Source organism: Candidatus Dormiibacterota bacterium, assembly GCA_036495095.1.
Taxonomy (GTDB): domain Bacteria; phylum Chloroflexota; class Dormibacteria; order Aeolococcales; family Aeolococcaceae; genus CF-96.
In genome coordinates this window covers 1-49,315 of sequence record DASXNK010000209.1, presented here as the reverse complement: position 1 = coordinate 49,315, position 49,315 = coordinate 1, and the positions used below count along the sequence as shown (strand labels likewise).

The 49,315-nt window shown below is 74.0% G+C and carries 46 protein-coding genes; 6 read left to right on the top strand and 40 right to left on the bottom strand.

Annotated elements, in window-relative coordinates; all coding sequences use genetic code 11:
• The 13 genes from VGL20_21715 to VGL20_21655 form a co-directional block, all read right to left on the bottom strand.
• Window positions 1-701: hypothetical protein (locus tag VGL20_21715; GenBank protein ID HEY2706309.1), on the bottom strand; the 701-nt coding region annotated here is incomplete at its 3' end.
• On the bottom strand, window positions 698-1,237 hold the full coding sequence (locus VGL20_21710) for a phage tail protein (protein ID HEY2706308.1): 540 nt from the start codon (window positions 1,235-1,237) through the stop codon (window positions 698-700). The genes VGL20_21710 and VGL20_21715, both read right to left, overlap by 4 nt.
• Window positions 1,237-3,186, bottom strand: coding sequence for a putative baseplate assembly protein (locus tag VGL20_21705; protein HEY2706307.1), 1,950 nt, complete (start codon window positions 3,184-3,186; stop codon window positions 1,237-1,239). The genes VGL20_21710 and VGL20_21705 overlap by 1 nt, the downstream gene beginning before the upstream one ends.
• On the bottom strand, window positions 3,183-3,587 hold the full coding sequence (locus tag VGL20_21700; GenBank protein ID HEY2706306.1) for a GPW/gp25 family protein: 405 nt from the start codon (window positions 3,585-3,587) through the stop codon (window positions 3,183-3,185). Before VGL20_21700 ends, VGL20_21705 begins: the two co-directional genes overlap by 4 nt.
• A 10-nt stretch (window positions 3,588-3,597) precedes the next feature.
• On the bottom strand, window positions 3,598-3,984 hold the full coding sequence (locus VGL20_21695) for a PAAR domain-containing protein (GenBank protein HEY2706305.1): 387 nt from the start codon (window positions 3,982-3,984) through the stop codon (window positions 3,598-3,600).
• An 8-nt stretch (window positions 3,985-3,992) separates the two neighbouring features.
• Complete coding sequence (locus VGL20_21690; GenBank protein HEY2706304.1) at window positions 3,993-5,720, bottom strand: VgrG-related protein; 1,728 nt, start codon at window positions 5,718-5,720, stop codon at window positions 3,993-3,995.
• Window positions 5,721-5,733: 13 nt separating this feature from the next.
• The gene (locus tag VGL20_21685) at window positions 5,734-7,782 is read right to left on the bottom strand and encodes a phage tail protein (protein HEY2706303.1); all 2,049 of its coding nucleotides are present in this window, start codon (window positions 7,780-7,782) and stop codon (window positions 5,734-5,736) included.
• Window positions 7,782-8,201, bottom strand: coding sequence for a phage tail protein (locus VGL20_21680; GenBank protein ID HEY2706302.1), 420 nt, complete (start codon window positions 8,199-8,201; stop codon window positions 7,782-7,784). The genes VGL20_21685 and VGL20_21680 overlap by 1 nt, the downstream gene beginning before the upstream one ends.
• Window positions 8,201-10,684, bottom strand: coding sequence for a DUF4157 domain-containing protein (locus VGL20_21675; protein HEY2706301.1), 2,484 nt, complete (start codon window positions 10,682-10,684; stop codon window positions 8,201-8,203). The genes VGL20_21680 and VGL20_21675 overlap by 1 nt, the downstream gene beginning before the upstream one ends.
• Entirely contained in the window at window positions 10,675-10,839 is a 165-nt protein-coding gene (locus VGL20_21670; GenBank protein ID HEY2706300.1) for a DUF6760 family protein, read from the bottom strand. The genes VGL20_21675 and VGL20_21670 overlap by 10 nt, the downstream gene beginning before the upstream one ends.
• A complete protein-coding gene (locus VGL20_21665) occupies window positions 10,836-11,240 on the bottom strand; it encodes a phage tail assembly protein (GenBank protein HEY2706299.1) in 405 nt (134 codons plus the stop codon). Before VGL20_21665 ends, VGL20_21670 begins: the two co-directional genes overlap by 4 nt.
• Window positions 11,237-11,698, bottom strand: a complete 462-nt coding sequence (locus tag VGL20_21660) for a phage tail protein (GenBank protein HEY2706298.1) — start codon at window positions 11,696-11,698, stop codon at window positions 11,237-11,239. Before VGL20_21660 ends, VGL20_21665 begins: the two co-directional genes overlap by 4 nt.
• Window positions 11,699-11,715: 17 nt before the next feature.
• Window positions 11,716-13,251, bottom strand: a complete 1,536-nt coding sequence (locus VGL20_21655) for a phage tail sheath family protein (protein HEY2706297.1) — start codon at window positions 13,249-13,251, stop codon at window positions 11,716-11,718.
• A gap of 200 nt (window positions 13,252-13,451) precedes the next feature.
• On the opposite strand from VGL20_21655, the gene VGL20_21650 reads away from it, so the two are divergent.
• Both VGL20_21650 and VGL20_21645 read left to right on the top strand, forming a co-directional pair.
• Window positions 13,452-14,105, top strand: a complete 654-nt coding sequence (locus tag VGL20_21650; GenBank protein HEY2706296.1) for a Pvc16 family protein — start codon at window positions 13,452-13,454, stop codon at window positions 14,103-14,105.
• A 131-nt stretch (window positions 14,106-14,236) separates the two neighbouring features.
• Entirely contained in the window at window positions 14,237-15,337 is a 1,101-nt protein-coding gene (locus tag VGL20_21645) for a hypothetical protein (GenBank protein ID HEY2706295.1), read from the top strand.
• A 5-nt stretch (window positions 15,338-15,342) separates the two neighbouring features.
• On the opposite strand, the gene VGL20_21640 is transcribed toward VGL20_21645, so the two are convergent.
• The 10 genes from VGL20_21640 to proS all read right to left on the bottom strand — a co-directional run bounded on the left by VGL20_21640 (window position 15,343) and on the right by proS (window position 30,153).
• The gene (locus tag VGL20_21640) at window positions 15,343-18,180 is read right to left on the bottom strand and encodes a winged helix-turn-helix domain-containing protein (protein ID HEY2706294.1); all 2,838 of its coding nucleotides are present in this window, start codon (window positions 18,178-18,180) and stop codon (window positions 15,343-15,345) included.
• 175 nt (window positions 18,181-18,355) lie between these two features.
• Window positions 18,356-18,550 (bottom strand): hypothetical protein, encoded by a 195-nt coding sequence (locus tag VGL20_21635; protein HEY2706293.1) that lies wholly within the window; start codon window positions 18,548-18,550, stop codon window positions 18,356-18,358.
• Between the two features lie 127 nt (window positions 18,551-18,677).
• Window positions 18,678-21,446, bottom strand: coding sequence for an AAA family ATPase (locus tag VGL20_21630; protein ID HEY2706292.1), 2,769 nt, complete (start codon window positions 21,444-21,446; stop codon window positions 18,678-18,680).
• Between the two features lie 264 nt (window positions 21,447-21,710).
• Window positions 21,711-22,163: an ATP-binding protein gene (locus VGL20_21625; GenBank protein ID HEY2706291.1), complete on the bottom strand. Its 453-nt coding sequence runs from the start codon at window positions 22,161-22,163 to the stop codon at window positions 21,711-21,713.
• 51 nt (window positions 22,164-22,214) lie between these two features.
• Entirely contained in the window at window positions 22,215-22,466 is a 252-nt protein-coding gene (locus VGL20_21620; GenBank protein HEY2706290.1) for a hypothetical protein, read from the bottom strand.
• A gap of 86 nt (window positions 22,467-22,552) precedes the next feature.
• Entirely contained in the window at window positions 22,553-22,834 is a 282-nt protein-coding gene (locus tag VGL20_21615) for a hypothetical protein (GenBank protein ID HEY2706289.1), read from the bottom strand.
• A gap of 287 nt (window positions 22,835-23,121) precedes the next feature.
• Entirely contained in the window at window positions 23,122-24,900 is a 1,779-nt protein-coding gene (gene aspS, locus VGL20_21610; GenBank protein ID HEY2706288.1) for an aspartate--tRNA ligase, read from the bottom strand.
• The gene (hisS, locus tag VGL20_21605; GenBank protein ID HEY2706287.1) at window positions 24,900-26,177 is read right to left on the bottom strand and encodes a histidine--tRNA ligase; all 1,278 of its coding nucleotides are present in this window, start codon (window positions 26,175-26,177) and stop codon (window positions 24,900-24,902) included. The genes aspS and hisS overlap by 1 nt, the downstream gene beginning before the upstream one ends.
• A gap of 213 nt (window positions 26,178-26,390) precedes the next feature.
• Window positions 26,391-28,538, bottom strand: coding sequence for a bifunctional (p)ppGpp synthetase/guanosine-3',5'-bis(diphosphate) 3'-pyrophosphohydrolase (locus VGL20_21600; GenBank protein ID HEY2706286.1), 2,148 nt, complete (start codon window positions 28,536-28,538; stop codon window positions 26,391-26,393).
• A gap of 157 nt (window positions 28,539-28,695) precedes the next feature.
• The gene (gene proS / locus VGL20_21595) at window positions 28,696-30,153 is read right to left on the bottom strand and encodes a proline--tRNA ligase (protein HEY2706285.1); all 1,458 of its coding nucleotides are present in this window, start codon (window positions 30,151-30,153) and stop codon (window positions 28,696-28,698) included.
• Between the two features lie 65 nt (window positions 30,154-30,218).
• On the opposite strand from proS, the gene VGL20_21590 reads away from it, so the two are divergent.
• Window positions 30,219-30,578 (top strand): plastocyanin/azurin family copper-binding protein, encoded by a 360-nt coding sequence (locus tag VGL20_21590; protein HEY2706284.1) that lies wholly within the window; start codon window positions 30,219-30,221, stop codon window positions 30,576-30,578.
• Between the two features lies 1 nt (window position 30,579).
• On the top strand, window positions 30,580-31,020 hold the full coding sequence (locus VGL20_21585) for a hypothetical protein (protein HEY2706283.1): 441 nt from the start codon (window positions 30,580-30,582) through the stop codon (window positions 31,018-31,020).
• A 15-nt stretch (window positions 31,021-31,035) separates the two neighbouring features.
• Here VGL20_21585 and ispG read toward each other — a convergent pair whose 3' ends face one another.
• The 14 genes from ispG to VGL20_21515 form a co-directional block, all read right to left on the bottom strand.
• Window positions 31,036-32,214 (bottom strand): flavodoxin-dependent (E)-4-hydroxy-3-methylbut-2-enyl-diphosphate synthase, encoded by a 1,179-nt coding sequence (gene ispG, locus VGL20_21580; protein ID HEY2706282.1) that lies wholly within the window; start codon window positions 32,212-32,214, stop codon window positions 31,036-31,038.
• Window positions 32,211-33,521, bottom strand: coding sequence for a site-2 protease family protein (locus VGL20_21575; protein ID HEY2706281.1), 1,311 nt, complete (start codon window positions 33,519-33,521; stop codon window positions 32,211-32,213). The genes ispG and VGL20_21575 overlap by 4 nt, the downstream gene beginning before the upstream one ends.
• Window positions 33,518-34,693, bottom strand: coding sequence for a 1-deoxy-D-xylulose-5-phosphate reductoisomerase (gene dxr / locus VGL20_21570; GenBank protein ID HEY2706280.1), 1,176 nt, complete (start codon window positions 34,691-34,693; stop codon window positions 33,518-33,520). Before dxr ends, VGL20_21575 begins: the two co-directional genes overlap by 4 nt.
• A gap of 18 nt (window positions 34,694-34,711) precedes the next feature.
• The gene (locus VGL20_21565; GenBank protein HEY2706279.1) at window positions 34,712-35,527 is read right to left on the bottom strand and encodes a phosphatidate cytidylyltransferase; all 816 of its coding nucleotides are present in this window, start codon (window positions 35,525-35,527) and stop codon (window positions 34,712-34,714) included.
• On the bottom strand, window positions 35,524-36,309 hold the full coding sequence (locus VGL20_21560; GenBank protein ID HEY2706278.1) for an isoprenyl transferase: 786 nt from the start codon (window positions 36,307-36,309) through the stop codon (window positions 35,524-35,526). Before VGL20_21560 ends, VGL20_21565 begins: the two co-directional genes overlap by 4 nt.
• A 5-nt stretch (window positions 36,310-36,314) precedes the next feature.
• Window positions 36,315-36,869, bottom strand: coding sequence for a ribosome recycling factor (frr, locus tag VGL20_21555; GenBank protein ID HEY2706277.1), 555 nt, complete (start codon window positions 36,867-36,869; stop codon window positions 36,315-36,317).
• Window positions 36,870-36,905: 36 nt separating this feature from the next.
• Window positions 36,906-37,676 (bottom strand): UMP kinase, encoded by a 771-nt coding sequence (gene pyrH, locus VGL20_21550; GenBank protein ID HEY2706276.1) that lies wholly within the window; start codon window positions 37,674-37,676, stop codon window positions 36,906-36,908.
• Between the two features lie 32 nt (window positions 37,677-37,708).
• Window positions 37,709-38,392, bottom strand: coding sequence for a translation elongation factor Ts (gene tsf, locus VGL20_21545; protein HEY2706275.1), 684 nt, complete (start codon window positions 38,390-38,392; stop codon window positions 37,709-37,711).
• On the bottom strand, window positions 38,393-39,226 hold the full coding sequence (gene rpsB, locus VGL20_21540) for a 30S ribosomal protein S2 (GenBank protein ID HEY2706274.1): 834 nt from the start codon (window positions 39,224-39,226) through the stop codon (window positions 38,393-38,395).
• Window positions 39,227-39,437: 211 nt separating this feature from the next.
• Entirely contained in the window at window positions 39,438-41,219 is a 1,782-nt protein-coding gene (gene hslU / locus VGL20_21535; protein ID HEY2706273.1) for an ATP-dependent protease ATPase subunit HslU, read from the bottom strand.
• On the bottom strand, window positions 41,216-41,818 hold the full coding sequence (gene hslV / locus VGL20_21530) for an ATP-dependent protease subunit HslV (protein HEY2706272.1): 603 nt from the start codon (window positions 41,816-41,818) through the stop codon (window positions 41,216-41,218). Before hslV ends, hslU begins: the two co-directional genes overlap by 4 nt.
• Before the next feature lie 2 nt (window positions 41,819-41,820).
• The gene (gene topA, locus VGL20_21525) at window positions 41,821-44,406 is read right to left on the bottom strand and encodes a type I DNA topoisomerase (protein HEY2706271.1); all 2,586 of its coding nucleotides are present in this window, start codon (window positions 44,404-44,406) and stop codon (window positions 41,821-41,823) included.
• Between the two features lie 95 nt (window positions 44,407-44,501).
• Entirely contained in the window at window positions 44,502-45,383 is an 882-nt protein-coding gene (gene dprA, locus VGL20_21520) for a DNA-processing protein DprA (protein HEY2706270.1), read from the bottom strand.
• On the bottom strand, window positions 45,380-46,891 hold the full coding sequence (locus VGL20_21515) for a YifB family Mg chelatase-like AAA ATPase (protein HEY2706269.1): 1,512 nt from the start codon (window positions 46,889-46,891) through the stop codon (window positions 45,380-45,382). The genes dprA and VGL20_21515 overlap by 4 nt, the downstream gene beginning before the upstream one ends.
• A 152-nt stretch (window positions 46,892-47,043) precedes the next feature.
• On the opposite strand from VGL20_21515, the gene VGL20_21510 reads away from it, so the two are divergent.
• Window positions 47,044-47,676, top strand: coding sequence for a hypothetical protein (locus VGL20_21510; GenBank protein HEY2706268.1), 633 nt, complete (start codon window positions 47,044-47,046; stop codon window positions 47,674-47,676).
• Here VGL20_21510 and VGL20_21505 read toward each other — a convergent pair.
• Window positions 47,625-47,873 (bottom strand): DUF2277 domain-containing protein, encoded by a 249-nt coding sequence (locus VGL20_21505; GenBank protein ID HEY2706267.1) that lies wholly within the window; start codon window positions 47,871-47,873, stop codon window positions 47,625-47,627. The genes VGL20_21510 and VGL20_21505 overlap by 52 nt on opposite strands.
• A gap of 114 nt (window positions 47,874-47,987) precedes the next feature.
• On the opposite strand from VGL20_21505, the gene VGL20_21500 reads away from it, so the two are divergent.
• Window positions 47,988-48,602 carry a hypothetical protein gene (locus tag VGL20_21500; GenBank protein ID HEY2706266.1) on the top strand — a complete coding sequence of 205 codons (615 nt, stop codon included), beginning with the start codon at window positions 47,988-47,990 and terminating at the stop codon, window positions 48,600-48,602.
• On the opposite strand, the gene VGL20_21495 is transcribed toward VGL20_21500, so the two are convergent.
• Complete coding sequence (locus VGL20_21495; GenBank protein HEY2706265.1) at window positions 48,592-49,017, bottom strand: YraN family protein; 426 nt, start codon at window positions 49,015-49,017, stop codon at window positions 48,592-48,594. The two genes, VGL20_21500 and VGL20_21495, sit on opposite strands and share 11 nt — an antisense overlap.
• Window positions 49,007-49,315 (bottom strand): 50S ribosomal protein L19 (locus tag VGL20_21490; GenBank protein HEY2706264.1); only part of this gene is annotated, 309 nt, incomplete at its 5' end. The genes VGL20_21490 and VGL20_21495, both read right to left, overlap by 11 nt.

Below are 49,315 nucleotides of genomic sequence, written 5' to 3'. Positions count from 1 at the left end.
GGGGGCGGCGGCGGCGGCGACGCCGGAGGCGCGCCGGCCGCGGGGGGACGCGGCGTCGTGGGCAGGCGCGCTGGCGGCGGCGGCGGCGCGCCCGCCGCCGGCGGGCGGGGCTGCGGCGGCGGCAGCGGCGGAGCCGGCGGCAGCGGCGGGGCCGGCGGAGGCGGAGGCGGAGGCGCCGCCGCCGCCGGGGGACGCGGCACCGGCGGCGGAGGCGGAGGTGGAGGCGCCGCCCCCGGGGGACGCGGCACCGGGGGCGGGGGCGGCGGCGGCGGTGGCGGCGGCGGTGCGCCCGCGGCCGGGGGACGGGGCGCCGGGGGAGGCGGCGGCGCCCCCGGCGGACGCGGGGGCGGACCCGCTCCCGGGGGAGGCGGAGGCGCGCCCGGCGGGCGGAGTGCACCGGGTGGTCCCGGCGCGCCCGGCGGGCGCAGAGCGCCCGGGGGTCCCGGAGTGCCCGGAGGCGCCGCTCCGGCCGGCGGCGGAGGCATCCCCTCGCGCTCCGTCGAGTGGAAGATGAAGGCCTTCATCGAGTCGATCCGCTTCCTTCCGCCGGGCTGGGGCTCGGGCTCGAGGTCGAGCGGCGGTGGGGGCGGGGGCGTCCTGGCCACCACCCGCTCGCCGCTCCACTCCAGGAAGGCGGCACACGACCCGCAGAAGTTGTCGGCGTCGCCGTTCTGGGCGCCGCACTTCCGGCACACGATCACCGAGCGACCACCTCGACGTGGTGGATGACGTGGGCCGGCTTCGCCGCGGCCACCAGCGCGTCGAGGTCGTCGCGGCTGAGCGAGGACGGGTCCTCGACCGCGACCCGCACCGCCAGCCGGGGCACGGGCTCGCCGGGGAGCGCGCCGCCGCTGACCTGGGACCAGGTCGCACCGCCGCTCTCCGCGATCTCCACCGCCCCGCCCGTGGTGACCTCGATGTGGGTGGCGAGCCCCGCCACCGTGCCGCGCCGGCGGTAGAGGTCGACCGCGCCGGCGACCAGGCGGCGGCGCCGTTCGAGCGGCCAGGTCTCGTCGACCGCGGCGCCCAGCCAGCCGGCCAGCCACTGCAGGAAGTCCTCCGGCGCGAGCCGCGGGTCGATGTAGGCGCCGAGGTTGTCGAGGGTGGCCAGCAGCGGCGCCAGCAGCTCGTCGAGGCCGGCGGTGAGCGCCTGGGCGAAGCGGTCCTCCTGGAGGGTTCCGGGCAGGCACGCGCCCAGCGGATGCGGGCTCTCGAGCCGGGGGACGGTGCCGCGCATCAGGGCGCCTCCACCAGCACCTGGTGCTCGAAGGAGAACACCGTCGCGTGCGGCTCCACGTCGAGAACCTGGGTCGCCGGCCCGCGATGGCCGGTGATCGGATCGGCGCCGAAGAGGCGCACGTCCCCGATCATGTCGACCCCGGGAACCGCCTGGAGCACGGCGAAGATCTCCCCCATCTGCACCGGGCGGCCGAAGGGCCAGCCGCGGCCCTCCGGGCCCCCGCCGATGGGGTTGAGGTACGCGTACACGGCGTCGAGCGCCGCCATCTCGAGCCGTCCCAGGTTGGCACGGGGGCGCGCTCGCAGCCGGGCCACCACGGTGACGCCGCGGTAGAGGGGGGGCTCGACGATCACCCGGGTGCCCACCAGCCGGCACTCGTCGAGCCGGCGGACGATCGCCTCCAGCGTCGCCTGCCCGGGGATCAGCCGCTCGAAGCGCAGCCGTCCCCGGTCGTCGGCCACCGTGGGGATGACCAGCACCCGCACCGAGCCGGCGTCGACACCCTCGCCGGCGGGTACGCAGCGGGCCCGAGCCAGCTCGGGGGCGGCCTCACGGGTGAGCTCCTCGAAGTCCTCGGCGGTGACCGCACGGTTGCGGGTGCGCAGCATCATCGGACCCCGCCGCTTGGCGTTCTCGATGTCCTCGGCGTCGACCCCTCCCTGGGCGGGGACGCGGTTCTCCACCCGGGCGATGTACGGCAGCGAGGACTTGAGCACGGTGACGGCGCCGCGGGAGACGTTGCCGAGGCGGCCGCCCCCGGTGCGGTAGGACCGCAGCCGCAGCGGCACCCCCTTCTCCGGGACGGCGCCGTGGTGGTGGAGCAGGCCGTCGGCCTCCCGCACCACCGGCCCGAGCGACACCTCCCCCATCACCGCGTCGAGGACGAAGTGGCGATCGCGGGGGCCGCTGGCGGCGAAGTCGTCGACCGCGCGCCACTCCTGCCAACCCTGGTCGGACCCCGACTCGAGCACCGCGGCGTCGGCGCCACCCAGCAGCGGGCGGTGGGCGAGGCCGAAGCGCTGGCCCGCCACCCCCTCGGAGATGCCGAGCGTCTCGTGGGTGCGGGTGTCGGCGTGCACCGCCTCGACGGTGCCCCCGAGGGTGACGGCCTCCACGCCGTGGATCACCGGCGACGCGGTGTAGGCCCGCTGACCCTCCTCGGCCTCGGTGACCCGGGCGCGAAGCCAGCCACCCCGCTCGGCTCCGATGATCGCGATCGCGTGGCCGGCGGGGACGTGGAGCACGACGTCGCCGTCGCGGTTGATCCCGCCGGTGCCGTCGCTGTCGACCTCGCAGCTCCCCCAGGCCTCGCCGTCCCACGCCTCCCAGGCGAGCGGCGGGTCGGTGGGGTCGACGCCGATGCCCTCGATGGTGCAGCGCAGCCGGAGCCGGATCGCGCAGCGCGGCACCGCCTCGTCGAGCCCGATGATCAGCGCGTCGCCGGGCTGGGGCACGGAGGAGAAGCAGGTGAAGCCGGTGCCCCGGTCCAGGGCGTCGGTCATGTCCCGGTGACGCTCCTCCCCCGCCGCCGCCACTGCCACGCGCCGGGCGGCACAGGCCACGATGGCGAGGTCGTCCGCGGTCGAGAAGACGACGGCGTCGTCCACGTCGGTGCGCACCGTCGACACCCGGGTCTCGGCGGGGACGGTCATCACCGCCTCGGGCGGCGCCGACAGCCAGAAGGTCACCGGCGCCCGCGCCGCGGTGGGCGGCAGCAGGTGCACCCCGATCAGCTCGAGGAACTTGACGTAGAGCCGGTCGGGCACCCGGTTCAGCCGGTAGACGAGCTGGTCGGTCATCCACGCGAAGGTCTCGATCAGGGTCACCCCGGGATCGGAGACGTTGTGGTCGGTCCACTCCGGGCAGCGCTGCTGCACCAGCCGCTTGGCGTCGTCGACAAGGTCCTGGAAGCGGCGGTCGTCGAGGTCGGGGACGGGGAGGGTCATTCCCCGCCCTCCCCGGGGATGCTGTAGAAGGGGAAGACGAGGTTGCGGGGATCGTTGGTCGACTTCGCCGTGTACCGGATGTCGATGTGGACGAGGCCGGGAACGTCGCGATCGATGATCACCTCCACGTCCTGGACGACCACGCGCGGCTCCCAGCGCAGCAGGGCCGCCTCGACGTCGGCGGCGATGGCGCCGGCGATGCTCGAGTCGGCGACGTCGAAGACGCGCTCGTGGATGGCGCAGCCGAAGTCCGGGCGCATCGGCCGCTCACCGGGTGCGGTGGACAGGATCAGCCGCATGCACTTCTCCAGCTCGCGCTCGCGCGCCACCAGGGCGATTCCGCCCCTCGCGTCGGTGCAGAGCGGAAAGGCCCATCCCGAGCCGATGAAGTCGTCGTTCATGAGCGCCACCTCATCCGATGAGCACGTCCTGGACCGTCGGTGTGATGCGACCGGGCACGGTGCAGCAGGTGCACTGCGACTGGGCGTTCGCCGCCGGCCTTCCGCCGATCAGCACGGTGGTGCTGCCGCTGACGATGCGCGCCTGCTGCTGCGCCGGCACCGTGAACGGGTCACTGGGATGGAGCCCGACGTGGGGCGGGGTGTTCAGCCCGCTCGACTGCACCACCGCCGCCGGCTTGCTCTTGATGAGCACGGTGGTGCACAGCCCCAGCAGCAGCGGCGCCGAGAAGGGCATCGGCGGCGCCGGCTGCGGCGCCCCGGTGGCGGGGTTGGGGATGAGGTGGTTCGGACACTGCCCCATCACCCGATCGTTCATCACCACCGCAGGTGCCCCCATCCCCCCTCCTAGTTGAGCTTGATCAGCTTGCCGCTGATCTCGACGACGGCGTCGCTCTCGATCTTCACCCCCGCCTGGCCCTTGAGGCTGAGGTTGCCGCCCGCCTGGACGGTGACGTCCCCCTGGCTCCTGACGGTCACCGCGCCCTTGCCGGCGTCGATGGTCATCGGCCCGTCGCCGGTGATGTGGATCTCGCCCCTGGTCTGGTTGAGGCTGATCCGCAGCTTGCCGTCGGCGGAGATCAGCGCGATCCCCGACTTCTGGCCGTCGAAGAGGACGACCCGGTGCCCGGAGCGTGAGACGACGCCCCGGCGGGTCACCTTGCCGGCGTCGACGAGCCCGTCGCCGAGGCGGGGCTTGTCCTTGCCGTTGTGCAGGCCGCCGATGACGTAGGGGCGGCGCATGTCGCCGAACTCGAAGGCGCAGAGCACCTCGTCGCCCACCTCGGGGAGGAACATGACCCCGCTGTCGGGACCGGCGCCGACCTGCACGACACGGGACCAGTCGGACTCGTAGGTCTCCGACAGCCACGGGAACCTCAGCTTCACCCGCCCCAGGCTGTCGGGGTCGGCGTTCTGGCTGACGGTGGCGATCACCGTGCCGCTGATCGGCGGACCGCCGCCCGAGGCGTGGCCGTTGGACGCGCCGATCGAGGTGAGGCCGAGCAGCGAGCGCTCCTGGCGCCCGCTGACGGCGAAGTGGGTGCGGTAGCCGTCCTCGTCGAAGACGTGCCGCGCCTGGGTGAGGGTGTAGCGCCCGGCGAACTGCTCGGCGACGCCGGAGACGTGCACGGACACCCCCGCCTGCAGCTCCGGATGGCCGAGCGACACCCCCTGCGCCTCGACGAAGGCGGTGCCGATCTGCTCGGCGATCGCGCCCGCGACCCGGTCCACCTCGGTCTGGCTGCTGAGCGGACGGTCGTGGACGAGGTGGGTGTCGCCCTCGAAGGTGCCCGCCAGCCCTGCGGGCGTGGTCGAGAGCTGCGCGTGGTCGGCCCCGACCGGGGCGGAGCCGATCATCACCTCCTTGCGCGCCGGATCCCAGGCGCGGACCTGCACCCGCTTGACCTGCTGGGCGCCGGAGATGCGCGGACGGAACTGAATCAGATCGCTGCCGAAGGCCAGCTGGCGTGGGTTGCCGGAGTGCGCGTTCCCCGCGCCCGGTGCAGTCGAGGCCCTGGTGGGGCGCCGGAAGTTCAGCTTCCCCTCGGCGACCGAGACCTCGAACCCCAGCTCGCGAGCGTGGGCACGGAGGAACTCCCAGTCGGAGAGGTTGTGCTGCGAGACCACGGTGAGCGCGCCGCCGGTGTCGTCGATGGTCCCGACCGCGAGGCCCGCCTTCGCCGCCATGCTGCGGACGACGTCGGAGATCTTCTCCTGCTTGAAGGTCTGGGTGCGCCTCCCGTGCTGGAGGCGGTGCGAGCGGTCGTAGCCGCGCACCACCGTCTCCGAGACCAGCTCGGTGTACTCGGCCTCGATGGCGGTGATCTCGGCGGTGATCAGCTCGCTCGACGACGTCTCGCCCAGCCCGCGTGCGGTGACGCTCACCGTGGCGCCGATGTGCAGGCCGCCCTTCTTCAGCGCGTCGGCGTCCTCGTGGAAGCGGAGCACGACCATGTCGGGGAGGTGCATGTGGAGGTCGACCACCACCCCGGCGAGCTGGCAGTGCAGGGCCTCGCCGAGCGCGCCGCCGCCGATCGTGATGTCGGGCCAGCTGGTGAAGTCGCCATCGGCCATTCGGACATCCCCCTCACACCGCCGGGGGGAGCTGCAGCCGGGTGCCCGGCGCCACCCGCAGCGGATCGTCGATGCCGTTGGCGGCGGCGAGCCCGCGCCAGGCCGAGGCCTCCCCGTACTCTCGGAAGGCGACCGAGTGGAGGGTGTCGCCCTCGGCGAGCACGTGGACGCGGTGGCCCGGCGGTCCCCCCGACGTGGGGTTGGTGAACTTGGGCAGCTCCAGCTCCTCCTGCAGCGTGAGTGACACCCGCGCGATCGATGGCTTGGTGTCGCTGCCGAACTGGGTGACGGCGATGGCGAGGTCGCGCAGATAGCCCTTGAAGGTGACCGAGCACCATGTGAAGGTGAGCAGGGCCGGGGGCCTGCCGGTGCTGGTCGGAACCATCCAGCTCTGGAGCAGCGTGCACTGGTGGTCGACGCTGGCGTCTCCCGATTCGGCGGGGCTGTGCAGCTCGACGTCCATGCTGAGGGTCGCGGCCCCGCTTCCCCGGTATTCGTTGCGGCTGTGGCCCAGCGGCGTCGATCCGACCGCGTGCGGCACCGTGAGGTAGCGCGCCGCCCGGGTGATGGTCAGTGAACTCGGGTCGGCGGACTTGAATTTCACCGTGTTCTTCTCGTCCACGCCGAGGGTGGCCTTCTGGTGTTCCAGGGGCTTTCCGTCGGCATGCTTCTTGGTCTTGCCGCCGTCGTTGCCGGAGACGACCGTGGGCGTGGTCCCGGTGCCCCCGGGACTCCCACCGGACCCCGGGGCCCTGATGCTGAAGCCGCCGTGCACCAGGTCGAGGCTCTCCTCGAGCAGATCCGATCTCCCCGCGTCGAGGTTCGGACCGGTCCACTTCGTGGGGCTGACCTCCTCGAAGTGCCAGGTCGGGCCCTCCTTTCCCCAGTGGTCATGCAGCGTGACCGTGGCGGTGGTCTTGCGGCTGTCTGCGGTGGTGCTCAGCCACGACATCACCTTGTCCACGTTCCTGACGTCGAGCGGCCGCGACAGCTTCAGAGTGCTCCATTTCGCCGGGCCGGAGACGACGTTCTGGGTGTTGGTGTTCCCGTTGATGCTCCGCGGAGATGTCGGGAACTCGACCTGGAGCCCGCTCACCTTCGTCCAGGTGCCCAGGTCCTTGTCGCCCAGCCGGACGGTGACGGCGCCACCGGCCTTCGCGGTGGTGTTGTGGAATCCACTGTGGCTGAGCTCCAGCGTCTCCACGGCAACCTGCTTGGTGGCGGCGTCGAGGCTGGGACCGCTCCAGCTCCTGGGGATCACTCCCTCGAAGGACCACTCTCCGAGCTCCTCGTCCCAGGTGTCGAAGAGGGTGACCTTGGCGATGCACCCGTCCTTCCTGGGCTCCCTGAGGTGCTTGAGCAGCCAGTCGCGGACCTTCTTCGAGCCCGCGCCGTCCATCGACCGCCTGAGCTTGAGCTCCCCGTACGACGGCTTCCCGGGCACCGTTTCGACGTGCTGGCCCTGGCTGTCGCTGGCGACGACCTGCTTGTTGTCGAACCTGATCCCCAATCCGTCGCACTGGGTCCAGTAGCCCAGGGTCTCCCCGTCGATGTGGATCTCGAATCGACCCCCGATGGGCCGGTCCTTGTGGTGCGCCAGGAAACCGTCGTGGCTCAGCTCGAGGGTCTCGATCGCCACCTGCTTCGAGGAGGGGCTGCCATCGAGATCGGGACCGCTCCAACTCTTGGGGACGACGTTGTAGAGCTTCCACTCGACGACGGTCTTGCCCCAGGAGTCGACGAGCCTGATCTCCACGTCGACGCCGGCGCGGTCCGGCTTCCTGACCAGCTCCTCCAGCCATGTCTGCACCGCCTGCGCGCCGCTGTGGCTCAGCGCCCGCTTCAGCTTCACGTCGCCGTAGCTCGGCTGTCCCGGGCGCACCCTGGTGCCGTTGTACTCGGCGTCCGCGGTCAGCTTGTTGTCGAAGCGAACCGACAGGCCGGTGCAGTGCGACCACTCGCCGAGGTCGTGACCGACGCCCTTCACCTCGAAGCGCATGGTCCCGTGCAGGTCGGTCGAGAGCAGGTTCTTCAGGCTCTTGATCTGGGTCGGCATCGCCATCAGTACAGGAACCCCTCGTGCGCCAGGACCAGCGTCTCCATCGCGACCCCGCTGGTGGAGACGTCGAGGTTGGGCCCGGACCACTTGAGCGGCAGCACGCCCGCAAGCTCCCAGGTCATCACCGGAAGGCGCGCCGCATCCATGAGCACGATCACGCCGGTTCCCTTGAACGGCTTGCGCTTCTGCAGGGTCAGCCAGCTCGTGACCGCCTTCGACGCGGGCGTCACCGGCCGGGTGAGGGTGATGCTCTGATAGCTGGTGCGGCCCGGGGTCAGGGTGACGTGGTCGTCGTTGCCGGTGGAATGGCTGAGCACGCCGAACTCCACGGTGAGTCCCTCGACCTTCGACCAGGTGCCCAGGTCGACGCCGTCGATGTCCACCTCGAAATGCAGGGCCATGCCGAAGACGACGTCGTACATCAGCGGTCCGCCAGCATTCCGGACCGCTCACGGTCGATGAGCAGCTCGCTGCGCAGACGGGTGCGGATGCGGCCGTACAGCTGGTGCGCGAGGAGGTCGAGATCGAGGCTGGGGGCCGCAACCGGCGCCGGTTGCTCGGGCGCGCTGGGCGTCGTCGCGCCGTCGCGCTCGACGTCGCCGACCGGATCCGTCGTGGATGGCGGGGAGGGTGTCGTGCTCACGTCCGGGGTCTCGTCGGTCACCGTCGACTCGGTGCTCGAGGGGGGCTCGGGCGGGCTGCTCCCGTCGTTGAGGCGCTGCACCGGAGCGCTGGGCGGTGGGGGCATCGGCGGTGGAGCGACCGCCATCGCCGCCGGGGGCGGCGCGGGCGCCGTCTGCTCGTGCTCGACGGAGATCCCCGCGGCGGCGAGAGCAGCGAGGAACCCATCGGCGTCGGGGACCACCACCACCGCCGGTGCTGCGGTCGGGAGAGGCGGTGGGGGGCCGTCCTGACCGGGCGCGGGCAGCTCGTCCCGCTCCGCCCAGAGGTGGCCGGCGGTGCGCGCCTCCGCCTCGAGCGCGCGTCCTGCCGGGGAGTCCTCCGGGGGGACGTGGTCGCCGAGGCGGCGCTGCTGGACCACGTGGGTGAGCTCGTGGGCGAGCAGCCCCGCCGCGGGCGGGCGGTCCAGGGGCCCCTGATCGGCGGGGAGGAACACCTCGCCGCCGCGGGTGAGGGCGCGGGCGCCGTGGAGGGCGGTGAGGTGGTCGGCCTCCTGGTCGCGCCGGATCGGCATCGGCCCGAGGTCGAGACCGTGGGTCTCGAGCACCGCACGCCGGAGCGCCGCGGGGACCGGCTCGGCGGCGGCCATGGCGACCGGCGATCCCCCGGTCGCCGCCGGCGGTGACGGCAGGCGCGCGGCGCGCCACCCCGGGGCGGGAGGTCCGGGCGAGGTCGGCAGCGCGGTCGCGGCGTCGGAGGCCCGAGCCGGTGAGGCGGTCGGAGCGGGTCGCACCTGGTGGGGCCCGGGCGTGACCCGGGCGGCGACCGCCGGCCGCGACGGTGGGGTCGGGGGCGTGGCCCCGGCGCCGGGCTCGACGAGCTGCCCGGGAACCGGGTGGACCGCCGGCATGCGGCGGATCTCGGGTGCGCCGGGCGGCAGCCTGCGCCCCACCGGAGCCTCGGGCACGGCCGCGCCGGGAGGCACGATCGGGAGCGGCGGCGGTGGTGGTGGCGCGACCTCGGCAGCGGCGGGTGCGGGAGCGGCGGGGCTGGTCCGCGGCGGCCGCGCGCCACGGGGCGGTCGCGGCGGCTCGCCGTCGCGAGGTCGGATGAGCGCAGGCCGGGGAGGCGGCGCCGGTGCCGGCACCACGTCGGGCCGGGCGGGGCCGGCCGGCACCGGTGGAGGCGGCCCCGGCCGGGTGACCCCGTCGACCGCGTCGGGCTGCGGCGATGGCTCGGGTGGGGCCGGCGGCGGCACCGGCGTGGCCGGCGTCGCGTCGGGAGCGACCGGTGACGTCCGAACCGCAGCCGGGCGCGGCCCGGACGCGGGCGGCTGGAGCGCAGCCGGCGGCTCGGCAGGAACCCCGAGGGGGTCGGGCGCGTCGGGGGCCACCGATCTGTCCGGACGCCTCGGCGGCGCCGCGGGCGCTGCCCGCGGCGCGGCGGCGGGGTCCCGCTGAGCGAGCGGCGATTCCGCGGGTCCGCCGCGAGCCGGTGGCGAGGCGGCGGCGGGCCCACCGGTCTGCTCCCAGGCCGGTTCCGTGGACGGCGGCGGGGGCGGGGGCTCGCCGGCGTCGCTGCCGGGCGTCCGCGGCCGCGCCACCACCGTCCCCAGTCGTCGCCGGGTCTGGCCGAGGCTGGGCCGGCGCTCGGGCGGGGGTGGGGATGCCTCCTCCGCCGGCTCCTGCCCCTCCCCCACCTCGACCACCGGCACGGTGGCGGTCCGGGAGGGCGGCGCCACCGGCGCGGAGGTCGACCCGACCACCGCCGGGGGCTCGACCGGCGCCTCCACGGGCAGGAGGACCCCGCGCGGCGCAGCCGGCAGGGGTTCGGCCACCGGGGCGGCCGGCCGGGGCGGTGCGGCCGGGTCGGCGGGCCCGGCCTCCCCCCGGAGGTCGGGCACCGCCGGGGGACGCGACGGCGCCGCCTCGACCCATCCGCGCGGCGCCACGTCGGGCCCGGGCTCCTCCCCCACCGGCCACCGGGCGACCGGCTCGGCAGCCGGCGGGGGCGGTGGTGGCGGCAGCATCTCGATGACGCCGCGAACCGGCGCCGGCTCCCGGCGCGCCACCGTGACGCCGGGTCGCAGCAGCCCGCGGTGACGCGCGAGGATGGCCGCGGCGAAGTCCTCGGTCGAGCTGAGGGGCGCGGGGGTGCGCAGCTCCGCGCCCAGCGGCGGGAGCGAGCGCCAGCCCGCGTCCTCCGACGCGAGGGCGGGGAGCGCGGCGGGCGGCCGCACCCGGCCGCGGCCGCGGCGCCCGCTCCACCAGGAGGTCAGCCCCACCGCCGCCCCCTCGCCTGGTCGTCGATGCGGTCGACGTGCTCGATGAGGCGCTTGCGCAGGGGGTGCTCGAGGTCGAGCAGAGTCTCCATCGACCAGTGCAGGTAGTAGGCGACGTACGCGACCTCCTCGAGCAGACCGTCGATCGCGTACGTCATCGCCCCCCCGGGCCGTCACCGGTGAGGTCGACGGTGAAGCGGTGGGAGCAGCCGGGGCAGGCGACCACGGTCTCGGTGGTGCCCTCCTGGTTGAGTCGCCGGTAGAGGTCCTGGAGGAAGGCGAGGTCGGAGGCGAAGAGGTTCTCGACCACCGAGGCGTCGACCTCCACCAGGCTCCCCAGGCGGGTGACCGTTCGGGCCAGCAGCAGCACGGTGAGGTACGCCGGGTTCTGGCGCACCCGCAGGTCGACCTGGGTCGAGATCTCGTCGCGCGCCGTCGCCAGCCGCATCCGTCCCTCGCGGTGGATGCGACCCTCCTCGTCGACGTAGCCGCGCGGCAGCACGAAGCCGAACTCGGTGTGCAGGCCGGTGGTCGCCTCCGCGGCGGCGGCCACGGTCACGTGTCGCGCCGCAGGTGGCCGCAGACGATGGTGCACTCCTCGGTCAGCACCTCGGAGCCGCCCGCCTTCACCCCGCTCAGGGTGAGCTTGTTGCACCACGCGTCCTCGAAGTGATACGTCGAGACGGGCGCGTCGCCGTCGTGGCCGTAGATGAGCAGCGAGCCGTTCTTGCTGGCCTCCTTCATCTTTCCGTCACGCAGCGCCTGGTGCCAGGCCCACAGCACCAGGGTCGTGTCGCTGCCGCGCTTGAGGGTGATGGTCGCGGGCTTGTACTTCCCGGGCAGCCGGGCGATGTTGCCGCCGGCAGTCCCTCCGGCCGGGCTGTTGAAGTAGAAGTCGACGCTCTCGACCTCGCTGGTGATCCCCGACAGCTCGCTGAAGAAGGTCTCGATGTTGTCGATCCGCACCGCGAACTTGTTGGCAATGGTGGCGCCCTGGTTTCCGCCGGGAGGAGGCATGGTGCAACGGGCCCTCGCTACTCACTGAGTGCCGCACCGCCCGCGAACTGGGCGATGCGGAACACGACGAACTCCGCCGGCTTGACCGGCGCGATGCCGATGTCGATGATCAGCTGCCCGGCGTCGATGCTGTCCTGGGTGTTGTTCTCGGCGTCGCACTTCACGTAGAAGGCCTCCTCGGCGGTGGTGCCGAAGAGCGCGCCCTCACGCCAGACCCGGCGCAGGAAGGCGTTGACGGTGCGCCGCACCGAGTCCCAGAGCCGGTGGTCGTTGGGCTCGAAGACCACCCACTGGGTGCCCTCGAGGATCGACTCCTCGATGAAGTTGAAGAGCCGCCGGACGTTGAGATAGCGCCACTCCGGGTCGCTCGACAGCGTGCGCGCGCCCCAGACGCGGATGCCGCGACCGGGGAAGGCACGGATGCAGTTGACCCCGACCGGGTTGAGCTGGTCGTGCTCGGCCTTGGTGAGCTGCAGCTCGAGAGCGATGGCGCCGCGGATCACCTCGTTGGCCGGCGCCTTGTGCACCCCGCGGCTGTCGTCGCTGCGCGCCCACACCCCGGCGACGTGCCCCCCCGGCGGCATGAACACCGCACGCCCCTGGAGCGGATCGAAGATCTTGACCCAGGGCCAGTACATGGACGCGTACTTGGAGTCGTAGCCGGCCTTCTCGACGCGCCACTCCTTGACCTGCTGCGCATTGAGTCCCGGCGGGGCGTCGAGGATGGCGACGCGGTCGCCCATCAGCTCGCAGTGGGCGATCATCCCGAGCTGCACCGCCTGCACCGCCTCGAGGTCGATCTGCCCCTGCTGGTAGGCGGACATCAGGTCGGGGACGCACAGCATGGTGACCTCGTCGACCGCCTCCAGCCCGCCGAAGCCGGTGCGGTCGGCGACGTCGCCGAGGTAGTCGTCGGCGTTGAGACGGAGCGACAGCGCGGTGCCGCCGCCGCTGAGAGCGACCCTGCCGCGGACCGGGGCGGAGAGCGCCGCGCCGGTTCCCACCTCCTCGAGGCGGACCAGCTTGGAGCGCTGCTTGGTGGCGGTGACCACGTTCTGGGGTCCGCGCTTGACGGTGACGTTGTCGAAGGTCTCCTCGACCTTGCCACCCCTGCTCACCACCAGCTTGAAGGCATCCTCGTCGGGCTGGGAGGCGTCGGCGACCTCGACGGAGATCTCGTCGCCGGGCGGCCCGGGTTCGGCGGCGACGATCCGGTAGGCGGGCCGGCCGCCGTCGCCCGAGGCGGCCAGCTCGCCGCGGGCCACCGGCGCCGGTTCCGGCGCCGCGCCGTCGGCCCCGATCCGCACGACGTACGCGCCGCCGCCGCCGTTGAGGAAGTAGCCGTAGACGGCGTGGGCGAGGTACGACCCCTCGATGAACTCGCCGAACTCCTGGGTGAACTGGGTCCAGTTGGTGACCAGCGTCGGTGTGTTGGACGCTCCCCGCTCGGCGAGGCCGACGAACGCGGCCACGGCGGTGCCGACCCCCTCGATGGGTTTGGAGCCCGACGACACCTCCTGCACGTAGACGCCCGGGGACAGGTAGGTCGGCATGGGGCGGCACTCCACTGTTCGGGAGGGGATTCCCTCCGATGACGTGTTCCCGGAGGATCGCAACCCGTCCGGCTCGCGCCCATGACCGATCGGACCGTCGCTCAGGCACCGAGCGCCGCCCGAAGGTGCAGCGAGGATGGCCCCGAGGGGTGCCCCGATGCGGACGGTCACCCGCGGGGCGATCACCGACCCTGACCGGGATGATCGACGAGGTCGACGAGGCGCTCCGGCGGCTGCTGGCCGATCTTCCCGGCGACCGCACGAGGGTCGGCTTCGACCTCCCCGTCGCCGGCGCGGAGCGCGGGGGTGGTGCCGCCGTCGTCGTCGCCCTCGCCGGCATCGCCGAGGATCCGGCGCTGCGCAGCAGCAGCACCTGGGACGAGGTGGACGAGGACGGGCTGATCCGCTGGCGCCGGCCGGCCCCGCGCTGGTACCGCCTCCGCTACCGGATCACCGCCTGGGCGGAGGGCGCGGAGCAGGAGCACCGGCTGCTCTCCGCCGTGCTCCGCCGGCTGATCGCGCACGACAGCCTGCCCGCCGAGTTGCTCACCGGCTCACTCGGCGAGCTGGGGCTGCCCCTGCCGGTCAGCGTCGCCCTGCCCGCCGCCGGCGAGACCCTCGCCGACCACCGCGGCCGCCGCCCGGCGCTCGACCTCGTGATCACCGCGCCCCTGCGCGCCGACGTCCGCACCCCCGCGTCGCCGCCCGCCCGGGTCGCGGTGCTGGCGGTGGGGAGGCCGGATGCGGAGCCCGAGCGGTCGACCGCAACCCCCGGGGACGCCGCGCTCCACCGGCCGGGCCCGAAGGCGCCTCCGGCGGCCGGAACCACGCGCCGCCGCCGGCCGTCGCGCTGAGCGGGCGCACCCAGCCCTGCCCCAAAGCCTGCCCCATCGTCCCTCGACGCGCCGCGGCGCGGTCCCGAGGATGCCCGCAGGCAGACCCGGCTGGCGCAGCGGCGCTCCCGACCCTGCGCGGAGGACGTGACATGCAGACGAGGTGGTGGGCTGATCCCCTGAGGCTGGTCCGCTCGCGCCGGCTGGCGATCGTGCTGGCGGTGGCGATGTCGGCCGCCGGAGGGGCGGTGGTCGGCCGGGCCAGCGGGACGACCGTGCCCGACCTCACCGGGATCATCCACGGCTGCATCGACACCTCCGGCGCCCTGCACGTGATCGTGCTCCCCGGCGCGACCTGCTCGGAGGGACAGACCTCCCTCTCCTGGAACCAGATCGGCCAGACCGGTCCCCCCGGCCCCCCCGGCGCCGGCGCGCCCGGCCCGCAGGGTCCGCCCGGCCCGGCCGGGTTCCCCGGGACGGCGGGACGTCCGGGCCCCCAGGGTCCCCGCGGACTGACCGGCCCGAGTGGGATCGGCGGCTTCAACGGCTTTCAGGAATTCACCTGGAAGGGTGGTGGCCAGGATGGCTCCGCCCAGTTCGTCTTCACCCCACCGCCGGGGGTCACCCACGTGCTCGTCGAGGCCTGGGGCGGTGGCGGCGGTGGCGGCGGCGGGCTGCAGCCGTCGCAGCAGTTCTTCAACGTGTTCGGAGTCGGCACCGAGACCTGCGGCGGCGCCGGCGGCGGCGGCGGCGGTGGCTACGTCCGTGGCATCGCGGGTGTCGCCCCCGGCACCGCCTACCGGGTCCTCGTCGGCCAGGGGGGCAGGGGAGGCACGGGCGGCCAGGGGGGCGGCCCCGGCGGGCTCTCCGGCCTGGTCGGCCCGGTGACCGCGATCGCCACCGGGCCGGGTGGTGCGACGGTCGAGTCGGTGGGGCCCAACTCCCAGGGCCTGGTCGTCGCCGGGGGCGCCGCCGGGGGCACGGCGCCCAGCGACGGCAGCGCCCCCGCGCCCGGGGTCGGCGGCGGCGGCGGTGACGCCACCGCCAGCGGCGGGATCGCGCGCCCGGGAGCGGCCGGCGCCCCGGGCACTCCGGGCACGCCGGGGGCGCCCTGCGCGGCAGGCGGCGCCGGCGGCGGGACCACCCGCGGCAGCATCGATGCGCCGGGCAGCGTCGGGGGCACCGGCGCCGGCGCCGGCCTGGGCTCGAACGGGGGGCCGGGCACCCCGGGCTACGTCCTCCTGGTCTGGTGACCCCCTCACGACTGGACCTCGACCTCGGCGAGCAGCAGGGCGTAGCGGCGCCGGGCACGGGCCGCCTCGGCCACCCCGCCGGCGCGCTCGTGGAGGCTGATGAGCAGCCGCCAGGCGCGGTCGCAGTCGCGGTCGATGCTCAGCGCGCGCTCGCAGGCCCGGGTGGCATCCGGCCACTCGTGCCAGTCCGCATGCACGGCGGCGAGCATCAGCGCGGCGTCGGCGGCCGCGGTGCGCCGGTGCTCGCGGTCGGCGACGACCCACTCGGCCGGGCCCTCCTCGGGGAGCAGCTCCCCCTGGTAGAGAGCCAGCATCTGCAGGCACGCTGAGCGGACCGCGTCCGCGTCGCCACGGCCGTGCGCGGCCCCTGCGGCGGCCTGCGCGGCCTCGAAGGCGAGCAGGTCGACACTGTCGTCCGGCCCAACCCAGAGGCGGTAGGCCCCGCCCTCGCGGACCACCGACTGGGCCCGCCAGCCGCGGTCGAGCACCTGTCGAAGGCTGGAGATCGCCACCTGGAGGTTGCGGGTCCCGGTGTCGGCGTCGGCCTCCGGCCAGAGCGCCTCGACGAGGACCTCCCGGTGGACGGCGCGGCCCCGGTGCAGGGCGAGGATCCGGAGCAGGGAGCGCACCTTGGGACGGAGCGTGGCGAGATCGACGGGACGTCCCCCCACCGAGACCACCAGGCCACCGAGACAGCTGATGCGCACCCGGCACCGGGGCGCGACCGGAGGACCGGCGGAGTCGGCGGCACGGTCCGGAGCGGGCACCGGCGGCGCCTCGGGCAGGGCCAGGCCGCAGCTGCGCGCCAGCGCCGTGGCGACCTCGCGATGGCCGCCCTCCCCCAGCTCGGCGAGGGCGAGAAGCGCCAGGCAGCGGGCACCCGGAACCCCGAGCCGCCGCGCCGCCCGCTCGATCCGGATCGCCGCGGCACGGGCGCCATGGGGCCGCCGCCGGGCCCGGACGAGCACCTCGAGCGCCCCCGCCCAGCAGGCCAGCACCGGCGCCTGCAGCGCGTCGAACCGGCGCCGCGCCCGCTCGAGATCCTCGGCGTCGCCCTCCCCCCTGCCGGCCTCGGCCCAGCCGCGGAGGAGCGCGCGCAGGCCATCGCCCCAGCCGGCGTCCTCGTCCTCACCGGAGCCCTGGCGGGCCTCCAGCGGCGCCTCACGGAGCGGTGCGGTGGCGGCCCGGGCGAGGCCCGCGAGCCAGCCGAATCCCTCCCGCTCGGCGGCCTCGGTGGCGGTGTCGAGCAGGGTTGCGGCGGCGGCGTCACCGGACAGGGCGGCCGCGATCGCGTGGCCGAGCCGGACGCAGGCGTGCAGGCCGCGCGAGCCCTCGACGCCGCCGAGCACGGCGCCGAGGCGCTCGGTCGCGATCGCGCACTCGCCGGCGAGGAGGGCGGCAACCCCGGCGATCAGCTCCGCCTCCGGGCCACCCCGCTCGCCGCGCGGAGTGCGATGCCCGGTCAGGGTGGCCGCGCGCAGCAGCTCCGGCACGCCGCCGGCGGGCGCGGGGTGAGGGTCGATCCACGCCGTCAGCCCGGCGCGTTCGCGGCGGCACGTGTCCGAGGGCGAGGCGGTGCCGAATGCCGCCTCGGCGCGCCGGTAGAGCGCGACCGCGGTGCGTGCACGGCCGGCGGACCGGTGGCGGCGGGCGGCGGCGAGCATCACCCACGGGTCCTCGTCGAGGATGGCGTCGGGGAGGTGGTCGACCCACCACCCGGGGTCGCTCACCACCGCCTCCCGACGCAGGCCGAGCAGCCGGCCCGCGGCGGTCCAGTCCTCGGCGGCGCAGTAGGCGGCGAGCGCGTCGCCGTCGGCGCCCGCCGACTCGAGGACCGAACCGGCCCGGCGCCGCTCCTCACGGACCCAGGCCTCCCCCTCCTCCTCCTCCAGAACCGTCGCCAGGTGTGAGCGGAGCACCTCGTGGCAGCGGTACCAGCCGTCGTCCTCGCCCTGCGGGCTGACCAGCTGGAGCCGCTCGAGATCGGCGAGCACCCGGTCGCTGCCCTGCCGGTCGAGGAGGGCGTCGCAGACCGCCCCGCTCATCCGCCCGAGAAGGGCGCTGCGCAGCAGGAACTCCCTCGCCTCGGTGGAGAGGTCGGCGAGCACGTTGTGCACCAGGTACTCGCGGACCAGCGGGTTGCGGGTGCCCAGCACCGCGATCCTCCTCCGCCGCTCGACCCGCGTGCAGCCACGCGTGGCCAGGTGGAAGAGATGCAGCACCGCGGGCCAGCCGTCGGTCCGGCGGGCCAGCTCGGCGAGCTCCTCGGGGGACAGCGGGTCGGCGTAATACTCGCGAAAGAGACGCTCCACCTCCCAGAGGCGGAAGCGCAGAGCGTCGGGACCGAGTTCCATGAGCATGCCCGCCACCCGCAGTCGCGACAGGTTGATCGCGGGGGGCCGGCGCGAGCCCGCGAGCACCGCGATGGCGTCGGGAAGGTAGTGCAGCAGCTGCTCGATGGCCCGCTCGGCGTCGGTGCCGTGCAGGGTGTGGAGGTCGTCGAGCACCAGCAGGAGCCGGTCCGAGACGGCGCCCTCGAGGCTGTGAGCGGCGTCGCCGAGGCTCCGCCATGGTGCGTCCGCGATCGGGAGGGCGACCCGGGCGGCGGCCTCGAGATGGGCGAGGAGAGCGCCCGCGTCCCCGTCCGAGCACTCCGCGCGATACCAGAGCACCGGCACCGAGCAGGCCGTCGCGAACTGGGTGAGCAGGGTGGTCTTCCCGCAGCCGGCGGGGCCGACCACCAGGGTGAGGCGGTGGCTCCATGCCGGCTCCAGGAGGCCCGCCAGCCGCTCGCGCGCCATCCCTGCCGGCGGGGGGACGCGGACCTTGGCGGGGACCACCACGCTCCGATCGGCCGAGCGGGCGCCCGTCTCGGAGCCGGGGGCGGGTTGGGGGGCGCGGTGGCTGATCATGGAGCTGCGGCAGGGCACCGGTCGTCGTGCGAGGCGTGGCGGCCACCAGGAGCCTCCGCAGCATGCCCCCCGCCGGACCGGGCAGCGTCCGTCGCGGGGAGGAGATTTAGCCGGAGGAGGCGAGCTCACCGGAGCCGGCCTCGCCCGGTGCCACCTCCGACAGCAGGGTGTCGAGGGCGCACATCAGGTCGATCCAGCCCGAGAAGCCGAGCGGCTGGCTGCCCTGGGCGGAGGCGGTGATGGTGCCGATGGGGCGGCCGGCGGCGTCCTGGCGCAGACGCAGAACGAAGACGCCCTCCATCGTGCGGGCGTCCCCCCCTCCGTGATCCGGCCCCACCGGCCTCGCCCTCCGGCGCTCCGCTGTGGCGAGCCGCCGCCACCCCCTGTCGAGCGCGCTGCGAGCGCACGGCGCGCGCGGGGCGGTGAGTTTACCGGACAGGATTGGCGGGACGATCGAAGCGGGGCACCACGCCGGCGAGCTGGTGCCGGGACTGGACGTCGAGCTTCGCGTACACGCGCTCCAGGTGGGTCTTGACGGTGCTGACGGCGACGGACAGCCGGCCCGCGATGACCTGGTTGCTGCACCCCGCCGCCGCCAGCCGGGCCACCCTGTCCTCCTGGACGGTGAGACGCTGGCGCTCGGCCTCCGAACGGTGTCTGCGGCCGCCTGCGACGCGAAGCTCGGCGTGGGCCCCGGTGGCGAGGAGGGCGTCGCCCGCGCTCTCGGCGCGCAGGTGGGCCTCGGCGAGCACCACGCGAGCCTCCACCAGCCGGCCGGCGCGGCGGAGGAACCGGCCGAGGTCGAGCAGGCTCTGGATGTGCTCGAGGGGCAGAACCTCGGCGGCGTGGCCCGCGGCGGCGCGGTGGCTCGCCTCCGCCTGCTCCCGGTCCCCGCGCCGCTCGGCGATCGCCGCCCGGATGCCCGCGGCGGCGATCCGCGGCCAGCTGCAGGGCACGCTGGCGGCGCCGTCGTCGACATCCCTGAGCACCTGCGCAGCCTCCGCCTCCAGCCCACAGCCGAGAAACGCGGTGACCGCGCTGCGCTGCCACAGGACGGTGCACGGCTCACCGATCCTCAGCTCCCGGCAGCGCTCCGCCAGCTGGGTGTAGGTCCGCGCGGCCGCGGGCAGGTGGTCCCTGGCGAGCAGCAGCTGGCCGCGGACGTGCCACAGCTGAAGCTGGGCCGACCACGGCCCGCGGGTGTCGGCGTCACCCGGGGCGAGATCGCAGCGCTCCTGGCAGCCGCGGAGGTCGCCGTGGCGGAGGAGGACGGCGGCGAGCACGGTCTGGGAGTGGGGAGTGGTCGCCGGGTCGTCGCCGGCCGGGATCGCCGCGTGCTCCGCCCAGGACAGCGCCTCGGCGAGCCGCCCCTGCCGCAGGCACAGCTCCGCGAGCAGGACGGCGGTCCGGGGCCGGACGTGGGACGCCCCGTCGCGCTCCGCCATCGCCAGGGCGAGCCCGAGGATGCGCTCGGCGTGGCCGAAGCGCTCGAGGAGCAGCGAGCACACCGCGTAGGAGTGGAGCAGCTCGCGGGCCCAGAGGCGGTCGGGAGCGGGCTCGCCGGCCTCGATCGCGGCGGCCGCCCGGTGGAGCGCCGCCAGGCCGTGGGGATCGCCGAGCAGCACCCGCAGGTAGCCGGTCACCGCCTCGAGGCCACCGCCGGGGTCGGGGGCGGACCCGCCGAGCAGCGGACCGGCGTGGTCGACGAGCGCCAGCGCCTCCGCCGGGCCGCTCAGACGCGCCGTCGCGTACGCCTGCTCGAGGAGCACGGCGACCGCGGCGGCAGGGTCCTCGCGGAGCATGAGGACGGCGCCCTCGCGGCAGCTCAGCACCGCGTCGCCCAGCCGGCCGCGCACGGCGTGCGCCCGCCCCAGCCGGTGGAGCGCCCGGGCGGCGACCCGGCGGTCGTCCCCCGCAGCGGCGAGCGCCGCCTGGAACGACACCGCGGCGAGGGAGACGCGACCCTGCTCGAGGCGGACGTCACCGAGCGCCAGGAGGGTGTCGGGACCGGCACCCGCCCCCGCCAGCTCGACGGCGGTGGCGAGATAGCGCTCGGCCGCGGGCAGCGCGCCCGCCTCCAGGGCCGCGAGACCGACCCGCGACAGGGTCGCGAGCACGTCGGGGTCGTCGGTCGGCCCGCCGAGGACGGCGTGCTCGGCGGCCTCCCGGTCGGCGCCCCGACCGCTCAGGACGGTGACCGCGCGAGCGTGGAGCCGGGTTCGCGCGGACGCGGACAGATCCGCATACACGGTCTCGTGGAACGCGGGATGGACGAACTCGCAGACCCCGCCGGCCTCGCGGACCAGCCCGCTGCACGCGAGTGCCCGGAGGGCACCCTCGCCGACCTCCTCGCGGAGTGAGGCCACCTCGCCGGCCACGCCCGGATGGAAGCGCCCGCCGAGGATGCTCGCCGCCTGCAGGAAGCGGAGCGCCGGGGCGGGCAGCTCGGCGAATCGCGACAGCACCAGCGATCCGCTGGGCAGCACCGGTCGCTCGAGGACGAGGTCACCACCGAGCTCGCCGCAGCGCAGCGCCTCGCCGGCCTGCTCGAGCAGGAGGGGGTTGCCCGCGCAGGCGGTGCACACCCGCCGCAGGACGGCTGCGGGGAGGGCGCGGCCGAGCCGCCGGGTCAGCAGCTCACCCGCGGCGTCCGGGCTCAGCGGAGGCAGGGTCGCGATCTCCGCGTGACCCTCGTGAGCGAGCCGGCGACAGGCCGCCGCCGCCTCCCCGGGCCACTGCCGCAGGGCGGCGACCAGCGCCACCCGGGTGGACCCGAGCCGCCGGCAGATGAAGGCCAGGAGGGCACACGACTCGGGGTCGGCCCAGTGCACGTCGTCGAGGGCGAGGAGAACCGGGCCCCGGACCGCTTCGAGCCGGCGGAGCACGGCGTAGAAGCACGCCGCCCGTGCCTCCGCAGCGCTCGCCGGGCGAGCCGGAGGGTCGAACAGACCGTTCGCCCCCAACCCGTCTGCGATCTGACCGAACAGCCCGAATGGGATCCACCTCTCCATGCTGTCGCCGCGACCATGTCCGACGGTGAATCCGGGACGGGCAAGATCGGCGACATGCCCCAGCACCGCGGTCTTGCCGAGCCCGGCGTCGGCCTGGACGAACAGCGCGCCCCCATTCCGGGCGGCGGCCCGGCGGAGCAGTGCGGCAGCGGTCTCCGCGACCGCCTCGCGCTCGAGCAGCCTCAAAGGGTCAGCCCCGGGACCCGCCGAACGGCGGGCGACGACGTGCGCGGGTGCAGGACCCATCCCCGTCCTCCGGACCGGCTGCGTCCCGCCGCTCGGCCCCTCTCTCGCGCGATCCCACAGGGCGCGCGCCTCGCAATGTCCCCGACCTCCCCCATCAGTGTCAATGCCCCGAAAGTGCTCCCGACGGGACCCGGAAATCCTTACGGTCACTGACGGTGGTGACGGCCCATCGCACCCCGAGGGTGCGACCCCGGCGGCACCGGATCAGCCGAGGCGGTACTTGGTGAGCCGGACGCGGAGGCCGCCGGTGCGCTCGTCGACGCGGTAGCGGCAGTCGTCGACGAAGAGGCCCATCACCCGCATGGCGAGGTCGTGGTGCTCGGCGGCCACGGGTTCGACGGCGAGGCGGGCGCCGGGGTCGGCGCCGCAGGGGGCGTCGGGGTCGCCCTCACGGCCGCAGATGCTGCGGACCTGGACCTCGAGCCGCCGGTCCTCCAGCTTGAAGCTGAGGCGGATCTGGCCGCGCCCGCGGTCGGCGGTGCGGTCGGCGACCGCGATCGCGTTCTGGCAGGCCTGGGCGACGGCGATGACCAGGTCGTCGATGGCCTCGACACCGAAGCCGGCGACGCATCCGAAGCCGGCGACCGCCCGCTTGGCGACGACGATGTAGCTCGGGTCGGCCGGGATGCGCAGCTCGGAGGTGTTCGCGACGCTCATCCTGCTCACGAGATACCCGGGGTGCCGAGGGGCCAAACCACCACCGCGCCTCTAGGTGGGGGTGACCGGCGTGCGCTCGGCGCCGCGACCGTCGGGGAGGGCATCGCCGGCGAGCTCACCCGCGGGGACCGGCTCGAGGTCGGGGAGCACGATGTGGGTGGGCACCGCGGCGTCGGCCGGACCGCGCCCCAGGAGGCGCTGCAGGCGCTCTCGGCTCGTGGTCCGGTTCAGCTGGGCGATCACCACCCCGACGAGGATGCCGGTGGCGGCGCCGACGCCATAGACCACGGTGCGCGAAGGCATGGAAACCGACCTCCTGGGCATCGGGCTGCAGAGCCCGGAACCGCCCGATTATACGGGCGACCTGGCTCCGACCCCGGGTCGGCACACTACCGTCGCGACCGGCCGGCCGGATTCTCGGGTGCGGTGACGTAGGCGCCGCCCGCCTGGAGGAGGGCGATCACCACCGCGTCGGCGATCGGATGGACGACACCGATCGCCGGGGTCGCGAGGTAGCCGGAGCCGGCCACGATCTCGCCGCCGATCAGCCCGGCGGCGGAGAGCAGCAGCGTCCACGGATACGGGCCGCGCCCGGGGACGACGAGGCGGGTCACCTGCGTCGCGATCAGCACGAGCAGGGCGGCGAGCACGAGTCCGGGACTGGGACGCAAACCCTCAGACCAGCACTGGAGGGGGTGGGGACGGTCCCTGTACCGGCCGCACCAAGGGCTGGTCCCCAGGACCAGGTGGGGTTCCGCACGCCGCCGTTCCCCTTCCCGGCAGGCCCCGAGGGGCCCGGGCACGAGGGCGGACGTCAGATGTAGGAGCCCCGATGTGGAGAATGTTGGTCCAGCCGCTTGTGAGGCGCCGACCGGTCAGGGACGCGGTCATGGTACCCCAGCAGAACAGCACCCCAACCCTGTTGCAGAACCGTCGCCGCAGGGGGCGGGAGGCGGCTTCAGCGGGACGGCGGCCGGGGCCGCAGGGCAATGCCCAGGTCCTCGAGCTGGGCGGGATCCACCTCCGCAGGGGCATCGGTCATCAGCTCCTGGGCCTGCTGGTTCTTGGGGAACGCGATCACCTCCCGGATGTTCTCCTCCTGCAGGCCCTCCATCACCAGCCGCTCGACACCGGCGGCGAACCCGCCGTGGGGCGGGACCCCGTACTCGAAGGCCTCGAGCAGGAAGCCGAACTTCTCGTGCGCCTCCTCGTCGCTCATCCCCAGGGCGCGGAAGACCCTCGCCTGCACGTCGGGATCGGTGATCCGGATGCTGCCGCTGCCGATCTCACGACCGTTGAGCACGATGTCGTAGGCGCGCGAGCGGATCCGCAGCGGATCGCTCTCGAGCAGCTCGACGTCGTCGGCGTGAACCATGGTGAAGGGGTGGTGGAGCGCCGACAGCGCACCGGTGTCCTCGTCGCGCTCGAACATCGGGAACTCGGTGACCCAGATCATGTCGAGCCGGTCCGGATCAAGGAGGCCGCGCTCGCGGGCGAGGTGGACGCGCAGCGCGCCCAGCGCCGCGGCCACCACGGCGGGGCGGTCGGCGACCATGAGCACGGCATCGCCGGGGGCCGCCCCGGTGATCTCGCCGATGCGGTCGAGCTCCTCGGGGCCGAAGAACTTGGCGATGCCCCCCTCCCAGCCCTGCTCGCGGCGCCAGAGGTGGGCGAGCCCCTTCGCCCGGAAGGTCCTGACCACGTCGGCGAGCTCGCCCTCGATGCGCCCGCGGGTGAGGTCGCCGCCACCGGGGACGGCGATGCCCCTGACCACGCCGCCCTTCGCCACCGCGTCGGCGAAGACGCGGAAGCCGCAGCCGCGCGCCACCTCGGTGAGATCTCGCAGCTCCAGGCCGAAACGCGTGTCGGGCTTGTCGCTGCCGTAGCGATCCATCGCCTCGCGCCAGGTCAAGCGCGGGAAGGGGGTGCGGATGCGGCCCACGAACCCCGCCTCCTCCCAGGCCTCGGAGATCACCTGCTCGAGCACCTCGTGGATGTCCTCCTCGTCGATGAAGGACATCTCCAGGTCGAGCTGGGTGAACTCCGGCTGGCGGTCGGCGCGCAGGTCCTCGTCGCGCATGCAACGGGCGATCTGGAAGTAGCGGTCGAGACCGGCGACCATGCAGAGCTGCTTGTACAGCTGCGGCGACTGGGGCAGGGCGTAGAAGCGGCCGGGGGTGACCCGGCTGGGGACGAGGTAGTCGCGCGCACCCTCGGGGGTGGCGCGGACCATCATCGGCGTCTCGATCTCGAAGAACCCGCGCGACTCCATGGCGCGGCGGAGGCCGCCGATGAAGCGGGCGCGGGCGCGCAGGTTGCGCTGCAGGCGGGGACGGCGGAGGTCGAGGTAGCGGTGGCGCAGCCGCAGCCGCTCGTCGACCTCCGACTCCTCGTTGACCGGGAACGGCGGGGTGCGCGCCGCCGACAGCACGGTGCAGGCGGTGGCGTGGAGCTCGACCTCGCCCGTCTCCAGCTTGGGGTTGACGTTTCCCCCGCGGGGACGCAGCTCGCCCTCGATGCGCAGCACCCACTCCTGGCGCACCCGCTGCGCGGTCTGGTGGGCCTCGGGCGCGGTGGTGGGGTTGAAGACCACCTGGAGGATGCCGCTGCGGTCGCGGAGGTCGACGAACTTCAGGCCGCCGTGGTCGCGGTGGTGGTCGACCCAGCCGTACACGGTGATGTGCCTGCCGGCGTCGGCGAGCCGGGGCTCGCCGCAGGAGGTGCGCTCGGTCGCCATCAGGCGGCGCGCCCGGCGGCGAGCGCGGCGCCGACGGCGTCGACCACCTTCCCCGTGGGATGGCGCTCCTGGGTGCGCCTGGCGAGGTCGCGGACCGTGGCGGCGCCCTCGCGGACCTCGTCCTCGCCGACGATGACGCAGAGCCGTGCCCCCAGCCGGTCGGCGCCCTTCAGCTTGCGCTCCAGCTTTCGGTCACTCACGTCCAGAACCGTGCGCACCCGGGCGGCGCGGAGCACCCGGGCGAGCTCCGCGGCCGCCGCCGCCTGGGCGGCACCGTAGGAGCAGACCACCACGTCGCAGGCCGGTGCCGGCGCCGGAGCCGAACCCTGCTCGGCGGCCACCAGCAGCAGCCGCTCGACCCCGAAGGCGTAGCCGATGCCCGGGGTGGCGGGAAAGCCGAGGGTCTCGGCGAGGCCGTCGTAGCGGCCGCCGCCGCCGAGCGAGTTCTGGGCGCCCTGGAGCGAGCCGTGCCAGTACTCGAAGGCGGTGTGGGCGTAGTAGTCGAGGCCCCGCACCAGGCGCGGGTTGTGCTCGTGGGCAATGCCGGCGGCGGTGAGCCCCGCCCGGACGCTCGCGAAGTACGCGGTGCTCTCGTCGCCGAACGAGTCGGTGATCTCCGGCGCCGCGTCGCGCAGCGCCTCGTCGCGTTTGCAGTCGAGCAGCCGCAGCGGGTTGATCTCCAGCCGGCGGCGGCAGTCGTCGCAGAGCTGGTCGGCGAGCGGCCGGTAGTGGGCGAGCAGCGCCTCGCGATAGCGCTGCCGGTCGTCGAGGTCGCCGAGGCTGTTGACCTGGAGCACCACCCCGGTCAGCCCCAGCGCCTCGAGGAAGCGCCAGCCCACCTCGATGACCTCGACGTCGAGCTCGGGGCTGCGCTCACCGATCGCCTCGATGCCGACCTGGTGGAACTGGCGGTAGCGGCCCTTCTGGGGCCGGTCGTAGCGGAACATCGGCCCCGCGTAGTGGGTGCGCACCGGCCGCGCCTCCTCGAGGAGGTTGGCCTGGAGCACGGCGCGGAGCACCCCGGCGGTGCCCTCCGGCCGCAGCGTCAGCGACCGGCCGCCGCGATCGGTGAAGGTGTACATCTCCTTGTCGACGACGTCGGTGCCGGTGCCCACCCCGCGCTCGAACAGCTCGGTCTGCTCGAAGACGGGGGTGTCGATGAGCCGGTAGCCGTGGAGCTCGGCGACCTCGGCATGCACCGCGTGGAGCCAGCGCCAGGCGGTGGCGGTGTCGGGGAGCAGGTCGTGGGTGCCCCGGGGGGCGCCGAGCGGAGGCACAGCGCGGGAGTCTAGCCGCGGCGGGCGGCGCGGGGCCGGTGGAGCCCGGTCCGGCCGGACCCGCCGAGGCGGGAGCGATGGGGAGTGATCGCGCCATGTGGCGCAACCGACACGCATCCGGCCTGGGCCCACCGCGATCCTCACCGCGGGCGGGACCGTGCCCGTCCTCGAGACCCGGCGGCGCCGGCGGCGCCGGATGCCGGGTGCCGGGTGCTAGCTCGCCTCGCGGGCGACGGTGTGCACGTCGCGGATCGCCTCGAGCCGCTCCAGCAGCCGGCTGAGCTGGGTCAGGCTCTGGATCTCCACGATCGTGGAGATCACCGCGGTGCGGTCGTCGAAGACCTGCACGTCGGCGCCGCTCAGGTTGATCTTCGACTCCGCGATCACCGCGGCGATGTCGCGGAGCAGCCCGGTGCGGTCCCAGGCCTCGATCTTGATGCCGACCGGGTAGAGCTGGCGGGCGCCGCGCTCCCACTCCACGTCGACGAGCCGGGCGGCGTCGGCGGCGTTGACGATGTTCACGCAGCTGGTGCGGTGCACCGAGACGCCCTTGCCGCGGGTGATGTAGCCCTTGATCGGCTCGCCCGCGACCGGCTTGCAGCACTGCGACAGGGTGGTCAGCACGTCGCCGACGCCGAGCACCCGCACCTCGCCGGTGGGCCGCGGCGTGCTGGTGAGCGGGATGGTGAGCACGCGGTCGTCGCGCTGCTCGGCGGGGCCGCCCTCCTCCATCGCGGTGTAGCGCAGCACCGCCGAGCGAGCGCTGATGTCGCCGTAGCCGACCGCGGCGACGAAGTCGTCGACGGTGCCGAACTTGAACTCGTGGGCGAGCTCGAGCAGGCGGTCGTCCTTGACCGTCCCCAGCGCCAGCTGGCGCATCCGCCGGAACTCCTTGTCGAGCTGCTCGCGGCCCTTCTGGATGTTCTCCTCGCGCCGCTCCTTCTTGAACCAGCCGCGGATCTTCTCGCGGGCGCTGCTGGTCTTGACGAAGGTGAGCCAGTCGCGCGACGGGCCGTGCGGGCCCTTGGTGGTGAGCACCTCGACGATGTCGCCGTTCTCGAGCACGTGGTCGAGCGGCACCATGCGCCCGTTGGTCTTGGCGCCGATGCAGCGGTGACCGACCTCGGTGTGCACCCGGTACGCGAAGTCGACCGGGGTGCTGCCCGCGGGCAGCGAGCGCACGTCGCCCTTGGGGGTGAAGACGAAGACCTCGTCCTGGAAGATGTCGACCTTGACGGTGTCGACGAAGGTCTCGGCGTCGAGCACCTCCTTCTGCCAGTCCATCAGCAGCCGCAGCCAGGTGAAGCGCTCGTCGAAGCGGTCGTCGTGGAGACCGCCCTCCTTGTACCGCCAGTGGGCGGCGACGCCGTACTCGGCGGTCTGGTGCATCTCGTGGGTGCGGATCTGCACCTCCATCGCCTCGCCGGTGTGCGAGACCAGGGTGGTGTGCAGGGACTGGTAGCCGTTGCCCTTGGGCATGGCGATGTAGTCCTTGAACCGCCCCGGGATCGGCTTCCAGAGCGAGTGCACCACGCCGAGGACGCCGTAGCAGTCCTTCACCGAGTCGACGAGGACGCGGATGGCGATGAGGTCGAAGATCTCCTCGAAGCCCTTCCCCGTCTTCTTCATCTTCTCGAAGATGCTGTAGACGTGCTTGGGGCGGCCCGAGATCTCGGCGCTGACGCCGATGTCCTCGACCTCGCGCTCGAGGATCTCGGCGATGTTGCGCACGAACGCCTCGCGCTCCTGCCGCTGCCGCGCCAGCTTCTGCTCGATGGCCTGGAAGTTCTCGGGGTCGACCTGGGCGAAGCCGAGGTCCTCGAGCTCCCACTTCATCTGCCAGATGCCCAGACGGTGGGCGAGCGGCGCGTAGATGTCGAGGGTCTCACGGGCGATGCGCTGCCGCCGCTCGGGGGGGAGCACGTCGACGGTGCGCATGTTGTGGAGGCGGTCGCCGAGCTTGATGAGGACGACGCGGATGTCCTCGGCCATCGCCACCAGCATCTTGCGGATGTTCTCGGCCTGCACCTGCTCGCGGCTGCGCATGTGGATCTTGCCGAGCTTGGTGACCCCGTTCACCAGCCGGGCGACGTGGTCGCCGAACTCCGCCCGGAGCCAGTCGAGGGTGACGTCGGTGTCCTCGACGGTGTCGTGGAGGAGCGCGGCGGCGAGGGTGTCGGCGTCGAGCCGCAGGTCGGCGAGGATGCCGGCCACCGACAGGGGGTGCTCGATGTAGGGCTCGCCGCTGAGCCGGAACTGCCCCTTGTGGGCCCGTTCCGCCACCTCGTGGGCGCGGACCAGCACCTCGCGGTCGGCGTCCGAGAGGTATGAGGTCTTGGGCAGCAGTTCGTTGAGTGGCATCGCCCGGTTGAGTGTACCCTCCCCCACGCGCGGGGCCACCTCGACCACAGCCTGACCCGCCAACTGTCACCTCCCGACCGGCCGTCATCCCCTCCCTCGCGTGGGCAGATGGAACGGACGGACGGGCCCGGCGGTTTCGGACCGGTCGGTAGCCTGGTCAGTACGCGCGGGCGATGACCGCGATGTGCTCCGCGGGGGTGGCGCAGGCCAGGCAGGGGCGCCCCTCGCCGGAGCGGTCGGATCGGAGGCAGCGCACCGTGACCGCGTGGACCGCCGCCTTCACCGCGGCCTCGCACTCGGGCCGGTCGCAGAAGGGGGCGTTGGCGAAGACCGGGCCCTCCTCGAAGGCGGCGCGCAGCTCGTCGAGGCTGGACACCTCCCGGCTGCGCTCCTCGAGCAGCCGCTGGGCACGCTCGCGGAGCGCCTGCTGGGCCTCGTCGAGGAGGCCGGGCAGCCTCTCCCCCACCTCGGCGAGGGGCACCCGCTGCTCGACGCCGTCGAGCCTGCGCATCACGCTCACCGAGCCATCGGCGAGGTCGCGGCTGCCCACCACGATCCGCAGCGGCACTCCGCGCAGCTCCCAGTGGGCGTACTTCTCGCCGGGACGGATGCCCTCGCGGCGATCGACCCTCAGCCGCACCCGGCCGGCGGCCCCCTGCTCGAGCCGGGCGCAGGCGGCGCGGACCGCCTCGGTGCCCTCGGGGTCGTTGCTGCGCTCGATCGGCACCACCACGACCTGCACGGGGGCCACCCTCGGGGGCAGCACCAGGCCGCGGTCGTCGCCGTGGGCCATGATCACCGCCCCGATGATCCGGGTCGACAGCCCCCAGGAGGTCTGGAAGGGGTGCTGCACGGTGTTGTCGCGACCGGTGTAGGTGATGTTGTAGGCGCGGGTGAAGTTCTGCCCGAGGTGGTGCGACGTGCCCGCCTGCAGCGCCAGGCCGTCGGACATGATCGCCTCGATGGACATCGTGTAGTCGGCGCCGGCGAACTTCTCCGACCGGGTCTTGCGCCCGGGGACGACGGCGAGCGCCAGCCAGTCCTCGGCGAGGGTGCGGTAGCAGCCGAGCATCGTCTCGACCTCCTCCGCGGCCTCGTCCGAGGTCTCGTGGAAGGTGTGTCCCTCCTGCCACCAGAACTCGGTGGTGCGCAGGAACAGCCGGGTGCGCTTCTCCCACCGGACCACGTTGGCCCACTGGTTCACCAGCACCGGCAGGTCGCGCCAGGAGTGGATCCAGTCGGCGTAGAGGGTGCAGATGATGGTCTCGCTGGTGGGCCTGACCGCGAGCCGCTCCTCCAGCTTCTTCTGCCCCCCGTGGGTGACCCAGGCCACCTCGGGGGCGAAGCCCTCGACGTGCTCCGCCTCCTTGGTCAGCAGCGACTCGGGGATGAACAGCGGGAACTGCATGTTCTCGTGCCCGGTCGCCTTGATCATCGCGTCGAGGGCGTCGCGGATGTTCTCCCACAGCCCCCAGCCGTAGGGGCGCACCACCATGCAGCCGCCCACCGGGGTGTAGTCGGCGAGCTCGGCGCGGCGGACCACGTCGACGTACCAGCGGTCGAAGTCCTCGCTCTTGGGGGTGATCGCCTTGGGGTCGCGGGTGGTTGCGGGCATCGGCCGGGAGTATAGGCGGCGGTGCTTTCTGATCCGCGGCGCTCCCGGGCCCCGTAGACCCAGGCATGAACCCTCGAACCCTCCTCCTGCTCTCCGCCGCCGGCCTCGCCGGGGCCGCGCTCGCCGGCTGTGGCGGCGCCTCCTCCGCCGGCACCCCGGCCGCAAGCTCGACCGGCGGCGGCGCGGTCGCGATCAGGAACTTCGCCTTCGCTCCGACGCCGATCACGGTGAGCAGGGGCGCCAGGGTCACCTGGACCAACCGGGACCCGTCGGTCCACACCGCCACCGCCGTGGACAGGTCGTTCGACACCGGCAACATCGGCGCGGGCCAGAGCGTGAGCCACACCTTCGACACCCCGGGCACCTTCGCCTACCGCTGCTCCATCCACCAGTACATGACCGGCTCGATCGTGGTGACCGGCTGAGGTGGGCGGCACCGCCCGTCGCCGCCTGCTGCTGGGCTGGCCGCGGGGCCTGGTCCGGAGGAGCCTGACCGGCGGCGCCCGCCTGGTCGGAGCCGGTCTCCTGGTCGGGATCGGCCTCGTCCACCTGGTGCTGGCGCCCCTGTACTTCGGCGCCGCCGCCCACGTGGGGGTGCTCTTCTACCTCACCTGCGCGGCGGCGTGGACCACCGCCGTGGCGGTCGTCGCCGGGGTGCGGGGCGCCTGGCTCGCCGGCGGGCTGATCGCCGCCGGCGCCCTGGCGGCGCTGGTCGCCTCCGTGACCGTGGGCCTGCCTGGGTTCACCGACAGCCTGTCCGCCCCCTGGGCGATGCTGTCGCTGCTGCTCGAGGGCGCCTTCGTCGCCGTCTACGCGGCGCTGGCGGTGCTCCGGCGCAACCCGCTGCTCGAGCCCGCCCGGCGCTGACGGCGCCGCCGGTCGTCAGTCCCCCCGGACCACGCTCAGCGGCGTCAGCGGCGCCTCCCCCAGGCCCACCGGGAGCGGCTTCCCCTCGGCGAGCAGCCGGGCGTCCTCGTCGGCGATCGCCACGAGGCGCTCCACCAGGGCGTTGATGAGCTCCGCCTCCGGCAGCGTCGCCACCACCCGCCCGGACATGAACAGCGCCCCCTTCTGCCGGCCGCCGGCGATGCCGATGTCGGCGTGCATGCCCTCGCCGGGGCCGTTGACCACGCAGCCCATCACCGAGACGGTCAGCGGCCGGCGGACCCGGCGCAGGGCCTCGTCGACCCGGGCCACCATCGGGTTCATGTCGATCTCCAGCCGTCCACAGGTGGGGCAGGCGATCAGGTTGGGGCCGCTCGGGGTCTCCTCCAGGCTGGCGAGGATCTGCTTCGCGACCCGCACCTCCTCCTCGGGGTCGCCGACCAGCGAGACCCGGATGGTGTCTCCGATGCCCTCGGCGAGGAGGATGCCGATGCCCATCGCCGACTTGACGCTGCCCGACAGGACCGGCCCGGCCTCGGTGAGGCCGAGATGCAGCGGGTAGCCATTGCCGAGGGCGGCGAAGCGGCGGTTGGCGGCGAGGTTGGTGGGCACGTCGCTGGCCTTCAGCGAGACCTTGACCATCGACGGCCCGACGCCGTGCTCCTCGAGGATGCGGATGTGGTGGAGGGCGGCCTCGACCATCCGCTCGGCGGTCTCGTCGATGGTCGAGCCGCGACCGCGGTCGAGCGCCTTGCGCTGGGGGATGCTCCCCGAGTTCACGCCGATGCGGATGGGCACGCCCCGCGCCCTCGCCTCGGCGGCGATGTCGCGGACCTTCGTCGGGTCGGAGATATTGCCCGGGTTGAGGCGCAGGCACTGCACCCCCGCCTCCAGGGCGAGCAGCGCCAGCGGGGCGTCGTAGTGGATGTCGGCGACGATCGGCACCGGCGATCCGGCGACGATCTCGCGCAGCGCGGCGGCCGCGTCGCGGGTGTCGCAGGTGACCCGGACGATGTCCGCGCCGGCGGCGGCGGCGCGCTCGATCTGGGCGAGGGTGCCCCGGACGTCCTCGGTCTGGGTCTTGGTCATCGTCTGCACCGAGACCGGCGCGGCACCGCCGATCACCACCGGGCCGACCCGGACGGGGACGGTGCGACGCCGGTTGGCGGGGATCACTGACTCCCCCGGATGTCGTGCTGGATGGTCACGAAGACGACGAAGCCGAGGATGAGCATCAGCCCCGCATAGTGGAAGGCCATCTCCAGCTGGGGCCGCACCCGGCGGCGGCGCAGCGCCTCCAGGGCGATGAAGACGAAGCGGCCGCCGTCGAGGAACGGCACCGGCAGGAGGTTGACGACCCCGAGGTTCACGCTCAGCAGCGCCATCCAGCCGATCAGGTCCCGCCAGCCGTCCTGGGCGACGACGCTGGTCGCCTTGATGATGCCGACAGGGCCGCTGACGCCATTGGGGCCGACCAGCCCGCCGGTGTTCGGGGTGGTGACCAGAGAGTAGATGCCGGTGAAGATGCTGCTGACCTGGCGCGGCACCTCCGTCACCCCGTAGGCCACGGCGGAGGGCAGCGAGCGGCCCTGGGCGCCGGCACTGACCCCGAGCTTCCAGGATGCGACCGCGCTTCCCGGCGTGTACGCGGCGCCGTCGGTGACGTTGGAGACCACCGCGTCGTTGAAGCGCTGGCTGGGCGCCCCGAGCACGTGGCCGCTGATGTGCACCGGGCGCCCGCCGCCCAGCACGGCGGCGGGATCGCCGGTCAGCGCCGGGGACGACCCCTGATGCACCGGCCTGCCGTCGACACTCTCCACCACCAGCGGTCCCGGGGGCGGTGCCGTGGCCGTGGTCCCGCCGGCGTCGGCGGACACCCGCCCGTTGTTGAGGACGAGCAGCGGGGGCACCACGACGGTGCGCTCGCGGCCCTGCTGGTCGCGATAGGTGACCGTGATCGGACGCCCCTGGCTGCTGGTCGTGGCGGCGCGCACCGTGTCGGTGGCGCGCTGCGGGTCGTGGGGGTCGACGGCGGCACCGCCCACCCGGAGCAGCGCCTCGTCGCCGCTCACCCCCGCGGCGGCGAGCGGGCTGTCGGGCTCCACCACGCCCGGCGTCGACGGCATCGACACCAGGGCGAAGAGGACGGCGGCGAGGAGCAGGTTGAAGACCCCGCCGGCGAGGATGGTCGCCGCCTTGCGCGGGATGGTGGCGCGGTAGAAGTTGCGCTGCCCGGCGTCGGCCTCACCCTCGATCCCCATCATCCCGGCCATCCGGACGAACCCGCCGGCGGGGATCAGCCGGATCGAGTAGAGGGTCTCGCCGACGGTGCGCCCGTAGACCTTGGGGCCGAAGCCGATCGCGAACTCGTCGACGCGGATCCCCGACCACTTGGCGAGGAGGTAGTGGCCGAGCTCGTGGATGGTGATGATCACGAAGAGCACGAGGAGGATGGCGGGGATGGTCTGCCAGCCGAAGCTCATGAGCGTCCTCCGGTGGCCGTGGCGCAGGCCCGGCCCACCTCCTCGCGCGCCCAGGTGTCGAGGGCGACGAGCTCGTCGAGCGACGGCGACGCCGGCGCGGGAGCGGAGTCGAGGGTGCGCTCGACCAGCGGCACGATCTCGTCGAAGCGGCAACCCCCGGCGAGGAAGGCGGCCACCGCGGCCTCGTTGGCGGCGTTCAGGACGCAGGGGGCGGCGCCCCCGGCCTCGCCGGCGCGCCGGGCCAGGCCCACGGCGGGGAAGCGCCGCGGATCGACCTCCTGGAACTCCAGCGGCGAGGCCGCGGCCAGGTCGACCGGGGCGCAGACGCCCTCCAGCCGGCGGCCGCCGCTCAGCGCCAGGGCGATGGGCACGCGCATGTCCGGCAGGCCGAGCTGGGCGAGGGTGGCCCCGTCCCAGAACTCGACGCAGGAGTGCACGACGCTCGGCGGGTGGATCACGACGTCGATGCGCGCGTACGGCATGTCGAAGAGGAAGTGTGCCTCGATGATCTCCAGCCCCTTGTTCATCATGGTCGCGGAGTCGACGGTGATCTTCGGCCCCATCGACCAGTTGGGGTGGCGCAGCGCCTCCTCGACCGTGACCGTCGCCATGGTCTCGAGCGGACGCTGGCGGAAGGGCCCGCCGCTGGCGGTGAGCACCAGCCGCCGGACGGCGGCGGGGTCCTCGCCGCGAAGGCACTGCCAGAGCGCACTGTGCTCGCTGTCGACGGGGATGATCGTGGCCCCACCGGCGGCCGCCCGGGCGCGCACCAGCTCGCCCGCCATCACCAGCACCTCCTTGGTGGCGGTGGCGACGTCGGTGCCGGCATCGAGGGCGGCGAGGGTGGGGCGCAGGGCCGCGGCGCCGCTGATGCCGACGCAGACGACGTCGGCCTCGAGCGCCGCGATCTCGCAGGCCGCCTCCAGCCCGGTGGCGCAGCCCTCGGGCAGGACCGCCCCGGGGGCGGGGTTGACCACCGCGCTGCGGGCGACGCCGAAGCGGCGGACCACCGCGTCGAGGGCGGCGGCGTCGCTGCCGGCGACCACGCCGACCAGCTCGAAGCGATCGGGATGGGCGGCGACGATCTCGCAGGCCTGGCGGCCGATCGAGCCGGTGGCGCCGAGGAGGACGACGCGCCGCCGGGCGCGGTCGGGGACGTCGGGCTGCTGCAGGATGGCGCTCCAGTGGGCTCAGGGGAGGGCGAACGCGCGCAGGTAGCAATATACGACCGGCCCGAGCAGGACCAGGCTGTCCATGCGGTCGAGAAGGCCCCCGTGACCGGGCACCAGCCGCCCGCTGTCCTTGACCCCGGCGGCGCGCTTGAGCGCCGATTCGATCAGGTCGCCCCCCTGCGCGGCCACGCTGAGCAGCGCCCCCAGGGCGACGCCGTGGTACCAGGGAAGGCCGAGCAGCCAGGCGCCGGCGCCGGCGAAGAGGCCGACGGAGGCCGCCATCGAGGCGAGCGCCCCCTCGACCGTCTTCCCCGGCGAGATCCGCGGCGCCAGCTTGTGGCGCCCGAGCGCGCTGCCCGCGAAGAGCGCGGCGATGTCGCCGGCCATCGCCGCGGCCAGGGTGGTGCCGACGATGCGCAGCCCGTGGTGGTCGCCCGGGCTCAGGTGCCAGCCGAGCACCGCGAGGTAGTAGCCGAGCGAGAGCCCCAGCCACAGCGCCCCGGCCACCGCCAGCGCCCAGGCCACGAAGCCGGACCCCTCCACGAGCAGGCTCCCGAGCAGCCCGGCGACCACCGCCACCCCCAGGCCCCACTCCAGCGCCGGGACCTGCTCGGGGAGCAGGAAGCGGTAGAGCAGCCACCCCGCCAGCGGATAGAGCACCCAGGCGGGGGGCCGGACCCCGCCCGCCGCCTCGGCCAGCCCGGCGTACTCGAACAGCCCGACGGCGGTGGCCAGCCCGGCGACGACGTAGATCGGCGCCCCGCCCTCCCAGAGGGCCGCCGCCAGGACCGCGGCGAGGACGACGGCGCTGGCGACCCGCGCCCCCAGCCTCACCCCCCGTGGGACGCCGCCGGCGCCACCTCGTCGGGCGGCTCCGGGGGCGCCGGGACGGCGCCGAAGCGGCGCTCGCGCTCGGCGAAGGCGCGGAGCGCGTTCTGCAGGTCCTCCCTGCCGAAGTCGGGCCAGAGCGTCTCGGTGATGTAGAGCTCGGCGTAGGCGGCCTGCCAGAGCAGGAAGTTGCTGATCCGGAGCTCGCCCGCGGTGCGCACGATGAGGTCGGGGTCGGGCAGACCGGCGGTGTACAGCGAGCGGGCCAGGTCGGCCTCCTCGAGCTGCCGCAGGTCGGCGCCGCTCTCGGCGAGGTCGCGCACCGCGTCGACGATCTCGCTGCGCCCGCCGTAGTTGATGGCGACGTTGAGGATGTTGCTGGAGTTGTGCGCGGTGCGGGCCTCAGCCTGCTCGATCTTCGCGCGCAGCCGGTCGCCCAGCTCCTCGCGGCGGCCGAGGATGCGCAGCTGGATGCCCTCGGCGTCGAGCTCGTCGATCTCGCGGTCGATGGTCTCCGAGAAGAGCCGCATCAGCGCCGCCACCTCGGTGCGCGGCCGCGACCAGTTCTCGGTGCTGAAGGCGTAGAGGGTGAGGATGTGGACGCCGAGGCGGTTGCACTCCTCGGTGACCGGGCGGATGGTTCCGACCCCGGCGCGGTGCCCGGCGATCCGCGGAAGCCGGCGGCGGCGCGCCCAGCGACCGTTGCCGTCCATGATGATCGCGACGTGGCGCGGCAGCTCCGGCCGGGAGGGCGGCGGGACGGCGGAGGGACGGGGCGGTCGCTGCATCCGGGTCACACCTCGAGGATATCCACCTCCTTGCGGCGGGCGATCTCCTCCACACGTGCGATGTAGCGGTCGGTGATCTTCTGGATCTGCGCCAGTCCGCGGTCGATCTCGTCGACGCCCGCCTCACCCTCCTTCTCCATCCGGCGCACGTGGTCGACCTCGTCGCGGCGGATGTTGCGGATGGACACGCGCGCGTCCTCGGCGTGGCGCCTGACGAGCTTCACGAAGTCCTTGCGGCGCTCCTCGGTGAGGGCCGGAACGGGGATGCGGATGAGCTGGCCGTCGTTGCCCGGGTTGAGCCCGAGCTCGCTCTTCTGGATGGCCTTCTCGATCGCGACGATCGCGCCGCGGTCGTAGGGCTGGATCACCAGCAGCCGTGCCTCCGGCGCGGTGATCGAGGCGAGGCTCTGCAGTGGAGTCGGGGAGCCGTAGTAGTCGACCAGGAGCCGGTCGATGAGGGCGGGTGTGGCGCGCCCGGTGCGGATGCCCTGGAGCTCCTTCTGCAGCGCCTCGAGGCTCTTCTCCATGCGAACCTCGGCGTCCTTCAGCCAGTCGTCGATCATCACCGCCACTCCTACGATTCCTCCGGCTGCGCCTCAGCGAGCGTCCGTGAAGCCACCGTCGTCCACGAGCGTGCCGATGTCCTCGCCGAGGATCACCCGCTCGATGCTCCGTTCCGCCATCAGGTCGAAGACGACGATGGGCGTGCGGTTGTCCATGCACAGGGTCAGCGCGGTGTTGTCCATGACCTCGAGCCCGCGGTTGAGCACCTCGAGGTAACTGAGGTGGGGCAGGCGCTCCGCGTCGGGGTACTTGTGCGGGTCGGCGGTGTAGATGCCGTCGACCTTGGTGGCCTTGAGCACCACCTCGGCGCCGATCTCCGCGGCGCGCAGCGCCGCGGTGGTGTCGGTGGTGAAGAAGGGATTGCCGGTGCCCGCGCCCATGATCACCACGCGTCCCTTCTCGAGATGGCGGATCGCCCGGCCCCGGATGTACGGCTCGGCGACCTGGTGCATCTCGATCGCGGTCTGCACCCGGCAGTCGAGCCCGCGCCGCTCCAGCGCGTCGCGCAGCGCCAGGGCGTTGATCATGGTCGCCAGCATCCCCATGTAGTCGCCGGTGACCCGGTCGACGCCCTGGGAGCTCACCTCCAGGCCGCGGACGATGTTGCCGCCGCCGACCACGATGGCGACCTCGACGTGGTGGTTGGCGACCACCTGCTCCACCTGCTTGGCCATGAACCCGAGGGTGGCCGCGTCGATGCCGTACTGCGAGCCGCCCATCAGCGCCTCGCCGCTCAGCTTCACCACCACGCGCCGCCAGCGCGGGGTCGGGCCCTCCTCGCCGGCGGCCGGTGGCTCGGTCAACTCGGCGACACCGCCGGCACCGGATTCGGCGCTCAGGACTCGGACGGCGCGACGGCGCCGTTCCCACCGGCCTCGGCGCCCTGACCGCCCTCGGCGACCTCGCCGACCTCGAAGCGGGCGAAGCGGGCGATGCTGACCTTCTCACCGAGCTTGGCGGTGGCCTCGGTGACCAGCTCGCCGACCTTCTTCTTCCGCTTCTCGTCCTTCACCCAGACCTGGTCGACGAGGCAGACCTCGCCGTAGAAGGCCTCGAGCTTGCCGTCGACGATCTTCTCGATGATGTTGTCCGGCTTGCCGGCGACCTGGGCGCGGTAGATCGCCTTCTCACGCTCGACGATGTCGGCGGGAACCTCCTCCCGGCGCACCCAGCGCGGCCGGGCACCGACCACCTGGAGGGCGAGCTCGCGGGCGAGCGCCTTGAAGTCGTCGGTCCTGGCGACGAAGTCGGACTCGCAGTTGAGCTCGAGCAGCGCGCCCTGCTTGGGGGCGGCGCCCCCGGGGCTGTGCAGATACGCCTCGACGATGCCCTCGTTGGCGGTGCGGTCCGACTTCCCTGCGGCGCGGGCCATGCCCTTCTCGCGGAGCTTGTCCTTCGCCTTCTCGATGTCGCCGCCGGTGTCGGCGAGGGCGCGCTTGCAGTCCATCATCCCCGCGCCGGTCATCTCGCGAAGCTGCTTGACCAGGGCGGCGGTGATCTCCGTCCCGTTCTCGGCCACCTACGCCTCCTCCGTGCCTGCGGTCGCGCCCGCCATCTCGGCCTCCTGGCCGGCGACGTTGGCCGCCGCCGCCTCGGCACGCGCCGCCGCCGCCGCGGCCTCGGCGGCCGCCTCCTCGGCGGCCTGGCGCTCGCGCATCTCGCGCTCGCCGAGCATCTGCTGGCCGTCGACGATGGCGTCGACCAGCAGCCCGGTGATCAGCCGCACCGCGCGGATGGCGTCGTCGTTGCCGGGGATCACGTGCTGGATCTGCTCGGGGTCGACATTGCTGTCCGCGATCGCGATCACCGGGATGTGCAGCTTGTTCGCCTCGGTGACCGCCAGCCGCTCCTTGCGGCAGTCGACCACGAAGAGGGCTCCGGGGAGACGCTTCATCCCCGCCATGCCGCCGAAGTTGCGCTCCAGGCGGTCGAGCTCGTCCTGGTTGACGTTCGCCTCCTTGGCGCCCATCCGCTCGAAGTCGCCACGCTCATGGGCGGCGCGGAGGTCGGCGAGGTTGCGGAGGCGGCGCTGGATGACCCCGAAGTTGGTGAGCATGCCGCCCATCCACCGGTGGGTCACGTAGAACTGCCCGCTGCGCTTGCAGCCTTCCTCGATGGTGTCCTGGGCCTGCTTCTTGGTGCCCACGAACAGGATCTTCTCGCCGCCGGCGACCAGGTCGCGGGCGAACTCACAGGCCTCGTCCAGCATCGCCTGGGTCTGCTGCAGGTCGATGATGTGAATGCCGTTGCGCGCCGCGAAGATGTACGGGCGCATCTTGGGATTCCACCGGCTCGTCTGGTGACCGAAGTGGACTCCGGCCTCCAGGAGCTGGCGCAGGGTTGCGACAGGCACGGTGCCTTCTCCTCCAGATTGGGGGTTGTTGCCTCCCCCCGGCGTCCAGTGCCGGCATACCCGATCGGCACTGATCGGGCACCCTCGCCGGCGACCACCGGGGGTGTGTGATGGGCGCAGTGTACCCACTGGAGACGCATTCGACGCTGGGGGCGGCTTGCCGGCGAGATCGGCTTCGTCGTGAAGGGCCTGCGACGACGTCGCTCCACCCTTACAGCACGTAGCGCCGCAGATCCTCGTTCCTGACCAGGTCGCCCAGCCTGGCCCGGACCATGGCGGCGTCGACCGTGACTGTCTGGCCGGCGAACTCGTCGGCGCGGAAGGAGACGTCCTCCAGCACCTTCTCGAGGATGGTGAAGAGCCGGCGGGCGCCGATGTTCTCGTCCTGCTGGTTCACCTGGGCGGCCTGGTGGGCGAGCTCCTGGAGGCCGTCGGCGCTGAACTCGAGGGTGACCCCCTCGGTGCCGAGCAGGGCGGTGTACTGCTTGGTCAGGGAGTTGCTGGGCTCGACCAGGATCCGCGCAAGGTCGGCCTCGTTGAGCGGCTTCAGCTCGACGCGGATCGGGAAGCGGCCCTGGAACTCGGGGATCAGGTCGCTCGGCCGGGACATGGTGAAGGCGCCGGCGGCGATGAAGAGGATGTGGTCGGTGTGGACGGCGCCGTATCGGGTGTGCACCGTCGAGCCCTCGAGCACCGGGAGGAGGTCGCGCTGGACCCCCTCACCGCTGACGTCGGGGCCGTGCTCCGAGCCCTGGCCGGCGATCTTGTCGACCTCGTCGATGAAGACGATGCCGCTGTCCTCGACCGAGCGGATGGCCTCGTCGTAGACCCGGTCCATGTCGATGAGGCGATCGGTCTCCTCGTCGACGAGGGCGGTCCGCGCGTCGGCGACGGTCATCCGCTTCATCCGCTTGCGGGGCGGGGCGAGCTGGGAGAGGAAGTCGGCGAGGGTCGCGCCCATGTCCTCGAAGCCGGCGCCGGAGACGTTCTCGACCATCGGCTGGTACGGCTCCTCCACCTCGATCTCGACCACCCGGTCCTCGAGCTGGCGGGCGCGCAGCCGCTGGCGCAGGCGGCGGCGCTGCAGCCGGCGGCGGCGGCGCGCGGTCTCTCCGTCCGGGCCGGTCTCGCCGTCGGGCGCCGCCTCGCCGTCGCCGTCGCCGTCGCCGGCGGCCGGAGCCGGGGCCTCGGGAGCGACCCCGGTCTCGGTGGCAGCCCCGGCCTCGATGGCGGCCCCTGCCTCGGTGGCGGCCCCGGCCGCGGCCTCGACCTCGGCGGCCGGCGGAGCCGGCGGTGCGGTCGGGGTGCCGGTGGCGGGCCTGGCGCGGGTGCCCCTGCCGGACTTGGTGCCCTCCAGGGCCTCGCGGGCGTCGGCGTCGAGGAGGGCGTCGAGGATGCGCTCCTCTGCGGTGTCCCGGGCGCTGCCCTCGACCTCGGCGACGCGGTCGTTGTGGACCTCGGTGATGGTCTGCTCGAGCAGGTCGCGGATGATCGCCTCGACGTCACGGCCGACGTAGCCCACCTCGGTGAACTTGGTCGCCTCCACCTTGATGAAGGGGGAGCGGGTGAGCCGGGCGAGCCGGCGGGCGATCTCCGTCTTCCCCACCCCGGTGGGGCCGATCATCAGGATGTTCTTGGGGATCACCTCCGCGCGCATCGCCTCGGGGAGGCGCTGGCGGCGCAGGCGATTGCGGAGGGCGACGGCGACGGCGCGCTTGGCGCTGTCCTGGCCGATGATGAACTCGTCGAGGCGGCTGACGATCTGCGCCGGGCGCAGCTCGTCGACGCCGGGTGGGGTCTCCGCGGCCGGCTCGGCCGCGGCGGCGTCACCGCCCGGGGTGGTGGGCGCAGGCGTGCCGGCGGGCGCGACGCCCCCGGGCAGATTCGTGTCGGCGGGCTCGGCGCCCTCGCGCTCGCCACGGGCGGCGGGGGTCAGGGGTGCCTCTCCGTCGGGAACGTGGGCGGGGGCGCCACCGGGGCGGGTGTCGCTCATGGAAGGCTCTCCGCAGCCGTCTTCTCGCCGGCGGTGCCCGCGGGGGCCTCGTCGATGGTGTCGAGGGTCTGCACGGTGATGTGGTCGTTGGTGTAGATGCAGAGGCTGGCCGCGATCTCCAGGGCGCGCCGGGCCACCTCGGGGGCGGTCAGCTCGGTGTTCTGCACCAGCGCGCGGGCCGCGGCGTGGGCGTACGGCCCGCCGCTGCCGATGGCGGCGACGTCGTCGTCTGGCTCGATGATCTCACCATCGCCGCTCAGCAGGAGCAGCTGAGAGGAGTTGGCGACCAGCAGCATCGCCTCGAGGTGGCGCAGGTAGCGGTCGGTGCGCCACTCCCGGCTGAGCCCGACGGCGGCGCGCAGGAGGTTGCCCTGGTGCTTCTCGAGCTGCTGCTCGAACTTGTCGAACAGGGTGAACGCGTCGGCGACAGCGCCGGCGAAGCCCACGATGATCTCGTCGTGGAAGAGCCGCCGCACCTTGCCGGCGCGGTGCTTCATCACGACGTCGCCGACGGTCACCTGACCGTCGCCGGCGATGGCCACCTGGCCTCCCCGCTTGACCGCCACGATGGTGGTCGCATGCGGCCGCGCAGCGCTCATGCTCACCCGGCGGCGGAGCGTGCCGCCGTGGCCTTGGGCGGTCGGTATTTGCAGTTCGGGTAGCCGGAGCAGCTCACGAACGGGCCGAAGCGGCCCTGGCGGCGGACCAGGGGACGCTCGCAGTCGGGGCAGGCGCCGAGCTCGGGGTCGAGCACCACCGGCGCGACCGGTGCCGCGGCCGCGGGAGCGGCGCCGTCGCCCGAGGTGCCGTTGGCGGGCACTCCATCGGGGGGGGCGTCGCCCTTGATGTGACGGCACTTCGGGTATCCGGAGCAGCCCACGAAGGGTCCTCGCCGGCCCATCCGGGTGACCAGCGGCTTGCCGCAGTCGGGGCAGTTCTCGCCGGTCGGCTGGGCCGCGGGACGGCCGCCCTGCTCGCCGCTCGCGCGCGGCTGGATGTACTTGCAGTCGGGGTAGTTGGAGCACCCCACGAACGGCCCGCGTCGGCCGCTCTTGCGGGCCAGTCGCTTCCCGCACTCCGGGCAGGCGCCGAGCTCCTCGGGGGCCGCGTCGCCCTCGGCGCCGGCGGGCTTGGCCGCCTCGTCGCGCAGGTACTTGCAGTCGGGATAGCCGGAGCAGCCGGTGAACGGCCCGCGCTTGCCCTGGCGCACCACCAGCGGACGCCCGCAGTCGGGGCAGGGCTCGCCGGTGGGCTCGGGCGCGGGCCCGTCCTTCTTGATGTACTTGCACTCGGGGTAGCGGGAGCAGCCCACGAACTCGCCGAAGCGGCCCTCGCGGACCACCAGCCGGCCCTCCTCGCACTCCGGGCACTCCTCGCCGGTGTCCTTGGTGGGGATCCTCACCCGCTCGAGGTTGTTCTCGGCCTTCTCCAGGGTGTCGGCGAAGGGCGTGTACCATTCGCGGATCGTCGCCTCGAAGCCGGCGTGCCCGTCCTCGACCCCGTCGAGCCGCTTCTCCAGGTCGGCGGTGAAGGTGACGTCGACGATCGCGGGGAACTGGCTGCGGAGCACGCCGTCGACGGTCTTGCCGAGCTCGGTGGGATGCAGCCGCCGCTCCTCCTGGCGCACGTACTTGCGCTCCTGGATGACGTCGACCGTGGGCGCATAGGTGGAGGGCCGGCCGATGCCGCGCTCCTCCATCTCCTTGATCAGCGAGGCCTCGGTGTAGCGGGGGGGCGGCTGGGTGACGTGGCCCTCGCGGGTCAGCTGCTGCAGCGCCAGCAGGGCGCCCTCGACGAGCGCCGGGAGGCTCCGATCCTTCTGGTCGTCGTCGCGGCGCAGCACCCGGGTGAAGCCGTCGAAGCGGAGCACCGACCCGTTGGCGCGGAAGACGTAGTCGCCCGCGTTGATGTCGACGCGGGTGGTGTCGAACTTCGCCGGGGCCATCTGGCTGGCCACGAAGCGGCGCCAGATCAGGTCGTAGAGCTTGAGCTGGGGAGCGGTCAGGTGGGTCGCGACCGAGTCCGGGGTGCGCTCGGGGTCGGTGGGACGGATCGCCTCGTGCGCGTCCTGGGCGGCCACCGCCGGCGCCTTGGCCTTCGACACCCTGGGGGTGCCCCGGCCCACGTACTGCTTCCCGTAGGCCGACTCGATGTGGGCGTGGGCGGCGGCACGTGCGCTGTCGCTGATCCGCGTCGAGTCGGTGCGCATGTAGGTGATCAGGCCGACCGGGCCCTCGCTGCCCAGCTCGATCCCCTCGTAGAGACCCTGGGCGATCTGCATGCTCTTCTTCGGCGCCATCCGCAGCCGGGTGCTGGCGTCCTGCTGCATCGTGCTGGTGGTGTAGGGATTGGGCGCCGATCGCGTGGACTCGCGGGCGGTGACCTTGGCGACCTCGAAGGGCGGCACACCGGCACCGGGTTGGCCCTCCGCGTCGACGCCGAGGGCGGCCAGCACCTTCAGCGCCGCCGCCTCGTCGGGCAGGCGGAGCTTGGTGTCCCCAGGGTCGGCGGCCTTGCCGGAGACCTCCTCCTCCTCCCCCTCGGCCAGGGTGGCGTCGCCGCGCTGGGCGTAGAGCCGGGCGATGACGGTTGCCCCCTGGTCGGTGGCCAGCTGGGCCTCCACCGTCCACCACTCCTCGGGGACGAAGGCGTCGATCTCGTTCTCGCGGTCGACGACCAGCCGCACCGCGACCGACTGCACCCGCCCGGCGCTCAGTCCGGTGCGCACCTTCTTCCAGAGGAAGGGGCTGAGCTGGTAGCCGACCAGGCGGTCGATGACCCGGCGCGCCTCCTGGGCGGCGACCAGGTCACGGTCGATCAGGCGGGGGGCGAGCAGCGCCGCCTCGACCGCCGCGCGGGTGATCTCGTGGAAGACCACGCGCTGAGGGTCCTTGAGGCGGAGCGCCTCGGCGAGGTGCCAGGCGATGGCCTCGCCCTCGCGATCGGGGTCGGAGGCGAGGATCACCTCGATGGCGCCCTTGGCCGCGGCGCGCAGCTCCTTGATCTGCGCCTCCTTGGTGACCTCGTACTGGGGCGCGAATCCCTTCTCGAGGTCGACGCCGAGCTTCGACTTCGGCAGGTCGCGGACGTGCCCCATCGACGCCTTGATGGTGTAGCCGGAGCCGAGGAACTTGCCGAGGGTGCGCGCCTTGCTCGGTGACTCGACGATGATGAGGCGGTTGGCCATGCCCTGCAGTCTCTCCGCGGTCGCTGCCAGTCAAACTCGCCGGCCGCGGCGTGCGGCCGATCATAGCAGCGGTCTCGCGACCGCCCGGATGCCCCTCACCGGCCGCCGACCCGGCTGACCCCACCCCCGGGGAGGCTGCGGACCCACCCCCCGAGCTCCAGGGCGCAGAGGCGGACGGCGATCTCGGCGGCCCCGGCACGGGTCGCCTCGGCGAGCTGGTCGGGGTGCACCGGGTCGCTGCCCACCAGTTCGAGGAGGGCGCGCAGGACCGGGTCGTCGGGGGGCGCGGCGGGGCCTGTCGCCAGCCGCCGCGGGCTCGCCAGGGGCAGCTCCGGGAGCGCCCCGGCGAGGTCCTCGAGCTCGAGCAGGGGAGTCGCGCCGACCCGGATCAGCCGGTTGGTGCCGCGACTCTGCGCGCTGCGGACCGACCCCGGGACGGCCAGGACCTCCCGCCCCAGGTCGGCGGCGTGGCGGGCGGTGCTCAGCGCCCCGCTGCGCTCGCCCGCCTCCACCACCACCACGCCGAGGGCGAGGGCGGCGATCAGCCGGTTGCGACGCGGGAAACGCCAGGCGACCGGCCCGGTGCCCGGAGGGTCCTCGGAGATCACCGCGCCGGCGCCGCAGACCGCCTCCAGCAGCCGCTCGTGGCCGGGCGGATAGCAGAGGTCGACGCCACAGCCGAGCACGGCGAGGGTGGGACCGCCCGCCTCGAGGGCGCCGCGATGGGCGGCGGCGTCGATGCCCCGGGCCAGCCCGCTGATCACCAGCACCCCGGCGGTGGCGAGCTCGCGTCCCAGCTCGCGCGCCACCTCCAGGCCGGTCAGGGTGGCCGCCCGCGCCCCGACCACCGCGACCGCGGCGGCGGGGGGCGGCCAGAGCGTGCCCCGCACCCAGAGCTCCGCGGGGGGGGTGGCGAGGTGCTCGAGCGGGACCGGCCAGCCGGGGCCGCCGCGCGCCACCCGCCGGCAGCCGTTCACGCCCCCGCCTCGCCGCGATGGCGAAGCGCCTCGGCCACCGCATCCTCCCCCACCCGGTCCTCGCCGGCGAGGTCGGCCACGGTGCGGGCCACCCGGAGCACGCGGTGGAAGCCACGGGCGCTGAGCCCCAGCCGCTCGCCGGCGGCGGCGAGCAGCCGGGTGGCGGCGCCGGTCGGCCGCGCCGCCCGGAGCAGGCGGCGGGCGTCGAGCAGCGCGTTGAGCGAGGCCCCCGCCGGCTCCTCGCGGTCGCGCTGCCGGCCGCGGGCCGCCTCCACCCGGCTGCGCGCCGCTGCCGAGGGCTCCTCCGGGGTGGCGTCGAAGAGCTGGCCGTAGGCCTGGCGCGGCACCCGGACGCCGAGGTCGATCCGGTCGCGCACCGGCCCGCTGAGCCGCGACCGGTACGCGGTCAGCGCTCGGGGCTCGCAGGAGCACAGCTGCGCCGGGTCCTCGTGGTGACCGCAGGGGCAGGGGTTGGCGGCGGCCACCAGGGTGATCGACGCGGGGAAGACGACCGCGCCCCGGACCCGGGCCACGGTGATGGTCCGCTCCTCCAGCGGCTGGCGGAGCGCCTCGAGGTGACCCCGGGAGAACTCGCAGAGCTCGTCGAGAAACAGCACGCCGCGATGGGCCAGGCTGATCTCGCCGGGCCGGGCGAGGCCGGCGCCGCCGCCGACCAGGCCGGCCCGCGAGATCGAATGGTGGGGGGCGCGGAAGGGCGGGCGCAGCGAGGCGGCGTGACGGTCGCGCAGCGCCCCGCGCAGCGAGTACACGGCCGCGACCTCGAGGCCCTCCTCCACGATCAGGTCGGGGAGCAGCGAGGCGAGGGCGCGGGCGAGCATCGTCTTGCCCGACCCCGGTGGGCCGACCATGAGCAGGTTGTGTCCCCCGGCGGCGGCGATCTCGAGGGCGCGCTTGGCGGTGGCCTGCCCGCGGATGTCGGCGAGGTCGACCCCGCCCGGGAGCGCGGGCGGGGCCGGCACGGGGGTCGCGAGCGGGAGCGGGGTGGTGCCGTCGAGGTGCTCGACGCAGGCGCGGAGCGAGGCCGGGGCGACCACCTCGAGGCCCTCGACCAGGCAGGCCTCGGCGGCGTTCCCCGGCGGCACCACCAGCCGGCGCACCCCGGCGGCGCGCAGGCAGCGGGCCATGGGGAGCACCCCGGCCACCGGGCGCAGCTCGCCGTCGAGGGCGAGCTCACCGAGCAGGGCGGTGCCCTCGAGGCGGAGCTCGCGGCCGCCGCAGCGAAGCACCGCGACCGCGATCGCCAGGTCGAAGCCGGTGCCCTCCTTGGGGAGCTCGGCGGGTGCGAGGTTGACGGTCAGCTTCCGGTTGGGAAAGTCGAGCCCCGAGTTGCCGACCGCCGCCTTCACCCGCACCCGCGCCTCCTGGATGGCCCGGTCGGTGAGGCCCACCACGGTGAAGCCGGGGAGCCCGTTGCTCAGATCGGCCTCGACCGTGACCGGCACTCCGGCGACGCCCTGGACGGCGCAGCAGGTGGCGCTCGCAGTCATACAGATGAGTATACAGCCTGGGAAGTGGTATCGCGCCCGCACAGGCCAGACGCAAGAAATCACGGGAATCCGTGATGTTCCGCGCCTCGGGGGCTGCCTACGCTGCTCCCCGGACCCGTGCCCACCGGCCCGGGTCCTGAAGGAGGAAGGTGATGACTCCGGCGATGGAGGGGGTGGGAAGGTGCGCGCACTGCGGCGCCCCGTGTCGCGACCGGGACGTCGCCGGGCTCTGGCACTGCGGCACCGAGCACCTGCTGCTGGCGCGGCTCGGGGTGCCGCCGATCTCCGGCGCGCCCACCGAGGGCGCCCCGCGGCGGCCGTCGCCCCCGCCCCAGACCTCCCGCTACGCCAGCCTCCGCGCCAGTCTCGCGCAGGAGGCGGTCAACCAGCGCCACGCCGCGGTGCTGCGCAGCGCCGCCCGCCGGATGCACCTGCTCCGCGGGCACCTCGAGGCCGGCCTCGACCTGCTCACCGGCGAGCGGCGGGAGGAGCGGGTGGTCCGCGCCGTGCTGGTCCACTCCGAGGTGCTGGAGGCGCTCGGCGAGATCCTCGCCACCCTCGGCGGCCAGCCCACCACGCCGGAGCCGGAGGCGGTGGCGGCGCTCGGCGCCGACGGCACCGCGCACCGCGCGCTCGCCCTGGTCCGCGAGCTCGAGGACGGGCTCGCCGCCGCCGGGACCGGGCGCCGCGACGCCCAGGCGCCGGCACGGCGGGCCGCGGTGGAGCTGGTCGGCTACGTGGGCTCGGAGCTGCGACGCTGCGGCCGGCGCCCGGAGGCGGCGTAGCCGGGGCGCAGGTCGACGAGCAGCTGCTGGGCGGCGGCGCCGACCGCCTCGACCGCGGCGTCGAAGGGCTCGCGGTTGGCGGCCGACGGGGCCCGGTAGCCGCTCACCTTGCGCACGAACTGGAGCGCGGCGGCGTGCACGTCGTCGGCGCTGGCGGGGGGCTCGATCCCGCGCAGCGTCTTGATGCTGCGGCACATGGAGCGTCCTCGGAGGGCGACCGGTGATCCGTCCATGATGGCGCGCGCGGGCTGTCCCGCGGCCCTCCGAGCGGGCGCTCACCCTGCCCACCGTCGAAACCGTAGAGTGACGCGATGCGCGGCGCCCCCCTCGCGGCGGTCACGGTCCTCGTGCTCTTCGGCGCCGCCTGCGGCGGCGGGCCGTCCACGGCGCAGAGCAGCCCCCCGCCGTCCACCGGGACGAGCTCGACCACCTCGCGGAGCACCACCGCCAGCGTCTCGTTCGGCACCCCGGTGCCGGCGACGCCGACCACCCGGGTGACGGCGCGCCCGACGACCTCGGCCACCCTCGCCGCCCGCACCCCGGCGCCGACCTGCACCCCTGGCGAGGTGGGCATCAGCACCACCACCGACCTCCCCCGATACGCGGCCGGCGCGGCCGTGACCGTGAAGGTGGTGGTGCGCAACCTCAGCGCCGGCGGCTGCCTCTTCAACGCCGCCGGCGACTTCGCCATCGAGCCCGATCCGTCAGGAGCCGCGGTCTACGCGGTGCACCTCGGCTGCCCCGCCGATGGTTGCCAGCCGCTGGCGCCGCGGGGCGGGACGCTCACCTATCCCGTTCCCTGGGACCAGAAGGGCAACGAGGACCCGTACAAGCTTCAACAGGTACCGCCCGGCCAGTACCACGCCAAGGCGTCGTTCCCCGGCTACCCGGTCTCCGCCTCGGCGCCGTTCACGATCACGCCGTAGATTCGTCACCCACGGCGTTGGGGATGTGCTGGCAGCGGGTGACCTGCAGCCGGTCGTCCAGGATGAGCCCGAGCACGTCGATGCGGCACTGCTGGCGCTGCCGCTTGGTGGCCAGGCGATAGGTCTCCATCAGGGTGCGGAGCTTCTGCTGCTTGCGGACGTCGACCGCCTCCTCGGGCAGGCCGAACCCGGTCCCGCGGCGGGCCTTGACCTCGATGAGGACCAGGGTCTCCCCGTCCTCCGCCACGATGTCGATCTGGCCGGCGCGCGCCCGCCAGTCCCGGGCGAGCACCGTCCAGCCCTGCTCGCGGACCCAGGCGAGGGCGGCGGACTCGCCCGCCTGTCCGACCCGGTCCTTGAGCGGGCGGCCGGGGGGGAGCGCGTCGGGGGCGGGGCGCTCCCGCCTACTCGTCAGCGTCCTCCTGCGCGCCGGCGCCGACCTGCTCGAGCTCAGGCTCCGGCTCCGGCTCCGCGACCGCGGGCGGCGGCGCCGCGGAGCTGGCCAGCGCCGCCGCGGCGGCTGCGGCGCGGGTCGAGCTGTTGCCGCCGATGGGCTCGCGGCGCTCGCGGATGCGGGCGCGCTTGCCGACCTTCTCGCGCAGGTAGTAGAGCTTGGCCCGGCGCACGTCACCGCGAGCGGCCAGCTCGATGCGCTCGATCTTGGGGGAATGCACCGGGAACATCCGCTCCACGCCCACACCGAAAGACTGCTT

Bases quoted from the DNA above. Each gene is read 5' to 3' on its own strand.
- VGL20_21690 (HEY2706304.1), bottom strand. From the start codon at position 5,720: ATGGCCGATGGCGACTTCACCAGCTGGCCCGACATCACGATCGGCGGC.
- VGL20_21575 (HEY2706281.1), bottom strand. From the start codon at position 33,521: ATGAGCTTCGGCTGGCAGACCATCCCCGCCATCCTCCTCGTGCTCTTC.
- hslV (HEY2706272.1), bottom strand. From the start codon at position 41,818: ATGAGCGCTGCGCGGCCGCATGCGACCACCATCGTGGCGGTCAAGCGG.
- VGL20_21670 (HEY2706300.1), bottom strand. From the start codon at position 10,839: ATGACGTACGCGATCGACGGTCTGCTCGAGGAGGTCGCGTACGTCGCC.
- VGL20_21505 (HEY2706267.1), bottom strand. From the start codon at position 47,873: ATGTGCCGCAGCATCAAGACGCTGCGCGGGATCGAGCCCCCCGCCAGC.
- VGL20_21685 (HEY2706303.1), bottom strand. From the start codon at position 7,782: ATGGCGATGCCGACCCAGATCAAGAGCCTGAAGAACCTGCTCTCGACC.
- VGL20_21710 (HEY2706308.1), bottom strand. From the start codon at position 1,237: ATGCGCGGCACCGTCCCCCGGCTCGAGAGCCCGCATCCGCTGGGCGCG.
- hslU (HEY2706273.1), bottom strand. From the start codon at position 41,219: ATGAGCGACACCCGCCCCGGTGGCGCCCCCGCCCACGTTCCCGACGGA.
- VGL20_21510 (HEY2706268.1), top strand. From the start codon at position 47,044: ATGACTCCGGCGATGGAGGGGGTGGGAAGGTGCGCGCACTGCGGCGCC.
- VGL20_21660 (HEY2706298.1), bottom strand. From the start codon at position 11,698: ATGCCTCCTCCCGGCGGAAACCAGGGCGCCACCATTGCCAACAAGTTC.
- VGL20_21705 (HEY2706307.1), bottom strand. From the start codon at position 3,186: ATGACCCTCCCCGTCCCCGACCTCGACGACCGCCGCTTCCAGGACCTT.
- VGL20_21560 (HEY2706278.1), bottom strand. From the start codon at position 36,309: ATGCAGCGACCGCCCCGTCCCTCCGCCGTCCCGCCGCCCTCCCGGCCG.
- VGL20_21650 (HEY2706296.1), top strand. From the start codon at position 13,452: ATGATCGACGAGGTCGACGAGGCGCTCCGGCGGCTGCTGGCCGATCTT.
- VGL20_21655 (HEY2706297.1), bottom strand. From the start codon at position 13,251: ATGCCGACCTACCTGTCCCCGGGCGTCTACGTGCAGGAGGTGTCGTCG.
- VGL20_21695 (HEY2706305.1), bottom strand. From the start codon at position 3,984: ATGGGGGCACCTGCGGTGGTGATGAACGATCGGGTGATGGGGCAGTGT.
- VGL20_21620 (HEY2706290.1), bottom strand. From the start codon at position 22,466: ATGCCTTCGCGCACCGTGGTCTATGGCGTCGGCGCCGCCACCGGCATC.
- VGL20_21645 (HEY2706295.1), top strand. From the start codon at position 14,237: ATGCAGACGAGGTGGTGGGCTGATCCCCTGAGGCTGGTCCGCTCGCGC.
- VGL20_21680 (HEY2706302.1), bottom strand. From the start codon at position 8,201: ATGTACGACGTCGTCTTCGGCATGGCCCTGCATTTCGAGGTGGACATC.
- proS (HEY2706285.1), bottom strand. From the start codon at position 30,153: ATGCCCGCAACCACCCGCGACCCCAAGGCGATCACCCCCAAGAGCGAG.
- aspS (HEY2706288.1), bottom strand. From the start codon at position 24,900: ATGGCGACCGAGCGCACCTCCTGCGGCGAGCCCCGGCTCGCCGACGCC.
- VGL20_21500 (HEY2706266.1), top strand. From the start codon at position 47,988: ATGCGCGGCGCCCCCCTCGCGGCGGTCACGGTCCTCGTGCTCTTCGGC.
- VGL20_21590 (HEY2706284.1), top strand. From the start codon at position 30,219: ATGAACCCTCGAACCCTCCTCCTGCTCTCCGCCGCCGGCCTCGCCGGG.
- VGL20_21700 (HEY2706306.1), bottom strand. From the start codon at position 3,587: ATGAACGACGACTTCATCGGCTCGGGATGGGCCTTTCCGCTCTGCACC.
- VGL20_21515 (HEY2706269.1), bottom strand. From the start codon at position 46,891: ATGACTGCGAGCGCCACCTGCTGCGCCGTCCAGGGCGTCGCCGGAGTG.
- VGL20_21600 (HEY2706286.1), bottom strand. From the start codon at position 28,538: ATGCCACTCAACGAACTGCTGCCCAAGACCTCATACCTCTCGGACGCC.
- topA (HEY2706271.1), bottom strand. From the start codon at position 44,406: ATGGCCAACCGCCTCATCATCGTCGAGTCACCGAGCAAGGCGCGCACC.
- VGL20_21635 (HEY2706293.1), bottom strand. From the start codon at position 18,550: ATGGAGGGCGTCTTCGTTCTGCGTCTGCGCCAGGACGCCGCCGGCCGC.
- VGL20_21625 (HEY2706291.1), bottom strand. From the start codon at position 22,163: ATGAGCGTCGCGAACACCTCCGAGCTGCGCATCCCGGCCGACCCGAGC.